This window comes from Haloarcula sp. JP-Z28 (assembly GCF_011440255.1).
In the GTDB taxonomy this organism is placed as follows: Archaea; Halobacteriota; Halobacteria; order Halobacteriales; family Haloarculaceae; genus Haloarcula; species Haloarcula marismortui.
This window is the reverse complement of the sequence record NZ_JAAOHT010000015.1, coordinates 1-53,937: the sequence shown is the minus strand read 5'-3', so window position 1 is coordinate 53,937 and position 53,937 is coordinate 1. Positions and strand designations below refer to the sequence as shown.

The following is a 53,937-nucleotide window of genomic DNA, read 5'->3' as shown; positions in this document are numbered from 1 at the left end:
AACCCGACAGGCTAAAGATGCGGACTCATCAACACCATTCTGAAGGGCCCTTAGCTTAGTCTGGTTAAAGCGATCGGCTCATAACCGATTGAGCGCTGGTTCAAATCCGGCAGGGCCCATTTCTGCTGTCTCAAAACCACTTGTAAGATGGCTATCTGCTGGACTGAATAGCGTTATTGCTTCGGGCCCGCCTCCGCTCACCGTCCGCTGCTCACTCGTCGACAACGACGACCTTGACCTGTTGGACGCCACCAATTGCCCGGAGTCGGTTGGCCAACTCGGTGATTGTGCCACCCGCGCCCTCAACGACCAGCGTCTCCATACAGGTATCGTGGGAGAGATGAATGTGCTGGACAGAGGTGATGATGTCGGCCATGTCGTGTTGGACTGTCTGGAGTTCGTCAGCGATGCCTGAGACGTGGTGGTCGTGGACAATGACAATGGTCCCATGGTGGTGTTGCTCGTCACCGGATTCCCACTCGTAGGTCGCAAAGAAGTCACGCAGCGAGTCGCGTATCGCTTCCGACCGACTCGCGTATTCCCACTCGTCGACGATGCCGTCGAGCCGGTCGACCATCGACGATGGAAGTGTCAGACTTATCCGGTCGAGATCGTCACTCATGTGTGTCGATAGGGCGGGGCCCGCATATGGATATCCGGGCTTCGGTAATACTCACCCGCCGGCAGTAATACTGCCCGATGAAAAAGTATTATTACCGCGCCGGGACCAGACTTGGGTAGTATGCATATTCCCGACGGATATATCGATCTCCCGCTTGCACTGCTGTTCGGTGCGCTTGCGGTCGTCGTTTTGAGCGTCGCTGCAAAACGCGTCAACGGTGAGATATCCGACGCGCGCGCACCGTTGCTCGGCGTCGTTGCGGCGAGCATCTTTGCTGCACAGATGCTTGACTGGCCGATTCCGGGCGGGACCAGCGCCCACTTCGTCGGCGGCGCGTTCGCGGCGATTCTCCTCGGCCCGCATCTGGGCGCACTCTGTGTCGCGACCGTCGTCACGATTCAGGCGCTCGTCTTCGGTGACGGCGGGCTCGTGGTGCTTGGCGCGAACGTGTTCAACATGGCTGTCGTCGAGGTGTACGTCGGCTACGCCATCTATCGCCTGCTTGTCCCCTACGGTGAGTTCCGGGCCGCCTTCGCTGCGGGGTGGCTGGGAATCACGGCCGGTGCACTGACCGCCGCGTTCCAGCTTGGCCTCTCCTCGGCGTTCCAGTACCAGTTGCTGACAACGCTGTCGATAATGGGCGTCGGGCATCTCGTGCTCGGGCTGATTGAGGGGGCCATCACCGCCTCGGTCTACCGCTACCTCGCTCGCGCTCGCCCCGACCTCCGGCCGAACGCCGCTTCAGAGGTGAGCGCGTGATGGCTCGGAACCGCCCCGACTGGCTGCCTCGTGCCCTCACCGCGTTGCTGGTCCTGACGCTGCTTGCGCCGGTGTTCGGGTGGGCAGCCGGGCAGGTCGGCTACGCCGAGCCCCTTGAGAACGCCGCCGAGACGACAGGTGCGACAGAACACGCCACCGCCGTCGGTACCGCCCTGTTCCCCGACTACGGTGTCCCCGGACTCGGCGGCGCGACCGGGACATTCGTGTCGGCTGTCGTCGGAACGGCACTGACGCTTCTCCTCGGTGCTGGCATCGGTCGTCTGCTCGGGGCGGATACCGACCAGCGGCAGTAGCTGATGTCCGGTAGAGACCTGCTTGACCGGACCGTCGCGGCTATCGCGGCCAGCGCTCAGTGGTTCCTGCTCGCGGAGGACCTCCCGGACCGGGACGGGTTTCTTCAGGCCGTTACGCCGACGGTCAAGCTCGTCGGCATCGCAACGCTTGTCGCCCTGACCGTGACACAGCGGGCGCTGGCAGTCGTCAGCGCGCTCGCGCTTGTTGCCACAGTGCTCGCGGCGCTGTCGCGGGTCCCCGTTCGGACCTTTCTGGGTCGCCTGACTGGGCCGCCGGCCTTCGCGCTCGTGGTCGTCGCGCCGCAAGCGTTCTTGATGGGTGGCCCCTCGCTGGGGTCGCTCCCGCTCTCGGCCGCTGGCGTCGACTACGTCCTCACGTTCGCCGTCCGCGTAACTGCGTGTGTCGGTTTCCTGTCTGTGCTGCTGTTAACGACCCGCTTCGCCGACCTGCTGGCGGCGTTTCGCCGGCTCCGAGCGCCGCCCATTGCCGTCTCACTGCTCGGAATCACGTACCGTTATTTGCTCCTCTTTTTCGCGGAACTCGAACGTATGGTCCGGGCCCGCCGGAGCCGAACCATTGCTGAGCCGAGTCTTCGCCGGAACTGGCGCGATTCGGGACACTTCGTTGGCTCGTTTCTCGTCCGGAGCTTGGAACGCGGCGAGCGGGTCCAGCGGGCCGCTCGTGCCCGTGGCGGGACTGGCTCGACACCGGCACAGCCCCGGGAACCGCTCGGGCGGGCCGACTTCGCCTTCGGATTGGTCGTCGCACTCGCCGTCGTGGTGGTGGTCGCGTGACTGCCATCGAGGCGACTGCCCTCCGGTACGCCTACCCCGACGAAACGCTGGCCGTCGACGGCGTCGACGTGTCCATCGAGCGCGGCGACCGCGTTGCACTGCTCGGCCCGAACGGGGCTGGCAAGTCGACCCTGCTGGAACTGCTGGGTGGGTTAGTCGACCCCGACGGCGGGCAGGTACGGTACTTTGGGGCGACGACCGACGCCGATACCGTCCGTAGTCGGCTGAGCGTCCTCATGCAGAATCCCGCGGACTACCTGTTCAATCCGACCGTCCGCGAGGACCTCGCCTATGGGCCGGCACAACTTGACTGCGACCGCGCGGAAGTCGACCGCCGCGTCGAGCGAGTCGCGGACCGGCTTGACCTCGATGGCCTCCTGTCGAAGCCGCCGTTCCGACTCAGCGGCGGCGAGCAGCGTCGAGCCGCCCTCGCCAGCGCGCTCACCGTCGAGCCCGACGTACTGCTGCTCGATGAGCCGGTGAGCAACGTCGATGCCGCGAACCGGGAAACGATTCTTGACCTGCTCGATGAACTCGCGGCCGATGGCGTCACGCTTGTCGTCTCAACGCCGGACACCGAACTCGTCCCACACGTCGCAGACCGGGTGCTGTTGCTCGACGATACTGGCACGATTGCTGCGAGGGGGACGACCCGACGTATCCTGACCGACACTGACCTGCTGCGGGACTGTGACCTGCGCCCGCCGCAGGTCGTCAGACTGTTCGAGGGTCGAACAGTAGACGTGCCGCTGACTGTCGATAGTGCCGCCGAACGGCTGGATGCGGCTGGGTTAGATACCAGAGAGTGACGGCATAGCGCGTGGAGACACTGGAGCCTATCAGCTGGATCTCATTCCGACGCGTCAAGCAAGCGGCCGTGCACGTCGATTTCGCCGTTCCGAATCCGGGTACTGCTGATTCGTGTGCCGTCTTCGGCGACGACGAACGGCGGCGTGTGGATTTCCAGCGGGTGGAGCCCCGACTCCCGCCGCTGCTGATTGAGTTCGTAGGCGCGGCGCTGTGCCTTTGCCTCCGGCGAAGCGACGAGCGCATCCACGTCCGCCCGTGTCGCGGCCGGTCCCTGCGTGTCGTCTAACCGGACAATCTCATATGTGGCGGTGTATGGCTCACCTAGCTGGTCTAGCTCAGAAGCGAGCGCGCTCCGACGGTCATCGTACGCACCCAGCTGCTTGACGTGTGTTGGGTCGCTACGCGTCTCTGTGGCCAGTTCGGGGCTCGTCAGACCGACGATGACGTGGCCGTCGCCACTCCCGTCGCGGCTTGCGGTCTGAAACGCTTTGTGTAGGAGCGCCCGGTGGCCGTTGTGAATCGGTGTGAAGGTCCCGCCGAGAATCGCTGTCCGGTCCGCGTCTGCCATACGCGAATGTCCCACCAGCATCATATATAGCTGCTGTCCGTCGGATGACTCGTCAGCGCCAACTGCTTCCATCGACTGTAACCCGGTAACACTCGCGTCAGCAGTCACTCAAGTAGTTCCGGCACGTATTGATGCTAATGACCGAAGTCACCCCCACATCGGGTATCCACCACGTCACATGCATCGCGAGCGACCCGCAACAGAACATGGACTTCTGGGCCGAAACGCTTGGACTCAGGCTCGTCAAGCGCTCGATTAATCAGGACGACCCCAGTACGTATCACTTCTTCTTTGCCGACGCTGAGGGGAACCCGGGAACGAGCATGACGTTTTTTCCGTGGGAGGACCACGCACAGGGGAAGGTCGGCTCCGGACAGGTCTCACGCACCGCGTTCCGCGTTCCCGAAGGGAGTCTCGATTACTGGGAGGGCCGCTTTGACGAGTACGGCGTCGACTACGACGACCGCGTCGAGCGGTTCGGCGAGACTGTCCTCCCGTTCCGCGACCCGGACGGGCTGCCGGTCGAACTGGTCGAAGTCGAGATTCCTGACGACGACCCGACCGAGCCGTGGACGGAGTTCGTTCCCGAAGACGCCGCTATCCGCGGCTTCCATTCCGTAACGCTGTGGCTCGCTGACCCCGAACCCACAGCGGACCTGCTCCAGACGATGGGCCTAGAGGAAGTCGGGACGGAGCAGGCACAGGGGGATACGCCTGGCGACGAGCGGACCCGCTTTGCCGCGACAGGCTCCGTCGGGAAGTACGTCGACGTGTTACCGACAATCCAGGGCGGCCGACAGGGCCACGGCACGGTTCACCACGTCGCCTTCCAGACGCCGACCGACGAGGACCAGCAGTCGATGCGCGAGGCCGTCCGCGGTGCGGGGCTACGCCCCACGTCACAGATCGACCGTCACTGGTTCCGGTCGGTCTACTTCCGGGAATCCGGCGGCATCTTGTTCGAACTCGCCACAAGCGGCCCCGGCTACGACAGCGATGAACCGCTTGACGACCTCGGTGGCCGGCTGGTACTGCCCGGAACGTTCGAGAGCCGACGCGAAGAAATCGAGGCGGGGCTCACGGACGTGACAATTCCTCGGTCAGAGACAGCCGAAGCCGACGACTAACGCCATCGAACCGGTCGGTATTCGCTTCATTCTTCCTGTTAGTCTGTGAGTAAATATGAGTACTGGGGGTGTCCTGTGTCACATGTCCACAGAGGGCCAGGAATACGTTATCGCGCCGTGGGGGGAGAGTGAGTGTGAGACGACCGATGTCACGGTCGACTTGCCGTCCCGAGAGCTTGCAGCCCAACTGGAAATCCCGACAAGCGTGCTAGACCGCATGGCACAGCTCAGCGACAAACACGACATCCCAGTGACGCAGGCGCTCGGGGAGCGACTGGAAATCAACCGGGCGCGGATGTCGCTGTATGCCGCGAAGTCGGTTGACGACGTGGCCGCCGTCCAGCAGCACCTCACTGACGCCCGTGAGTACCTGTCCGGCGTCGAGACGCTCGATACCGACGACCTCGAAGCCGACATCGAACATCTCTGGACCAACGAACTCGGCAGCGCATAATCCCGTCGGTGAAGTGGACAGCGGACGAGAGCGGCTATGTGTCCCCATAGCGGCTTAGAAAGTGGTTTACTCATACCCTGGACTAGTTGGTAATGAATCGGGAGATGGGGCGTGGTACAACACGGGAGGTCGAATTCCGTCCCCGTAGCACTGGTCAGAGTGCCCTTTTCAGGTTTTCTCTCAATTCTTTACCGTTGGCTTGGAGTTTACAGTAACTTTAATTCCCTGAGTATCTCACCTGTGTCCGTAGAATTATAATGAACGATAATAGACGACTTTGGATCGTAGCTGCAGTGTCGTTGCTCCTGATATTCGGCGGGAGCGGGCTCGCATGGACAGTGCAAACAGACGCCGGTTCCGTGGAGGTTCGCGACGTGACGTTCTCCGGGGCCAACGGGACGATGATGAGCGGGACGCTGTACATCCCCGAGGAGGCGAGCAGTGCGTCCCCACAACCGGGGGTGCTGGCCGTCCACGGGTACATCAACTCGAAAGAGACGCAATCGCCGTTCGCTATCGAGTACGCGAGACGGGGCTTCGTCGTGCTCGCTATCGACCAGACCGGCCACGGCTACTCGGACCCGCCAGCGTTCAAAAACGGCTACGGTGGCCCCGACAGCCTCGAATATCTCCGGTCGCTGGACTACGTCGATAACGAAAACATCGGGCTCGAAGGCCACTCGATGGGTGGCTGGACTGTCATCACGGCGGCCGCGGCCCATCCGGACGGGTACGAGTCGATGGTCATCGAGGGCTCCTCGACGGGGTCGAACCGCGCCCCCGAAGGCACCGATTCGTTCCCACGGAACCTCGCCGTCGTGTTCAGCGAGTACGACGAGTTCGCCCCGTTGATGTGGGGAACGGCGAGTGCCTCCAACGTCGAGCAGAGCGACAAACTCCAGACGGTGTTCGGTACGGACAGCGCCGTTGAAGAGGGGCGCACTTACGGCAGCGTCGAGGACGGGACCGCACGGCAACTGTACACGCCGGCAACGACCCACCCCGGCGACCACTTCTCGACCGCAGCCATCGGCGCGTCCATCGAATGGCTCCAGTTCACGCTCGAAGGTGAGGACGAAATAAATCCTAGCAACCAGGTCTGGTACTGGAAATCGCTGGGGACCTTTGTCGCCCTCATCGGCGGTGTGCTGTCACTGTTCCCGGCCGGTGGACTGCTCATCGAGCGGGCATCGACTGACAGGCTTCGACGGGAGTACCCCGACGGGAAGGGGATGACCGGCGGCAAGCGGTACGCGGCGGCGCTCCTCGCAGCGGCCATCCCGATTGTGACCTACTTCCCGCTGCAGGACATCGCACCGGCGGTCATCGGGCTCAGTTGGCTGTTCCCACAGCAGATCAACAACGGCGTGATCGTCTGGGCGCTGGGGAACACGGTCATCACGGCGGTGCTGTTCGCGGTGTGGCATTACACGAGCAACGCTGACGACCCGTCGGTGTCGCTGGCGAACTACGGCCTTGACACGGGCGATGGCGCACGAACGCTCGGCATCTCGGTTCTGGCCGGTGTCGCTACCGTCGGTGTGTTGTATCTGCTGGAAGCCGTCGTGGCGTTCCTGTTCCAGACGGACTTCCGTATCTGGGTGTTCGCCATCAAACTCCTGTCCCCGGCGCAGTTCCGGATCAGCTTCTCGTATCTCTTGCCGCTGTTTGCCTTCTTCGTCGTCCTCGGTGCGCTCCTGCACGGTCAGCTCCGTCCCGAGGGCGAGTCCCGGTCGCTCCGCCGCGCGATGGCGACGAACTGGCTCATCGTCGTCGGTGGGTTCGTCGTCCTGTTGGCGATTCAGTACATCCCGCTGCTGACCGGCCAGCCCCTGCCGCTTGGCCACCCACTGCTGACAATCTTGGCGCTGCAGTTCGTCGCCTTGCTCAGCATTGTGGCCTTCGTTAGCACGTACTTCTTCAGAAAGACGGGTCGGGTCTGGGTCGGCGCGACGATCAACGCCGTTCTCGTGACGTGGGTTATCGTTGCCGGGACGGCGACGCAGTTCCCCGTCTAGACCCGGCGTTTCCTTCTCTATTCGCTCTCGGTGACGGTGGCGTTCCGGCCGTGACGACACACAGCCGAAACCGGGCGGTGACTCAGTCGTCGCCCATCACACCCTCCGCGACGGCCATGTCCTCGACCGTGGGGTCATCCTCGGACGCCCGGAGGACGAACCGCTTGCGGATCAGGTCGGCCGCGTAGATGGCCGTCCCGAGGATGATGAGCGTGTCTCCGGGGAGTCGCGCCCAGAACAGCGTCTGGACGAGCGGCTGGTTGTAGAACGCCACGCTCCGGGCCGCGGCGTAGCTGCCGGTGAACGCCGCCTCCAGCTGGAGGAAGCCCACGGGCAGGACGGAGACGAACACCATCAGTGCGAGGCCGACGTTCCAGCACCAGAACGCCGCCCGGAGCCAGGACCCGTCCCAGCGACCGGGTTTGATTGCGAGCTGGAGCATGTAGGTGACCATCCCCAGCGCGAGGAAGCCAAAGGCTCCAAACATCGCGGCGTGGGCGTGGCCGACCGTGAGGTAGGTGCCGTGCTCGTAGTAGTTGATCAGCGGGAGGTTGATGAAGAACCCGAGCACGCCGGCCCCGACGAAGTTCCAGACCCCGCTGGCGATGATGAACATGAACGGGAGCTTGTAGGGGAACCCGCCGGTCTCGGACATCGTCCGGTACTGGCCCAGCGCCTCATAGAGGATGAACACCAGCGGCAGCAGTTCCAGCGTCGAGAACACGCTCCCGATGGGGACCCACATATCGGGCATGCCGACCCACCAGTAGTGGTGGGAGACACCGATGACACCCGTGCTCATCACCAGCAAGGCCTGAAGCATGACCGCCTTCTCGGCGCTACGGCGGCTCAGCAGGTTCATCGACACCAGCGTCAGCCCGATGATGGCGACGATGAAGAACTCGAATGCGCCTTCGACCCACATGTGGACGACCCACCAGCGCCAGAACTCCGTGACGGCGATGTTGGTCTCGGGGGTGAAAAAGAACCCGGCGGTAAACAGCAGGGCAATCGAGCCGCCGGCGTACAGTATCATGTGTGCGAGACCGAACACCGGCTCGCGGTCCAGCAGCGGCTTCAGGCCCCGAATCGAGAGGACGGCCCACAGGCCGAAGCCGGCGAGCAGCCCGACCTGCCAGAGCTTCCCGACTTCGAGGTACTCGAGGCCCTCGTTGCCGACGACCCACCAGAGGTCACCGAAGTAGCCGTGCGAGCCAAGCCAGATGCCGCCGAGGCCGCCGACGGTGACGACGACGATGGCCCCGAGCAACACGTCGATGTACGTCGACTGTCGCCTGGGTTCGTGGCCGGTCAGCAGCGGCGGGAGGAACAGTCCCGCGCCGAGCCACGTCGCGGCGATCCAGAGAATACCCAGGTCGATGTGCCAGGTCTTCGCCATCGCGAACGGGAGGAGCTGGAGGATGTGGACGCCGAAGATCTCCTCGATACCGAAGAAGCCGGCCCGTTCGATGTAGAAGTGGGCGAGCAACCCACCGAGTAACACTTGCGCGAGGAACAGCCCGGCGGCGACTGGGATGAACCGCAGGGCGGCCCGCTGGCTGGGGAAAATGCTCACGTCGCCCGGCTCGGGCACTGAGAGGTCGCCGGCGGACGGCTCCGGGAGGCTGACGGCGTTGTAGAGCCAGATGCCGCCACCGGCGGCGGCGACGAGGAGGACCATCGCGATGACGCTCCAGGTCATCGCCGCGCCGGTCGCGTCGTTCCCGGCGGCGGGCTCGTACGGCCAGTCGTTCGTGTAGGAGTGTTCGCCGCCCGGACGGTCGGTGTGGGAGAACCACGCCGTCCACATGGCGAAGTCGGCGAATTGTCGGGCGTCGGCTTCGGAGTCGATCATCCCCTCGGGAACGCCCCGTTCGTGGCTCCCCTCGTGGTACCGCTCAACGTACTCCTGACGGACCTGCTGGTGGGCGTACAGCTCCGCGGCGGAGTACTCGATGTTTCCGCCCTCGTACTCTCCACTGAGGTCCTGTTTCACGTCGTCATCGACGGCGGCCTGTTCAGCCGTCGACAGCGATTCGTACTCGGTCCCGTAGCGCTCCTCGGCGTAGTACGTCCGCATATGCTGGGTTTTCAACTCCAGCGAGTCAGCGGTGTAGTCCGCACCGTAGTACGCGCCGTTCCCGAGAATCGACCCGTGGTTCATCAGCCCGTTTTTCTGGAACGCCTTCTTCCCGTCGCGGATGTCCTCACCCGTGACGAGTGTCTCGCCGTCGGGTCCGACAACCTGCTCCGGGATGGGTGGCGCTTCCTGATACGCGATCCACGCGCCGGCCCCCATGACGATGAGGTTGAAGACGAACGCGGCGGCGATCACCTTCGCGATTGTTTTGCGTTTGAGCTTCATGTGGTTGGACCTCCAAGACCCCAAAATAAGAAGGGAAGAAGACGTTCTCAGTCGCTGGCGACGGGAGGGAACATGTTCGCCCTGATAGGGACTAGTGGTGTCCCGTCCCCGGATTCGATGTGGGACGTGGCGGGGTATCACAAGGCAAATTACTACCTGTCCCTCCCACTCTGATATGCGCCGTCGCCACTTCGTCCAGACACTCGGGGTGTCAGCACTGGTCGGGAGCGCGGGCTGTGCCGAGCAGTCGGACGACACAACATCGGCCTTCGAAGTGTCAAGCCCCGCGTTTAGTTCCGGAGACGAGCTTCCGGCCCGATTCACCTGCGATGGCGACGGTGTTTCGCCGCCTTTTGTCATCGAGCGCGTCCCGGAGCCGACGGCAGCGCTTGCCATCACAGCCGAGTACGACGGTGGTGTGTTCAGCCAGCCGGTGTTCTGGACGCTCTGGAACGTCCCGCCGGAGACGGAGCGGATTCCCGCAGGGCTCCCGCGCGAGCCGACCCTCGACACGCTCGGCGGCGCTCGACAGGGAACACACCCCCCCAATGATCCGGGGTACGAACCGCCGTGTCCACCGGCCGGACAGCCCTACGAACACCGGTTTCAGGTGTATGCACTCGGCGAGGAGCTGTCTATCGAGGGTGGAACCGAACAGGAACCGGCGACGGAGGCCATCGCAAACGCACTCATCGCTAGCGCCCGTCTCACTGTGGACTACACTCACACAGCTGCGACCGAAAGCTAACGAGCGGCACCCGGACACGAGCGGATCCAGCACGCCGTCTGAACGACTCTCATTTGTTGCTGTCTGCTGGGTGTACGGCTCCTGAGTGGCACAACCCGCTGTAACTGACCATCTCGTCGCACGTGGCGCGCCGCTAATTATGGCAATGTTTCACAATACCATTAAACCTATATACTGATGTGCTATACCATATCATGTATGGCGTCCGCACCGAGTAGTGACGATATGTTCGACGAGTTCCTCTCCCAGCGTGGCCACGACGTGGACCAGAGTGGTTGGGAAGAGAGCTATAACAAGAAGCAGTGCCCTGATTGCGGCGGTCTTCACGAGTCGACAGCGGCACAGTGCTCGGTGTGTGGCTGGACACCGGTACGGTAAGGATACTCCGCTTTTCGGTCTTCCACCTTTCATCCGAGAGCGACAGTACCGACCTGCAGAACCGGCAGTTCGCTCTCTGCCGAGCTGTGCCTCACGCCGTCGCTTGTCGGGACAGCAACGGTATAGACAGTCGGAACTGCGTTACAGTGCGCAGAAAGGAAGTGGGGAGTCTTTGCGTGGCCAGCCGGCGGTTGGGGGGTCGTGTGCCAGCGGGCCGACCGGTTCGTAGCCGACGATTGGGGGGTCGTGTGTCGGCGAGATAACCGGTTTGTGGTGGTTACAGCGCATCGAGCGACGCATGGAGGAACAGCCCGAGCGCGAGATGTTGGTATGCGGACGTCGCAATCTGCTCTTTTGCAGCCGCATCGTCCGCGATTCCGTACTGTTTCGTCTGGACGAGTTCGTGCATCTGGAGCGTGCCATCCGCTTCTAACTCGTGCAGCCGGGGGTACACTGTCCCCGGGCTCAGTTCGGCACCGAACTGGGCTTCCAGTTCCTCCATCAGTCCGGTCCCGTGGGTGCCACCATCGGCGACTGCGATCATCGCCAGTAGGATCTCTTCCAGACTCTGTGTGACCAGGCCGTCATCGACCGCGGTCTCGCCGTCGACGACGTCGTCAATGACCGGGTCCAACAGCGACTCCGTGATGGCGTCACAACTGGGTGGGTCATGCGATTCCGGGCGCTCTGTATCGCCGAGAGGGGTCACTCGCTCATCGGCGTTTCGGCCCTGCATCTTGCCCGTCGTCACGCGACGGAGGTTGTCTCCGGACATCGTCTCACCTGAACGCAATCCGCAGTGGAAGCTACAGGGGCTATCGTCATATAAACGGGGCAGTGTTTTCTGAACGTGAAACCACCACAGTGCTCGAAAACGCTTATATAATATGACGCGAATCTTGGTGTAGTGGCTGAGGAACAGAGCATCGAGGAGATTCTCGATACGATCGGCGACCAGCACGCGCGCCGTGTACTTGCCGCAATCAGTCGAGAACCGCAGTCGGCAAAGGAACTCGCAGAGGAGTGTGACCTCTCATTGCCGACGGTGTATCGACGTATCGAACTGCTCGACGAGTACGACCTCATCACCGACCGGACGCTCGTCGCCGAGGACGGAAACCACTACAAGGTGTACGAGTCCAACTTCGAGTCGACAGTCATCTCGCTCGAAGACGAGGAGTACAAAGTACGCATCTATCGGGAGGAGAACCTCCCGGACCGGTTCAGTCAGCTCTGGGACGAGCTGAACCCGGAATGAGTGTGCCGACCAGTGAACGGGTGACCGCATGACGACTGGCGTGGCTATCGCACGTAGTGTGCTCATCCTGATGCGGATGGTGGTGTTCGGGCTGACACTCGGTATCACCCTGATTAGCTTTCAGGCCTACCGGAAACGCCCGTCAGAACGCCTCCAGTACGCGTTTGTCGGTTTTGCGTTCATCAGTATGGGCGTCGCTATCTCCAGCGTTATCACACAACTGAGCGCCGGTGAGACCGGTGCCATCGTTCGCGTGTTCTTCCAGATGTCGGAGACGATCCCGTTTATCATCGGGTTCGCGATGTTGTACGTGTCGCTGTACCGGTGAGAAATCTGCTTGGGATCGTCTGTCACTTGCCGTCCTCCTAAAGCACGTTGTTTATTTGGCCGCGGTCCCACTACATGTTCAATGACTGATTCGACCACCGAGGTTGTCCGCCTGTTCGGTGGGCCCGGTAGCGGGAAGACGACGGCGCTGCTCGACCGCGTCGACGAACTGCTGGAAGACGACGACGTCGATTTCCGTGACGTACTTGTTGTCTCGTATACGCGTGCGGCGGCCGCCGAGATCCGTGAACGGCTCGCGGACCGACTCGGGCTGTCCCCTCGTGCCCTTCGCGGGAACGTCTGTACGATGCACGCGAAGGCGTACGAACTGCTGAACCTCTCTCGTGGCGATGTCGTTGGCGAAGACGACAAGGAAGCCTTCTGCGAGGAGTTTGGCATCGAGTACGAGGACGAATACGAAGGGTCCCGGCGTCGGTCGGCCCGCTCGACGACCCTCGGGAACAAGATCATCGCAACGAGTCAGTGGCTCCAGCGGACCCGCCGTGACGTCGCCGACTGGTACGATGTCCCGTTCAAGTGGGACGACGAGGAGGTCCGACTCCCACCCGAGATCGACGACAACGCCCAGACCGGGAACAAGTACACGCCGACCTGGCCAACCGACGACGACCGTGTTGACGTGCCAAGCGTCATCCGCGGCTGGCGCACCTACAAAGGCGAGAACGACCTGACCGGCTTCGCAGATATGCTCGAACGGGTCGCCCAGCGCTCGCTGCTCCCCAACGTCGACTATCTCATCATCGACGAGTTTCAGGACATCACGACGTTGCAGTACGACGTGTACGACGAGTGGAAACCCCACATGGAGCGGGTGCTCATTGCCGGCGACGACGACCAGGTCGTCTACGCCTGGCAGGGCGCTGACCCCGACCTCCTGCTTGAGGAAGTCGTTACCCAGGACGAGGTCCTTCCGAACTCCTATCGGCTCCCCTCGCGCATTCTGAACGTCGTCAACCGCGAAGTCCGCCACATCGAGAAGCGTCAGGAGAAAGACCTCAATCCGCGCAAGGAGGGCGGCCGCGTCGAGGCGGTCCAGAACCCCTCGATGTTTGACCTCTCACGGAATGTCACGCGGACCATTGAGCAGTCCGACGAGACGGTGATGGTGCTGTTCCGCGCTCGCTACCAGATGTTCCAGTTCATCGACGAGTTCATCGACAACGGGATCCCCTTCTCCTGTCTCACTGACCAGCGGATGTGGACTGACCGCCTCACCCAGTACGTCAACGGGCTCGAAGCCGTCGAAGCTGACGAACCGCTCACGGTGCTCGAAGCGCGCCGGCTCGCTGATATGCTCGTTGACTCCGCCTTCGGGACGGGCGAGCGCGACGACCTCTTTGACGCGCTCGAAGAGATCGACGAGTCCCACGAGGACGAAGACATCGCCGATATCGAAATCGAACCCGACGTGGTTCAGGAGCACGTCCCGTTCCTCCCCGATTCGGCCTCGGCAGGCGACATGCTCCGGAAAGTGACCAACTTCCAGGAGCGGACCGTCGACGCGTACTTCACCGGCGACTACACCGGAATGGACGCCGACCGTGTTCGTGTGGGGACTATCCACTCCGCGAAAGGTCGTGAGGCCGACCACGTGTTTGTCGCGACCGACCTCACGGAGAAGGTCGTCGAACAGATGGCCGCGACTGTCGACCAGCAGGGTATCGAGGTGCCCGGCATGGAAGAATTCACGAAACACACCAGCCCCATCCCGACGCTGACCGACAACGAACGGCGCGTGTTTTACGTTGGGATGTCCCGCGCCCGCGAACGGCTTGTCCTGCTTGAGAATCTCGTCGACGGCGCGCCGACGCTACCCATCGACGTGTTGCTGGAGAACGAGCCAAGTGACCGCTCTATCGAGCAACTGCTTGACGACGCCAGCGAGACCCTCGCGGCTGACTGACGCGGCCGATTTCCTTACTCGTCGATTGTTCCACCCTCCAGGTAGTACCTCGTCTTGTCACGCGTTGACTGTGCGATCTTTGTAAATGTGACCACCCGCTGGTCACCGTCGGTTTCGTCGTGCTCGACGTGGAGTTCCAGCCCCTGGTCGTGGAAGTACGACAACAGGTCGTCGATGGTTCTCGGGTCGCCGCGAACTGTGTGCGTTTCGCCGACCGGGTCGCCCGCGTCAACCGCCCGTACCGTCTCGACTGCAGGCTCGAGGATGGCCTCGCCGAGTTCTCGTGCCCGCTCGCGGACTGCTGCCGGCGACTCGCCGCGTTCGACCGCCTGAAAAGCTTCCCGTATGACGCGCGTGAAAACGAAGTCCCGCCTGTAGTCGAAGGGCAGTTCGAACGCGTGTTCGAGGTCGGCCCGGTGGATAGTGCTCGTTGTGTACTTCAGCGCCGTCTCCCCGTCGGCCGATTTCAGGACCACGCCTTCCCGGCCACGGGCGTTCAGGTCGTCGATCCGTTCGCGGGCAGCGTCGACGGCCGCCGTCGGCGTGAACGTCCCGTAGTGGCCGACGCTGTCGAGGCCGTAGGTCGTACACCGGTCGAGTCGCCGTTCCACACCCATCGGTGTCCCGGTCTCGCGATGGCGGATCCCGAACACGTAGAACCCGACCTCATCGACCTCGCTGTAATCGTGGTCTGTGTAGGGATTCTCCGGCCCGACGAGTTCGCCACACAACATCTGCTCCGGGTGGTCATCGAAAAACGCCTCGGCGTCCAGCAACGCTTCGACCTTCCGCGTGGTGTAGGGGCAGACGAACCCGCTCCGGGTGAACGCCAGGAGGTCGCCGTCGATCCGTGCAACTCTGACGTTGTAGCCGTTGAGTTTCTCCTCGATGGCGACGGGGCCGTCGAACGTCTCTCGGATCGCCGGTTCGAGGACGAGCGCACGCGGCATCGACGGATAGCCGCGAACGATCACGTCGCCGACGAGCGCCGTCCCGCGCTCGACACCGTGACGCTCGTCGCTGAGATGTCGATACCGCTGTCCACGAAACCACTCGGTATCGAAGTGTTCCAGCAGGTCCTCGGGGTCGGTGTCGATATCGAACAGCGACCCCCAGCCTCTCGACATACGTGTTTCTTGTTGACATGACACTAAAATACTGCTGTCGAGCGTTACTACCGTACCTGTCAGAGAGCATTAGTGGCCGGCTATCGTAGCGCTAGTATGGTCGACCGCCCGCTCAAACAACGGTTCGTCCTCGACACGTCGCTGTTTCTCACCCCCGAAATCAGGAGCGGCGACGAGGACCTGGAGGCGGCCTGTCTGGACCTGCTCGATCTCATCTCGGAGGCGAAACTGGTCCACAACATCTCCTGTTACATGCCACCGTCGATACAGGCGGAACTGACGACAATGCTCGAAGACCGGGCCATCAGCGACGAGGTGCTGACGAAACTCGACACATGGGTCATCACGAAGTCACCGGCTCACCACGAGGTGCGGATTCCGGCGGATCTCGTCTACGAGTTCATCGACGAGATGTCTGAGCGGGTCGACCGTGGGCTGCGCGTCTCGGAGAAGGCCGTCCGGAAGGCCGAGGAGTCGCGGGCCGAAACGGTCGAGGAACACGACCACATGACCGAAGTGGACAAAGTCATCTCAGACCTGCGCGACGAGTACCGGGACACGCTCCGACAGGGCGTGCTCGACTCCCGCGAGGACTTCGACCTCCTGATTCTCGCACAGGAACTGGACGCCGGCGTCGTCACGGAGGACCAGGGCATCATCAACTGGGCAGAGGACTTCGGACTGCGGTATCTCAAGGGCCGGAACTTCCCGCCGCTGCTCAGGGAGTATCTCGCCGCCGACGATCCGGACCGCTGGCGCGACGAGAGTTAGTCGTCGTCGCCACTGTCCGGTGGGTTTCCGCCGGGGAGCGCACTGCGCGCCCGCCCAGCGATTGCGCCGGGGATATCTGTCGGGGAGGGAGCGACCCACTCGATAACCAGTAAGGCGGCGGCTAACCCGAGAAAGACCGCACCGATCGCTGTTTGGCCGCGAGCGAGGTTGTCGACGCCGAGGAGGGTGACCCGCGCAGCGAGTACGACCGCAACCATCAGCTCGATTGTCCCGATGAGTCCCCGTGCCATCGGCTGCCGTAGGCGGTGACTAAACAAAAACATCGCGCCTGCGTGACGACTTGCGTCCGCACCAGCGCCGAGGGACATACGTTCAAGTCGCTGCCGGCTGAACCTCGCTGGTATGCAAATCGGCATCGTCTCGGATACGCACGACAACGCGTCGGAGGTCGAAGCCGCAGTTGAGACGTTCGCTGACACGGGCTGTGAGACCGTCGTCCACTGCGGCGACTTCGTTGCGCCGTTCTCCGTGACACCGTTCGACGGCGACTGGTCGTTTTACGCTGTGCGCGGCAACAACGACGGCGAGTGGGCGGTCCAGTCCACTGTCAAGGAGTTTGGCACGTACTTCGGCGAGATGGGTGAGCTGACAATCGACGGGCACACAATCGCAGTCTATCACGGAACCAGCGGGGAAATCGTCGACGCGCTGGTCGAGTGCGGAAGCTACGACTACGTTTTCCACGGGCACACGCACGAACGCGGTTCCGAGGAGCGTGGGGGTACGGTCCGAATCAACCCCGGCGGCATTTCGATTCCGCCGGCGCCCGAGCCGTTTTCGGTCGCGACGCTCTCGACGGAGACTGGCGAGGTCAAATTCCACGAACTGGGGTGAGAATCAGTCGTCGGCGTGACTGTCGACGCGTTGCGGGCTCCCGTCGTGTTCGACGAGGCCGCGCCCGACACCGAGGGCTTCGTCGGTCCGGCGGATGCTCTTTTCAGCGCTTGCGGTCCGCTCTGAGAGCGCGCGAACGGCGTCGATGTTCTCCGGCACGACATCGGCTTCCTGGTGAATCGCCTGGAACAGATAGAGGTCCCGCCCCTCAACTGTGATGGATTCGGCCCAGATACAGTTCTCCCACACGTCACCACGCGGGCGACCGGCGTCACGGGTGTACTCTTTGAGTTTCCCTGCGCCGTCGATACCGAGCGTCTCCGGGATGAGGAACAGCCGCGATTCGTCGGCGAGCAGCGCCGTGACCTCCTCTGTGGTGGGTTCGCTTTCCAGCGTGACGTTGACGCTGTGGGTGTGCATCTGCGTCGTCGGGACCTTCATGCCCATCGTATCGATGTCAAGGTCGGGAAAAATTGTCTGGACGTCGGGACCGTGGTGGGAGGGGATTTCGACGGGGTCGGGGAGTGTGTCGTTGATCGGGCCACGACCGGTCTGGCCCGGGTCGGCACCGCGCCGTACCAGTGTCACACGCGATTTTTCAACGCCGTATGATTCCCTAAGCGGTGCGAGCAGGCGTGAAAGGCCCGTTGTATTGCATGACACGACGCGGGCCGTATCAGCCCCGACTGCCTTCTCGTAGTTGGCGCGAGCGTTGAAGCTCACGTCTGCCACATCGGCGTCCTCTCCACCCTGGAAGATGGCCGGCGTGTCATGTTCGGCGTATAGCGACGCGTTGGCCGCGCCGACGCCACTTGGCGTGGTGTCGACGACCACGTCGCTCGTCTCGATAAGGTCATGGACCGTACCGGCCGTACCGAGATCGGCTTCATCGAACGGTTCGCGGCCGTCCGCGGCGTAGAGATCATAGCCGCGGTCGTCCGCGATAGTTGCCTCGAAGTTCGGCGAGCGCTTTGCGACGCCCGCAACTGTCATATCTGGCTGGACACGCACCGCGTCAGCGACGCGTTTCCCGATGGTGCCGAAGCCGTTGATGCCCACGTGGAGCATACACGTCCATCTCTTCGGGGAGAGTATATTCTTTGTGATTAATTTATGGAGAAATTAACTCAGATAGTTGTACCTCTGGATATTGTGATCTTTTAGCACGAATTACCAGAAAACACTGAGATGGTGCGTGTTTCGCCGGCATACGCCGGCAGTCTATCAAGAGTTATTCAGCCGGAGTACGCAATCAGTTGTATGGACAACTCGTCGCTACGCGCGCCCGCAGAAACCGCCGTCAAACAGTGCCTGAACCTCCAGTCCGACGAGTCATGTGCCGTCATCACTGATGACCAGCGGAAGGCGATCGGCGAGGCGCTGTATCGCGTCGCCGCAGAGATTACCGACGACTCTGTTTTTGTGCGCTACCCGCCGGGCGAGCAACACGGTTCGGAACCGCCTGCGCCGGTCGCCGGCGCGATGGAAACCGCCGATGTCGTGCTCGCGCCGACGACCAAGAGCCTGAGCCACACCGAGGCCCGGACCGACGCCAACGAGGCCGGCGCTCGCGTTGCGACCCTGCCCGGCATCAGCGAGGGCGTGTTCCTCATGGGGTTAGACGCCGACTACCACCTCATTGAACAGCACTGCGAGGACGTGCTGGCACAGGTCGACGACGCCGAGGAGATCCGGGTCACGTCCCCCCAGGGGACCGACATCACGTTTGGTATCGGTTCCCGTGAGTGGCATATGGACACCGGCATTGTCCACGAGGCCGGCGAGATGTCGAATCTCCCTGCCGGCGAGGTGTTCCTCGCCCCTGAAACGGCCGACGGAACGTTCGTCGTCGATGGGACGATGCGCCCCCACGGCAAACTCGACGGGAAGCAACTCACCTTCGAGGTTGAGGACGGGTACGTCACGGACATCGACGACCCCGATATTCGCGCACAGGTCGAGGACGCCGCTGACGAGGTTGGCCGAGACGCCTACAATCTCGCCGAGCTCGGTATCGGCACAAACGTCGCCGTGACCGAACTCGTCGGTTCCGTCCTTCTAGATGAAAAGGCCGGTGGCACGGTCCACATCGCTATCGGCGACGACCACGCGATGGGCGGCGACGTGCACGCGCCGATTCATCTCGACGGGATTTTGACGGAACCGACAGTGTATGCGGATGGAGAGGAAGTGAAACTTCCTCGGGTGGAGTGAGCGGTAACGCCGCGAACGTGGGGAGGTCGTAGACCTCCCGGAGCCGAGCGGTGAATGAAATGAACCGCGAGGCAGGCGAGGAAGTGGAACTTCCTCGCGTTGTATCGTGCTACGCGACGAGAACGGACTCCAAAGTAACGCAAAGACCCGTGAGTAGCGGACGCTGACTGACAGCCGACCGCCGCTATCAGTCTGCGTATTCCGCCTTCAACGCGTACGCGACCATGACAACCGCCCAGACGAGCGACCCGATGAGGACGAGGTCGAACGGCACTGGGTAGCCGAGGTTCCACGCAAGCACAAGCCCGTGTACCGCACCCATGAACGCCATCGTTGCGACGGTGATAGTGGCCGCCACCTGCGGCGCGTCTGGCGGGTCGTAGCGGAACGCACCCTTTAGGACGAGGAGGGTTGCAAGCATCAGAACTGCCATGAGAACGGCACCGACCGGCTTCGAAACGTAGGTATCGGGCGTGCCCGACGCGGAGAAGTGAATTGCGATTTCAGCGGGGAGGCGCGACCAGACTGTGAGACCAGCTATGGTTGTCAGGCCGATGATGACACCGCTTGCGATGTCGGCACGGCTCTGTTGGCGTGCCATACTCGGCGTTTGGTCCGGCGGCACAAGAAGGACAGCGTGACTGTGCGAGTGAGAACCACGAGCAGCGCCGTGGCGACGACCATTTAGGGGAGCACAGTCAACGGCTGTATATGACAGACGCTACACCGGGCGACCGCATCGCCCTCCCGTGTCCGGCCTGTTCGCCGGACCTGGAAACGGTTCACGAGGTGCTGAAGCCGGGCGGCCACGTGACGGTTCGCTGCACGGACTGTGACCACGTTCACAAGGAACAGCTCCCGGAAGAAGAGACACTGCAGCGTAGTGTCGTCGTCTCACAGGACGGGGACTCCTTCACCGCCGAGGTTGACGTACCGGCCGAAGAAGAACTGTCCGTCGGCGAGGAATTCCTGCTGGAGACCGAAGAAGCGGTTGTGACTGCGCGCATTACCAGCCTTGAGACCGCGGACGGCCGCGAGGACGAGGCGGCTGCCGAGGACGTCGAGACCATCTGGTCGCGGGCCGTCGGAAACGTCTCGGTCAACGTTACGATGCACCCGAAAGACGGGACTCACGACGAGACTGAGAGCTTCAAACTCCACGTCCCCGGCGACTACGAGTTCGTCGTCGGCCAAACCGAGGAGTTCGGCGAGGAGGAGTTCACCGTCGAGGGGATTCACGTCCGCGACGACGCCCACGGCTACGACCACGAGAACATGGACCACGACGGCGACATGGGTATTGCGAAGGATATCAACCGACTGTACGTCAGGGACGAGTCGACCACGGCGTGGTCGGCCTGGTAGGATGGCCGACTGGGACCGGCAGCGGTCGCGGCTGTCCGACCGTCTGCGAGAACGGGTCGCCGACGAGGATGTTCTCGCGGCGATAGCGTCGGTTCCACGCCATCAGTTCGTTCCGGACGACAAGCGACACGATGCCTACGCCGACCGTCCGCTCCCGATCGGGTCGGGCCAGACGATTTCTGCGCCGCACATGGTCGCAATTATGTCCGAGTTACTCGACCTGTCTCCCGGAGATCAGGTACTGGAGATCGGCACGGGCTGTGGCTACCACGCCGCGGTGACTGCTGAACTGGTCGGCCCAGAGAACGTCTTCAGCGTGGAGTACCACGCGACGCTGGCAGACGAGGCACGCGAGACACTAGCAGCGACCGGCTACGGCAGCGTTTCTGTTCGAGCCGGTGACGGCAAGCAGGGGTGGCCAGAACACGCGCCCTACGACCGGACGTATCTGACCTGTGCTGCGCCGGATTTCCCCGCCCCGCTCGTCGAGCAGACCCACGATGGTGGCGTCCTGCTGGCTCCGATCGGCGACGGCCAACAGCGACTCATCCGAGCGAAGAAACAGGCTGGCGGCACGCTCGAAAAAGAGGATCACGGCAGCGTCCGGTTCGTCCCGTTGCAGTAGGGTTTTCGACAGACACGGCCGTTGTCGCGCCATTGATATAGCTCCGGCCGAATACACTAATATGGATCCGGCGGTACTGCGGGACGACATGGTCGACAGCCTCCAACACGAGAGTAAGGGTGTCGTCCGGAGCGCGTGGCTGTCGACAGCGATGCGTGCCGTCCCCAGAGAGGCGTTCGTCGGCGAGCAACAGGCTTACTCCGACCGCCCGTTTGAACGCCTCGGCACGCGCGTTCTTTCGCCCAGCACCGCCGGCCGGGTGCTCGAAACCCTGTCACCCGAGGAAGACGACGATGTGCTCGTGGTCGGTGCCGGCGTCGGCTACACGGCCGCCGTGCTGGCAGAACAGGTCGGCGCAGCGAACGTTCATGCGATAGATATCACGCGCCGCCTCGTCATCGAAGCGCGCCAGAATCTGGCAGAAGCAGGCTATGACGCCGTCCTCGTGGACCGTCGTGACGGGGCTGACGGACTCCCGGAGTACGCACCGTACGACCGCATTCTCTTGGAAGCCGCCGCAATCGACCCACCCCGAGCGCTCCTCCAGCAACTAACCGACGACGGCCGCCTCGTGATGCCGCTTGGCACCGGCGAGCAGTCACTGGCCGTCGTGGAGGCCGACGGCTCGGTCAAGCGACACGGCACTGTCGCGTTCCAGCCGATGCTCGTCGAGGGCGAACAGGCTGATACCGTCGAGCGCAACCGGACTCACCGTGAAGACCGCGAGCGTGCCCGCCGGGCCGCCCAGTCCCGCGCCGGCTGGGAGCAGGAATGGATTGACTGGGACGGCTAGGGCGACTCGACGACGAGCAGGTCGGTGTTCGAGCGAGCGTCTTCGTAGTTACTCCCTGCCGGTGGTTTCACTTCGAAAGTGACGGTGCCGTCCTGTTGGTTCGGCCCAAGCGACGGCGACAGTGAGAGGGTCACGTTCCCCGCACTACCGGTCTCACCGGTCGTGACCGACGAGAGCGTTGCTGTCCCACTTTTGGCGACCACTGTTGCACCGGACACGGGCGACCCTTTTGAGTCGACGACGGTGACAACTACGTCCTGCGTCCCCGGATTCGTCACCTCCGGGTGGGGTTCCACATCGACCTCGGTTACCTGCAGCGTCTCGATTCCGGAGATGGTGCTCATCATCACGGAGAGGCAGGCGACACCGACCACCAGCGCGATAACGAGACGAATCGGTAGCCCCTCGATGGCACGTTCGTCGCGCCACAGCGAATCTGACATGGACAGGCGTGGCTCCGAACTCGTATTTGAACCCTCGGACGAACGTTCAAGTGCTGGAACGGGCCAACCGCCGGCATGGTCGTTATCGGACGCGAGGCAGCAACGGGGCCAACGACGCGGCTGGGTCACTATCGGGCCCGCGACGGGAGCCGCGGCGCTGCGGTCGATATCGATGTTGACCGGCCACACGTCGGCCTCGTCGTCGGCAAACGCGGGTCAGGGAAGACGTACACGCTTGGCGTCCTCGCCGAGGGACTGATTGCTGCTGCAGGGGTCGCCCCAGTCGCTGTCGACCCGATGGGGGCGTTCACGCCGCTTGAAACTGCAGACGTGTCTGCGATGGTCGTTCATCCAAGCGTTCGTGCGGACGCACTCGACCCGCGCCAGTGGTGTACGGTGCTCGGCCTCGACCCGGAACAGGGCGCGGGAGCGCTTGTGTGGCGGGCGGCGAGCGAGTGTGCGACCCTCGACGGGATGCGCTCGTGGATAGCCGATGCGGATGCAGCGGCGAGCACCGTCCGCGCGGCGGCGAACTATCTCGCGCTCGCCGCGTCATGGGACATCTTCGATGCTACGGGTATCGAGATGCAAACGCTGTGCAGCGATAGCCTGACTGTGCTCGATATGTCGGGACTCGCTTCCCGACCAGCCGGCGCGGTCCTCGCCGCTGTCGCGACTGCGCTGTACGATGCTCGGATAGCTGAACAGACAAGCCGACTGCCGTGGCTGCTGGTCGACGAGGCCCACGTGTTCACTGACGGCGTCGCCCGGCGTCCGCTCCGGCGACTTGTCACTCGGGGCCGCCAGCCCGGGGTAAGTTGTGTGCTGGCGACACAGCGACCCAGCGCGGTGCCAGCGACGACCGTCTCCCAGACTGACCTGCTCGTCGCCCACCGACTGACGAGCATGGCGGACATCAGCGCCCTACAGGCGGCCCAGCCAACGTATCTCGACGGCGATTTCGCGGCTCGATTACCAGAAACAACCGGTGACGCGCTCGTCGTCGACGATGGCACCGAATCCGTCCATCACGTGACCGTCCGCGAACGGCGGACACCCCATGGCGGTAAGACACCGCGGGCAAGCGACTTCGCAGCAGACAGCGCGCACGAAGCCCCTTCAAGAGATTGTGAAACCCGATGGCGCGGCGGGAATTAGACGATCCGCACGATGCCCCAGGCAAGCCCGATTCCGACCAGCGCACAGGTGAGGTTCCCGACAGCGTTGAGCGCGGCGAGGGCCACGTAGCCGTTCTCCCACAGTCGGACCGTCTCGACCGAAAACGAGGAAAACGTCGTGAACGAACCGCACGCACCGACACCGACAAGCAGTGCCGCGTCACCGGTCACACCAGCGAAGGTCAACAGTCCCAGAGCGAAGCTCCCGAAGGCGTTCACCGTGAGTGTCCCGAGCGGAAACGTCTCTCGCTGGATTGCACCCGCCAGATAGTGACGACAGAGTGCGCCGAGCGCCCCACCGGCCCCGACCAGATGTGCCGATTCGAGAGCGACCATTACTGACCACCTCCGGCGAACAGCCGGACGACTTCACGGCCGACAAGGACGCCGGCAAAACCTAGAGCGTAGCTTCCGACGACGTTCGCGACCGCCCACTCGGGTGTCAGAACCGTCTCTACCGCGAACGTGCTGTAGGTGGTAAACGACGAAATGAACCCAGTTGACGCGGCTAGCTTCGTTTCGCTGGCCAGCGCACCGACCTGAAGCCCCTCGTACACCAGGACGCCGAGCGCGAAACTGCCGCAGACGTTGACCAGCAGCGTCCCCTGTAAGCCCGGGAAAAAGAGGCCGACGAAGTACCGGAGGTTCGAGCCAGCAAAGCCCCCCAGACCCACGAGGACGATAGTTTCGACCGTTACCAGCGGGTGGGTGTCTGCCATCGTTACTCCCCGAGTATCTCCGCCAGCCGCGCTTCGCCAAGGGTGTCGACGAGTTGTGCGAGTTCGATAACCCGATCTTCGCCGAGTGTTTCAACGAGTTCACGGATCTCTGCCGGGTCGAACGTCCGGGCGACGTAGCCGAGGTTCTCTACCATCCGCGTGGTCCGGTCGAGCGTCTCTTCGTCGGGGCGTAGTGTCAACGGTCGGTTGGTGAACTTGCCGTTTTCGTTGAAGTAGCAGAACCGTAACTCGGCGGTGTCGCTGTCATCCGGGTCGACGATCTGCAAGACACCATACCCACTGTCCCACTCGTCAAGTTCGACCTCAAGCAGCGTTTCGTAACGGGTCATACGACCAGCTTCCAATCACGCCGACTTATAGATTGGCATATTGGAAGCAGTTACAAGCGGGAAATATTACTATACACAACAAAACAGCAAGACTGGAGAAACAGCCTATCTGTCTTCGCCAATGGCTCTAGCTCGGAATAATATTGGTACAGGTGTTATTCCAGAACCGATTGTCGGTCTGGTCGCTGTCTGCTGTGTAATACCACTTCTGACGTATTGGCCCGCAGTAGGGACATCAATCTGTAACTTGGTTTCCAGCAATGAAACTATTTTTATATCCTCTCCGACTACGGCAGAACAATGCCAGAATCAAAGCAAGGCTCTAGTATCGCCCATTTCGATGTAACCAACATCGGTGGGATCGACGAAACCTCCGTCGATATTCCACCGGGTGTGACGGTGCTGACGGGGAAAAACGCCACAAACCGGACGTCGTTTCTGCAGTCTATTATGGCGGCGATGGGGAGTACACAGGCCACGCTGAAAGGCGACGCAGACGAGGGAAGCGTTGCCCTTACTTACGGGGATGAGGTGTACGAACGGACGCTCACGCGAGCGGGAGACGCTGTTCAGTTCGACGGCGACGGATATCTTGACGACCCTGCGGTCGCCGACCTGTTCGCGTTCCTCCTCGAAACCAACGAGGCACGCCGGTCCGTGGCGCGCGGCGACGACCTCCGCGAGATCATCATGCGGCCGGTCGATATCGACGCGATCCGTTCGGAAGTCGAACAACTGGAAGCGGAGAAAGGCGATATCAACGACGAACTCGCCACGGTTGAATCCCGTCAGCGCGACCTTCCGGATCTCGAACAGCGCCGGACCGAACTCCGCGAGCAGATCGAAGAGAAACGCGAGGAACTGGCCGAGCGGGAAGAAGAGATCGACAACAGCAGTCGAGATATCGAGGAGAGCCGTCAGGAACAGGATGTCCTCGAAGAGAAGCTTGACGAACTCCGCTCGACGCGGTCGGATCTCGAATCTGTCCGGCGTGATATCGAGGCACAGGAAGAGAGTATCTCATCGCTGAAACGCGAACGGTCCGACCTCGAAGACGAACTGGATGACCTGCCGGAGACGCCGATGGGCGACCAGCAGCACCTCGAAGACGAGATCGCAAGCCTGCGCGACCAGCGCCAGCGGCTGAACAGCGAGATATCCGACCTCCAGAGCCTCATCCAGTACAACGAGGAACGGCTCGAAGAGGAAGACTACGATGTCATCCAGTCGCTCGAAGACGCGCCCGAGGGCTCCGACGGCGCGGTGACAGAACAACTTCTCGAAGGCGAAGACGAGGAATCCGTCGTGTGCTGGACGTGTGGCTCGACGGTTGACCGCGAGCAGATCGAAGACACCGTCGACCGCCTGCAGGACCTCCGCCGGCAGAAGGTCGAGGACCTCAACGACATCAAGTCGGAACTCGACGACCTCAAGACCGACCAGCGCGAGGCCGAAAAGAAGCAGCGCCGTCGCGAGGACGTCGAGCGGAAGATCCAGGAGACGGAAACGGAGATCGAACGCCGTGACGAGCAGATCACTTCGCTGAAGGACCGACGCGAGGAACTGACGGAGGATGTCGAGTCGCTGGAAGACGAGGTCGACAATCTCGAATCCGAGGACTTCGACGAAATTCTCTCGCTGCACCGGGAGGCAAACCAGCTCGAGTTTGAGATCGACAGCCTGGAGTCCGACCTTGACGACGTGTCGGCCGAAATCGAGGAGATTGAGGAACTGGTCAACCGGGCCGACGACCTCCGCGACGAACGCGACGCTCTTGTCGAGGAACTCACCGACAAGCGGACGAAAATAGACCAGATCGAGGCCAACGCTGTCGACGAGTTCAACGAGCACATGGACGCTATCCTCGGGATCCTTGAGTACGAGAACCTCGAGCGCATCTGGATCGAACGCGTTGAGCAGACCGTCCGTGAGGGGCGCCAGAAGGTCGACCGAACGGTGTTTGAACTCCACATCGTCCGGACCACCGAGAACGGCGCGGCTTACGAGGACACCATCGAGCATCTCAGCGAGAGCGAGCGCGAGGTGACCGGCCTCATTTTCGCCCTCGCGGGCTATCTGGTGCACGACCTCCACGAGAGCGTTCCGTTCATGCTGCTTGACTCACTGGAAGCCATCGACTCAGCGCGGATCGCCGAACTCGTCGAGTACTTCGCCGACTACGCCGAGCATCTTGTCGTCGCCCTCCTGCCGGAGGACGCGCAGGCGCTTGACGACGACTTCAACCGCATCACCTCGATCTAACCCCGTAGTCTTTTAGTTCCGGTTACCGTACGTGGGAACAACAGATGGCGAATACGACAGACGGCCGGCCGTCGAGCAAAGTCGCTCGACTCATCGACGAGTACGAACTTGATGGACTCGGTGCGGAGATGGAGGCGCGCTGGACGGGTGACGGTGAAGAGCGTATGAGTCTTCGTGACCTTGCCGAGTTTTTCAACAAGCGCCTCCTCGAACGCGAACTGGTCGATGCGGGCCTGAGCGCGCTTGAAAGCGACGTGGAATCGACTTACGAGAATCTCACCGGTGACGACATCAGCACAGGCGTTCGGACTGACACGGTTAACCGACTCGAACGCAACGGCGTCGACGTCGACAGTCTCGAAACCGATTTTATCACCTATCAGGCCATCCGGTCGTATCTGAAAGAATGGCGCGGCGCGGAGTATCAGGGGTTGTCCGACGACGAGAAGATCGAAAAGGATCTGGAAAGCATTCAGCGACTCCTGACCCGAACGCTATCGGTCACCGACCAGCGCATCGAGAAACTACGCGACACGGGTCGCATCGACATTGCGGACTTCGAGGTATTTCTGGACGCACAGGTGCTGTGCCAGTCGTGCGGTAGCCAGTACGCCGTTGCGGAGTTCTTCGAGCAGGGCGGCTGCGAGTGTCAGCAGGACTGAGTCGCCACTCTGGCTCTATCTGACTACATTGAGCATCTGCAATGGCTCGTAGATATTCAAACAACCGAGAAAGGTTGTGAAACACAACAAGATAGGCAATTCAGTCCAATAATCGGCCATAGAAATAGAACCGTGCTGTCGTCTCGGGAATCCGCCGTCGAATCCGCCTGCTGGGTCACACAGGGCTGAAGGCGTCGGGGACCATCGGAACGGACATGGACCCAGTCGAGCTCCGAGCGTCGATTCCGGCACTCGAACGGTGTACGTACTTCAACACGGGGGCAAGCGGGCCGACGCCGCGCCCCGTGGTCGACGCTGCGACGGCGTTTCTCGAACGCCACGCCTTCGACGCACCCGCCGATGAAGGGCCCTACACGGTTGCGTGGGACGCTATCGCGGCGGCTCGCGAGGTCGTCGCCAGCCATATCGGGACTGACGCCACCAACGTCGCCTTGACTCGCAGTACCGCAGACGGGGTCAACATGGTCGCCGGGGCCATCGACTGGCAGCCCGGTGATGTGGTGGTCCGGACTGACCTCGAACACCCGGCTGGCACACTCCCCTGGGACCGGCTGGCCGACACCCACGATATCGAGGTCCGGGTGCTGGAAACAGACGGCGGTCGGCTCGACATGGCGGAGGTAAAAGACGCTGTGGCCGACGCCAGACTGGTGGCGCTGAGTTCGATCTCCTGGACCCACGGGACCAGACTCCCGGTTGCGGATGTCGTTGCGGTAGCCCACGACGCCGGCGCACAGGTGCTCGTCGATGCTGTCCAGTCTGTTGGGCAACACCCCGTCGACGTGACCGAATGGGGCGCGGACTTCGTGGCCGCGGCGGGCCACAAGTGGCTACTGGGCGTCTGGGGTGGCGGGTTCCTCTATGTCGACCCGGACGCGTACGACCGACTGCGCCAGACTCGTATTGGTTACCGGAGCGTCGAAAACCCCGGTGCGGACGGATACAAGTATCACGAGGGCGCGCGCCGCTTCGAGGTCGGAACCACCTCACCGGTCCCCTACGTCGCGCTCGCGAACGCCATTGAGACGGTCGAAGCCATCGGATTCGATACAATTCAGCCCCGTGTCGAGCGGCTGACCGACCGGCTCAAGGACGGCCTCGGCGACCGACTGCTGAGCCCCCGCGACTACGAGTCGGGACTTGTGACGTTCACCGCCGACGACCCCGAGGCGACCGTTGAGCGACTCGCGGCTGAAGGTATCATCATCAGGTCACTCCCTAACCCTGATGCGCTCCGGGCGTCCGTCCACGCGTTCAATACGGCCGACGACATCGACCGCTTACTCGACGCGATGTAGTTCCTTCAACGTCCCCGCCTCGACTGCGGCCCCACTGGCCCGGACTTTCTTGCCCCGGCCGGTCGTTCCGTCTCGTATGGAGACACGCCCCGTCGTGACGTGCTTCCTGCGTAGCGAGGGCGAAGTGTTGCTGTTGCGCCGGAGCGATGCGGTCGGCTCGTATCGGGGCCAGTGGAGCGGGGTCGCGGGACACGTCGCCGACGACGCCGGCCGGGACCGGGACCCGGAAACGGCCGCGCGGGCCGAAGTTGACGAGGAAACCGGGCTGGCCGACGCGGTGACGCTCGTCCGGCAGGGCGACTCGTTTCAGGTCGCTGACACCGACCATGGGGTTCGCTGGCAGGTCCACCCGTTTTTGTTCGACTGCGAGGCCCGCACGGCCGAGACGAACGAGGAGTCGACCGAGACCGCGTGGGTCCACCCGCCGGAAATATTGACTCGTGAGACGGTCCCGCGACTGTGGACCTCCTGGGACCGCATTCGCCCGCGAGTGGCGGCCGTTCGCGAGGACCGGACCCACGGCTCGGCGTGGCTGTCGCTCCGGGCGTTGGAGGTGCTGCGCGACGAGGCTGCCTTGGCTGACGCCGGACGGAGCGACGACCTGGAGACGGCCGAGCGGGACGGCGACGACTGGGAGGCGCTTGCCGCCCTCGCCGCTGAAATCCGGGAGGGCCGCCCATCGATGGTCGTCATCGCGAACCGCCTCGACCGGGCGATGGCTGCCGTCACTGACGAATCGCCGGCGGCTGTTGAGCGGGCCGCGGCCGAGGCGCTGAACCACGCGGTGACCGCAGACCGGGTTGCCGCGGCCGTCGCCGCCGAACATGTCGGCGACCGTATCGCAACGCTGTCTCGGTCCGGGACAGTCCGTGCAGTGGCCGCCGCCGCTGCTCCCGAGGCTGTGCTCGTCGCCGAGTCACGGCCCGGCGGTGAAGGCGTCGGCGTCGCCGAAACGCTTGCTGAGAGCACCGCGGTGACGCTGACCACCGACGCGGCCTTTGGCCACGAACTGGACGCGTGGAGCGCCGACACGCTCGTCGTCGGGGCCGACCGCGTCCTGCCGGACGGTTGCGTGGTCAACAAAGTCGGGACCCGTTCGGCAGCACTGTCGGCGGCCGCCGCGGACGTGGACTGCTACGCGGTGTGTGCGACGGACAAGATTGCACCACGCGCTGCGTGGGACAGGGAGGAACGTGACGCTCAGGAGGTGTACGCCGGCGCCGCCGACATCGCTGTGTCGAATCCCACCTTCGACATAACGCCGGCGTCGGCAGTGACGGTCGTCACCGAGCGCGGCGTGCTGGAGACTGACGAAATCGGTGGGATAGCTGACGCCCACCGGGACCGGAGCGAATGGACCGAGCGCCGGTGATATCCGAGACTGGTGGGCGCTCGGTCACTGCTCGTCTAGCACAACCGGGACGCCGGCTTCGGCCACGTCAGCGGCGAACTCCCGGGAGTCGGCTTCAAGATTAGAGAAGGTGTTGTAGTGGACTGGCATCACGAGGTCCGGGTCGATGGTCGCGGCCAGCGAGGCGGCCTCGTGGCGGTCCATCGTCGCCCGCGGGCCGATTGGCGGACACAGTAGCGATACCTCAAGGGTCCGATGGCCCGGAAGGACGTCCGAATCGCCGGGATAGAACGCTCTGGTGCCCTCGACGGCAATCATGAAGCCACAGCCGAAACCTTTGGGGTGGTACGGTGTACCATCGGGTAGTGTATGCCGGCCGTCTGGCTCGTTGTACGCCGGTGTCGACCAGATCGGCACGTCCTCGACCGTGGTCTGTGATTTCATCCCGACCTCGACAACGTCGTAGGGCAGCGAGGACAGCGGTGGAAGGTCCCGGTCGCCGACGCGTTCGTCGATACCCTCGTAGGCGACGATGGTCGCGTCCTCGCTCGCGACGCGCTCGATACCGTCCGGGTCGTAGTGGTGGACGTGGGTCACACAGACAATGTCGCCGTCTTCCGGCCGATAGTCGCTGCTTGGCGGATGGCCGATACCGTCCGTGTGGGGCTCCCACTCGCCGGTGAGCACGCCGTACCGGCCCGGGTCGACGTACACCACCGTGTCGTCGCCGGCGAACCGGAGCGTCGCGTACCCCAGCCAGTCGACGGTCAGCCCGTCGTGTCGAACTGTCATTAGATATCCGTACATGCTACACCCTGAATAAGGCCGCTACTCGTCGGCGTCGTCCCCGGGCAGAAGCTATACCCGGCCACTGTTCGTTGGGCGTCACGTGCGAAACTTCCACATCACGACGATCTGGGGGATTCCGATACGGGTCAACGTCTCGCTGTTGATTTTCCTGCCGGTGCTGGCCTGGATTATCGGCAGCGGGGCTCAGATATCGGTGTACGCTGGTATCGTGAGCGTCCTTTCCGGCGTGACGCTTGACCTTACAGTGCTGACCGCGGGCCAGACGCCGTGGCTTATCGGGACCGCCGCGGCCGTTGGCCTGTTCGCAAGCATCGCCCTCCACGAACTGGGCCACGCCTGGGCGGCGATGCGCTATGGACTCCGAGTGGAGGCAATCACGCTCTGGATTCTCGGCGGCCTCGCCAGCCTCGAAGCCATGCCAAAAGAGTGGAACCGGGAGCTCGTCATCGCGCTGGCCGGCCCTGCTGTGAGTATTCTAACCGGGCTCGCCTGCTACGCCGCACTGTTTGCCCTGCCAGCGAGCGCGCAGGTGACGCTGTTCGTTATCGGCTGGCTGGCCGTCACGAATATCTTTCTCGCCGTGTTCAATATGCTGCCGGCGTTCCCTATGGACGGGGGCCGCGTGCTCCGGGCGCTGCTCGCGCGAACGCGGCCCTACGCGACGGCGACCCGCATCGCCGCTCGAATCGGGACCGGGTTCGCTGTGCTGTTCGCTGTCGTCGGCGTCCTCTCGTTCAGCCCGTTGTTGCTGCTACTCGCGCTGTTTGTCTACGGGGCTGCGTCGAGTGAATCCCGTACCGTCGCGCTGGCAGCGCTGCTTGACGGGCTAAGTGTCGATGACGTGGCCAGCCCACTCGATGCGACTATCGAGGCCAACGCCAGCGTTGAGGACCTTGTCGACCGGATGTTCGCCGACCGCCGGACGGAGTTCGCAGTCACACGCGGTGGTGACGTAGTCGGCGTCGTCACCGTCGACGATTTCAGGGAACTCTCCAAGACCGAACGCGAAGCGGACACCGTTGCCGACCTGATGGAGGCGGATCTGCCGCGATTCCCTGCAGCGATGGCTGCTTTCGATGCGCTCGTCGAACTCGACACTGCCCGGGCTTCCGCCGCCTTCGTCGACGGGCCTGAGGGAACCCGTGTGGTCTCTCGGGACGACTTCTCCAGCGCGATGGAGATGCGACGGCTCGTCGACTCGCCGGAACCGTTCTAATACAGCGTTTAATCGCTCGAATACGGTCCCTACCAGCCAGAAGGCCCTACCTGAAGCCGGCTGGACGACCTAAGCGAACCAGGACTTTCCGGCGTCGCACGCTTGTCGGTCGGCTGTCCGTATTCGTTGCGGGGATTGCCACTGAAACAGAGACGACCGTTCCTGACTGCCGGTACACCCAAGAGGGGCCGACGTACACTACTCGACAATGCAAACCGGGTTCGTCGAACTGTTTGTCGACCTCGTCGGCACCGACCCGCTCATAAACGGCCTCGTTGGCGGGGTCATCATCGCGACGATGAACCTCTTTGGTGCGTCGCTCGTGCTGGTCTGGCGTGACCCCTCGGAGCGGGCGCTGGACACGGCGCTCGGGTTCGCTGCCGGCGTGATGCTGGCCGCCGCGTTCACGAGCCTCATCATCCCCGGCATCGAGGAGTACTCGGGCGGAAATCCGATTCCGACGCTTGTCGGTGTCGCACTGGGGGCGCTGTTCCTCGACCGCGCGGACGGCCTCGTCCCGCATGCCCACTACCTCCTGACCGGAAGCCGCCGGTCGGATGCGGCCAACCCCAGTCAGGACCTCTCGGTTGACGAGTCGAAACTGGCGGGCGTCGTCCTGTTCATCCTCGCGATCACGCTCCACAACATCCCTGAGGGGCTGGCCGTTGGGGTCGGCTTCGGCGCGGCCGCCGGCGACCCGCTCCAGATCGGCAGCGCGCTCTCGTTGATGCTTGCCATCGGCATTCAGAACATTCCCGAAGGGCTGGCCGTCTCCGTTGCGGCAATCAACGCGGGTCTGGACCGTCGGCTCTACGCCGTCTTTTCTGGGATTCGCTCGGGCGTCGTGGAAATCCCGCTGGCGGTGCTCGGCGCCGTTGCCGTCGTGACCATCGAACCGCTCCTGCCCTATGCGATGGGCTTTGCGGCGGGCGCGATGCTGTTCGTGATTTCCGACGAAATAATACCCGAGACGCACCAGCGCGGCTACGAGCGCGTTGCGACGCTCGGGCTGATGGCCGGCGTCATCGTTATGCTGTATCTAGATATCGCGCTTGCAGCCTGAACTGCCGTCACTCCTCGTAGGGCCAGTTCGGGTCGCGGTCAAGGCCTGTCGGCTCCTCGCAATCCTCGGCCTCATCAGGGGAGCACGCCCCGTGCTCGCGGAAGTTCTCGCGTGCTTCCGTCAGTGACACGTGGTTCGTATCGCTGACGAACTCCGCGTCGCCGAACTGGATCGGGTCATCGAGCCAGTGACACACCGAACACACCTCGTATGACCCGGGTCGGCCCTCCGGGAGCGTCTGGTAGCCACAGCACGGGCAATAGCCCAGTTCCCGTGCGGCTGGATTACCGGGCGTCTCGGTTGACATATTTCGTGGTATGTGTCTTCACACCATAGAATTATCGAACCGTCGCGATACATGACGCTGAGCGGGACAGATTACTCAGACTGTGCGGTCTCGACCTTCTCCGCGTACTCCTCCAGCTCGGCAGCCAGTTCGCGGGCCTGTGCCGCCGAGAGCGTCACCGAGTCCGCGTGTGGCTTCACCGCGTCGAGGTCGGTGTTGTCCATCTCCAGTTGGAGTTCGACGTGGTCCGGGTTCTTTCGCGGCGCGGTCACGTTCAGGACAGCCAGAGCCTCCTCCTCGAAGCCGTGGCCTTCTACCTCACCGTCGAGCAGGTCGAAGGTCGTGTACGCGTTGACCTTCATGATGCGGTCGACCATACCGCGTGTTCGCGGCCCGGAGACTTAACGCCCGTTACTCGGCCACGGTCACGCCTTCGTAGCCGACTCGTTCGGCGTCCGCCGCCGCGCGGTCGATGGCCCCGTTGAGGTCGAACTCCCTGACGATTTCCCCATCACGAATCAGTGGTTCCAGTAGCGACTCGGCGTCCGCCGGCCCGTCGCGGTCGGCCAGACCGATGTGATGGCCGCCGTCGGCGGTTCGGTACACCGACTTCGTCCCAGTGAGTTTCCCCCGCTTGGCGGCCGGTTCACCGTCCAGTTCGACAATATCCAGCGCGAAATCCAGCGGGTCGGCGTTGGCGACGTACCCCCCGACGCCGAAGCCGTCGGCCACATCCCGAAGCTCTCGCAGGGTTGTCGGGGTGATACCGCCCGAGAGGAACAGGTCCACGTCCTCGTGGCCGTAGGCGTCCAGCGTCCAGCGTACCTCTCGAACGATGTGGCGGAAGTCCCCACGGCGGGAGCCGGTCGTGTCCAGTCGAACGCCTGTGAGGTCATCGACGGCTTCCGCTGCGCGGAGCGCTTCGTCGGTCTCGTCGCTGTAGGTGTCCGTCAGCGCGATGCGGGGCGTCTCCTCGGGGACGGCGGCGTCGAACGCCTGCCACGCCTGTTCCTGATTACCGCGGCCGAAACAGATCATGAGCGCGTGGGGCATCGTCCCACCAGCGTCCCGGTCGATGACCTCGCCCGCAGCGACGTTCGAGATGCCGTCGAGACCGCCCAACAGCGCTGACCGCTCGACCATCGCACTGATCGATGGGTGGACGTGGCGCGAACCAAAGGAGAGCACCGTCGACTCGGGCGCGGCGTGACGGGCCTCCAGTGCCCGCGTTGCGATACCGGTCGAGTGTGAGAGAAAGCCAAGGAGCGCGGTCTCCAGCCGGCAGAACTCCCGGTACGCCCCCTCGATCCGCATCACTGGGCCGCCGTCGAACAGTTGTCCTTCGGGGAGCGCGTCAACGTCGACGCTCCGTCCTTCGAGCAACTTGGCGGCGTCTTTCAGCCCCGCCAGCAGCTTCCACTGGCCCGTCGCGAACTGATTTGCCGTCACTTCGGCGACCACGTCCGGGTTCTTGCCTGCGTGTTCCAGCGCCTCCATCGTCCGGTCGAAGTAGGCGTCGGTCGCCCGCCCCTCGCGAATCGCCTCTGGCGAGACGACGTCGAACTCCTCTGTCATTAGCTGTCCGTACGACCGGGGGACTGAAAAAGCGGTCCGATTGGTAGGCGTGAGGCGCCGCTCTCAGGGTGCCGCCGTCTCCGGAGGATGGAAGCCGCTTTCTACGGTTCCACAGATAGCCGCCGAGTGTGTCTATCCGCAGTCGCCTTCGCTGGAAACGGTCACGACCCCGTCCTGATTGACAGCGACTATGCAATCCAAGTAGTCGAACCGAACAACTCCCCTGCTCTGCTTGAATAGATTGTCGAGAGCGTCTGGATCAATGACGTTGTACAGTGCCCGGTCCAGCGCAAACTCGTTCACTCCCTTGTAATCCGCGACAGCCGACACGACAGTAGCACTGACGCTTCGTTCGCCACTCCGTGTCCTCGTTGATTTTCTATTCATCAATCTATTCTCAGCCGCGACAATAATAATATTTAAATAACATTTTCCTTAGTGACTGGCTTACTTTCGAGAAAGTCGGTCCTCGGAACTACTGCCGGACGTCCGCGGTCGGCTATGCTTTGGTCGCGGCCCGCATTACTGTCACTGTCATCGGATTCGGCCGCTTCGCGTACTGTCGCACGCTCGGCTATCCGGTGCTCGCCCGCTGACGCGCCGCATTCAGCCTGCTGGCTGGTGAATCTCGTCGAGATTGTTCACTGTCGGGCCGTTGACGATGCGGACGGTCTTGCCGGACCGGACGACGCGGAAGGCGTCGTTGAACTGTGATTCCTCGGGGACGACGTAGACGTTACTCCGGGGCTGGCTGGCGTCGTGTTCCTCGGTCAGCGCCGCCCGATATGCCTGTGCGAACTCGCTGGCGTCCTCCTCAGTATCCCAGCGGGTCTCCCAGACGTACCCGTAGCCGCCGGAGCCGTTGCGGTAGGGCACGACGAGATCACCGCCCCAGCCCGCCGAGATCTCGCTCTCGTAGCTGTAGCGGTCGCCCTCCGTCTGGCCGTTGTGGTACATCATCGCGTAGATCGACGTTTCCCCGACCGTGTCGCCGACCGGGTCGTGGTCGAAGCGGCTCCACTCGTCGGATGAGCGGTCCGCGACGCTGACGTTCACGGGCTCTTCGTCGGGATACTTCTCAGGGTGGAGCACCTGCTCGGTGCTGTCGGGGAAGTCGTCGTGGAGGGCGTCGACGGCGTCCCAGCCGCCGTCAGAGCGCACCTGGTCGACGAACCGCGGCCCGGTGACGTACGGCTGGTAGAGAACGGTGAACAGCCCCTCGTTGTAGCTTGGTTCCTGACTGTCGCCGTCTCCGCCGTCGTTGCCTCCCCCGTCGCTGGTCTGGTCCGGGAGTGCGATACAGCCCCAGCCGTCACCACACTGTCGCTCGTAGAGGATGCGAACATAGTTGGCCTCGCCCTCGGTGACGCCCTGCCGTGACAGTTGCGTGTCCTGCGTTTCCGCGGAGCCGTTCAGCCCGAAGTGCTGGTCCTGCAGGGCGTGAACGAGTTCGTGTGAGAGCGTTCGCCGGTCGATCTGTGGTGTCTCCGTCGGGCTGACGATGACGATTTCATCCTCACTCGGCGAGTAGTAGCCCTGCACTGTCGTCGAAAGCGTGTCGTCGATTTCGTCGCTGCTGCCGGAGTCCTCGCCGATGAGCAGGAGCGCTTCCCACACCTGGTCGTTCCAGGGGTCCTGTGGCCGACTGCTGCCGCCGCTGTTGTTGCCTCCCGAGCGGTTCTGGTACTCTGCCCGGGAGATGACCGAAACCGGGACTGGCTCTTTGAATTCCAAGTCACGGACCTGCTCGACGCGGGCCATCGTCCGGGCGACGACAGCCTCTCGCTCCGTCTCGTTCAGGCCGTCGCCGGTCGTCACTGACACCGAATCGTCGTACCAGTAGCCGCTCTCGTAGCCGATGGCATCGTCACCGGTCGGTGTTGCAGGGTGGTCGCTGCCGCCGAAAGACGGGACCGTACAGCCCGCCAGAACGACCGTCAGGGCGATGAGTAGTTCCTTACGCATCGTGGACCTCTCTCAGTTCGTCGGCTGTCGGTGCGTTCACGACAGTGACCGTGTCCCCGTTGACCCTGACCGAAACAGCGTCGGTGTAGGGACTGCCTTCTTCGATGACCCAGTGGCCTTCAGCGGTTCGAGTGCCGCCCCAGTGGGCAATGACCGCCGCCCAAGCGTCGGCGAACTCGCGGGCATCGGCCTCGCTGGCCCAGGTCGTTTTCCAGACGTAGGCTGTCTCGTCACCGCTGGCGTAGACGTGCATCCGGCCGCCCTGCCAGCCGTCGGTCGCGGGCAGGTCGTAGTTGTACGGGTCGTCGCTGTCCAGTGACCCGTCCTCGTAGTTGATGACGTCCCCCGTCTGGACGACGCTCGACTCGTTGTAGTCATCGGCGATGGTGTATGCCATCGACCCGGCGATGGCGGAGGGCCCGACAACGGCGTAGTCGGGTCGGTCGCGGTCGGTCGAGGGTCTAACCCGTTCCCAGTCGTCGCTGGACCGGTCCGCAAGCGAGACTGACTCGGGTTCCCACTCGGGGTAGCGCTCGGGGTACGTTACCTCAGTGGCCCCATCGGGATGGTCGTCGTAGGCGTCATTGACCGTGCCCCAGCCGCCGCGGTCCCGGAGATTCCCGATCAGGCCAGGGCCGTCGCTGTAGGGGAAATACTTCATGAAGTTGATGCCAAAGTGGCGGTCACCGCCGCCACCGCCGCTCTGGGCGGGCCTGTCGATACAGCGCCATGCCGCACCACAGCGGTCAGTGTAGGTCTGGGTGACGGCGACGGCATCACCTTCGACCACGCCGTTCCGACCCTGCACCTGATCCCGCGTCCGCGCATCACTTTCGAGGCCGAACTGCTGGTCCTGTAGGGCGTGGACAAGTTCGTGGGCCAGCGTCCCCCGGCTTATCGTCGGCGTCTCGGAGTCGCTGACGATGACGATTTCACCGCGCTGGCTGCTGTAGTAACCCAGCACGCTCTCCCCGCGGTTGCTGTTCTGGACGGCGATAGAGTCGCGGTCCTCGCCGATGAAAAACAGCGCCTCGAACTTCACGTTGTCAAACCGACGCAGCGAATCGCCGGTCTCGCCGCCGCCCGTGTTATTGCGGTACTCGGATCGCGAGACGACAGAAACCGGCACTGTCTCCTCAAATTCCAGACCGCGAATTCGCTCGACGCGGGCCATCGTTCGGGCAACGACGGCTTCTCGCTCGGTCTCGTTCAGCCCGTCCTCGGTTGTTACCGACAGCGACTCGTTGTACCAGTAGCCGTTCTCGTAGCCCAACTGGTCCGTCGCAGGCGCTGGCGGGGCGGAGTCGTTGTTCCCGTAGTCGGTCGCGGGTTCGCTTGGCGTCAACTCAGCGTTGCTCGACTCTGTGTCGGGCGACACACTGGGTGCCTGACAGCCCGCAAGTAACAGCGCAACGGCACAGAGAATGACGAGGGCGAAAGGGCGACGCATCTACCTTCACGGTAGGTTACCACAGTGAAAAGTCACACGCTAATCGTGAGTCCATTCGCCGGCCAGAAACAATTTCTGCGTCTGTTTGAGCCGACCCCACCGTGGGAGTAACTTTCGTAGTCGCGCCCTGCCAAGGTTCCCGTATGGAACTCGACCCAGCACAGACCGCCCTGATTGTCGTTGATATGCAGAACGGCTTCTGCCACCCCGATGGGAGCCTCTATGCACCGGACAGCGAAGCAGCCATTGAGCCCTGTGCCGAACTCGTCGACCGTGCCCGCGAAGCCGGCGCGAAGGTCGTATTCACCCGCGACGTGCATCCGCCCGACCAGTTCGAGGACACCCACTACTACGACGAGTTCGACCGATGGGGCGAACACGTCGTCGAAGGGTCCTGGGAGACCGAACTCGTCGATGACCTCGACCCACAGGACGAAGATCTGGTCGTCGTCAAGCACACCTACGACGCCTTCTACCAGACAGAACTGGAAGGGTGGCTCGACGCTCACGGTGTCAAGGACCTGGCTATCTGTGGCACGCTCGCGAACGTTTGCGTGCTCCACACTGCCTCTAGCGCTGGCCTCCGTGACTACCGACCAGTTCTCGTCGAGGACGCCGTCGGCTACATCGAGGACGAGCACCGCGAGTACGCACTGGAGCACGCTGAGTGGCTATTCGGCGAACTGACTGACCGAGACGGCCTCACGTTTGCCTGACGGATGGCTGAAGACCTGGCCTACGAACAGGCGGAGCAGGCCCGCACCGAGCGCTACGGGAAGTCATAGCTACGTAGAGTCGTCACCGGCTGCGGCCCGCTCGACGGTCACGCGTACCTCGTCGCCAACGGACAGGTCGATGCCCTCGCCAACGAGCTTCGCACCGAAGCGCTCGCGGCCACAGAACAGCGCGATACCGGTTATGGGCTCGCCGTTTGCCAGCACGGCCACGTCGTCCCACGCGACCGTACGGCCGTCGGCTGTCCCGACGTGCTGGCCTGCAAGAGCCGCGGCGCCAGCATTATCATCGCCCAGCAGGCCACCGCCCGAGTAGTGGGGCAAGCCGCCGTCGAGAACGCCCGAACCGTCGCCGCCAACATCGTTGGCGATGCCGACGAAGGAGTCACCGGGGGCCGGATGGGCAGGTTCGTCGAGTCGGGCCCACGTTTCGCCGCCGTCAACGACGGTGCCGGTCCCGTCCCAGAACACCGGCGTCACGTCGGCGGCCACGTCGACCGGCAGCGACCCCGACGCCCGGTAGGGGTTCGCATCAGGGTCGCGGAAGCCGAGGTGGATGTGGTTCGGAACCCACGGCGCGAAAAAGCCCGCCCGCACCAGCGCTCCGAGGTCATCGCCGACAGCGACCGTCTCGCCGGGTTCGACGGCCGGGTTGACGTGCAGTAACCGCGCCACAGTGTCGCCGGTATCAATCAAAATGAGGTGGTCGTGCTCGGCCGCGTAGGCCTTTGGTGGGGCCTGAACCGTCTTCGTATCGACGACCTCGCCGGCGACCGGCGACGGCGCACGTTCGCCGTCGGGGTAGAGGTCGATAGCACATCCCTCGTCGTGGGCGTCGAACGGCGAGTTGTACAGGGAGAACCGGTAGTACTGGAAAAGCACATCCCGCGATATCGTGACGGGCATCGACGGCGATTAGGGGTGTATCGGTATGGCTCTGTCGTCCGAAGGTTCAAGAGCTATCCCGGGGCCACCGCTTCGTGTGCGCTGACGACGACCGCGGCGGGGGCAGCGGGTGTGCGACACGTCCCGCCGCGACGGCCATGTGTCGCCTGTTCGCTATCCACCGCTGCGGGGTCACCTGTTGGACCGGCGGACTGTTTTAATCCGACGGGACCGTACCGCTCGGTTATGCGTCTGCTACGGGGCCGCGCCACCGACCCCGAAACCGACTTCGAGCGGACCCGCGAGATAGCCGAAACGGTCGCCGAAGACCGCGAGCCAGCCCTGCGAGTCTGGCGACCGCACAGACAGGTCGCGTTCGGCCGCCGTGACGCGAACAGCGACGGCTATGACCGGGCGTGCCGGGCCGCTCGCGACCGGGGGTACACTGTCATCGAGCGCGCCGTGGGAGGTCGCGCCGTCGCCTACACCGGGTCGACTGTCTCGTTCTCCCTCGCCGTCCCGACCGAGGACCCGCGAGGAACTATTGATGACCGCTACGAGTGGGCTAAAACCGCTGTGCAGCGCGCACTTGAGGACTGCGGCATCACCGCCCGGACCGGGGAACCGGACGCCGCGTTCTGTCCGGGGAGCCACTCGATTCAGGCCGACGGGAAAATCTCGGGGCTCGCCCAGCGTGTCCGCCAGTCCGTCGCTGTTATCGGCGGCATCGTCGTCGTTCGAGACCACGAGGCTATCGCTGAGGTGCTGGCTCCCATCTACGAGTCACTCGATGTCCCGTTCGATCCACAGAGCGTCGGGAGCGTCGCCAACGCTGGGGGGACCGACGACGCTGAACAGGTCATCGCGGCGCTGGAGCGGTCGCTGGCTGATGGCCGCGACGTGTCGGTGAGCGCTATCCGAGAGACTTAGGGGCGCGCCCGGCCGACTGGGCGTATGCTCATCCGTAACGCGACGCTGCTGGACGGCCGTCAGCGGGATGTCCGGGTTCGTGGCGAGTCCATCGCCGAGGTCGGCCGCGACCTCGACGCGTCCGACCAGCACGTTATCGAAGCGACCGGCAAGCGGTTGTTCCCGGGAATGATTGACGTTCATGTCCACTTCCGCCAGCCCGGCTACCCCCACAAGGAGACGTGGGAGAGCGGGTCCCGGTCCGCGGCGGCCGGTGGCGTTACGGCTGTCGTCGACCAGCCAAACACCGACCCGCCAACCATCGACGGCGAGTCGTTCGACCAGAAAGCCGAGTTCGCTGCCGACTCTGTCGTCGACTGGGGTATCAACGGCGGCGTCACGGCCGACTGGATTCCGAACGTCCTCCTGCGCCGTCGGCTGTTCGCACTCGGCGAAGTGTTCCTCGCGGACTCAACCGGTGACATGGGTATCGAGGCCGACCTGTTCGCAGACGCACTGGAAGCTGCCACCGACAACGACGTGCCGGTCACCGTCCACGCTGAGGACGCCGATTACTTCAACGACGACGCCAAGGCCCGCGACGACGCGGATGCCTGGAGCGCGTTCCGGACTGCAAAGGCCGAAGAGAAAGCCGTCGAGCGGGCCTGCGAAGTCGCGCAGAAACACGATGCGACGATACACATCGCGCACACGTCCACCCCGGAGGGTGTTGACATTGCCAGCGAGGCCGGGATGACGACCGAGGTGACGCCACATCACCTGTTGCTCTCTCGGCGCGACCTCTCGGAGCTGGGCACGTTCGGGCGGATGAACCCGCCTCTGCGCCGCGAAAAACGCCGTCAAAAGCTCTACGAGCGCGTCGTGGACGGCACCGTCGATATGATCGCGACGGACCACGCGCCACACACCCGCGAGGAGAAAGACGCCGGCATTTGGGACGCGCCGTCGGGCGTCCCCGGTGTCGAGACGGTCCTCCCGCTCCTACTGGCTGAAGCTCGTGACCCGGACAGCGGGCTCACCTACGAGCGTGTTCGGGACCTCACTGCACGCAACCCGGCCGACGTGTTCGACATCCCACAGAAGGGTGCCATCGAAGCCGGCAAGGACGCCGACCTCGTGCTCGTCGACACGACCGAGACGAGTGAGATCAGCGGTGCGGCGCTCCACTCGAAATGCGACTGGACGCCGTTCGAGGGCCACGATGCGGTGTTCCCTGAATGGACGATGGTCCGGGGGACGGTCGTCTACGAGCGCGGCGACGCGCTGGAAGCCGACGACAGCACTGCTCAAGAGGACGTGTTCTACGATCATCAGGGCGAAAACGTCCGCGGTGCGGACAGCGAGCGGCTAGAGTAACGCCGCGACGACTGACGTCCCAACCATTATCCCGCCGCCACCGCCACAGAGCCGGGCCATTGCCCGCCGCGAATCGCGTTCGGTCCAGTTGCTTCGCGTGTCCATGTGTTCCTGCATAGCTTCGATGCCGCGGCCGGCGAGTATCGACCCAGACCAGCCCAGCAGGCCAAAGCCGAACACCAGCGCGCCGAGGGCGAACACCGTCGCTTCACTCGACCGCGCATCACCGGTGTAGAGCGTCCAGCCTGCCATTCCCAGGCTACCAAGCAGGAGGCCGACGACCAGTCCGCTCCCCACCAGTCGTGCACGGACCGCGACGTACTGCCGGAGTGGCGGTGGGTCACCACGCTGGGCCATCAGTCAATCGCGTCGCGCATCCGCGGATCGAGTGCGTCGCGCATCCCGTCACCGAGCAGATTGAACCCGAGCACGGTGATTGCGAGGAACAGCCCTGGGAAGAAGGAGAGCCACCACTCGCCGGTCAGGAGTCCGTTCTCGACACCGCGGGATAGCATCAGGCCCCACGATGGCGTCCCTGCCTGCGCACCGAACCCGAGGAACGACAGCGCAGCGAGGTCGATAATGGCGAGTCCAAAGTTCAGCGTGGACTGGACGGTAATTGGCGCGAGCGTGTTCGGCAGGATGTGCCGGATCAGAACTCGCGGATCAGTCGCGCCAAGCGCGACCGTGGCGTCGACGTACTCGTCTTCGAGCACTTTGAGCGCGGCACCGCGGACAACCCGGGCGAACCGCGGCGTGTACACCAGCACGAGCGCCACCACGGCCCGCCAGAGCCCCAGGTCCCGTGGGAAGATGGCGACCAGCGCGAGGGCGAGCAACAGTGGCGGGAACGCCAGCAGCACATCCATCGTCCGCATGATGACGTTGTCGGTCACATCGCCGTAATACGCCGCAATAATCCCCAGGCCGACACCAACGGTCGTCGAGGTCCCAACCGTGATCGTCCCGAACTTCAGGGCCAACCACGCACCGTATAGGCTCCGCTTGTAGATGTCACGGGCCGCCGCGTCCGTGCCGAACAGTTGCTGGTTCGCCGGAGCGGGACCGAGCCAGCCGGGCGGCGCGCGGTCGGCGATTTCGGTGCCGAGCTGCGAGCTCGTAAGCGCGCCGAAGTCGTAGGTCACGCGGGCGTAGATGGCGACAGCGGCCATGCTGAGGATAATCGTCAGCCCGACGACGGCGAGGCGGTTCGTCAGCAGGTCGGCGAGGAACGGGGACGCCCGCAGGCGTCCCAACGTGCCCCGTGTCTCGGTGTCCGTACTCATTGTTGAATCCGTGGGTCGAGATAGCTATAGGTGACATCGACGAAGAGGTTCACGAGCGTGAACAGCAGGGCGAAGGTGAGCACCGTTCCCTGAACCACCGGGTAGTCAGAGACGCCGATGGCGGTGACGATAGTCAGCCCCATCCCGTTGATACCGAACACGGTTTCGGTCAGGACTGCCCCGCCCAGCAGCGTGCCGAACTGGATGCCGATGACGGTGACGACCGGAATCAGCGCGTTCCGGAAGCCGTGTTTCATCAGCGTGATCTTCGCGCCCTGCCCTTTCGCCCGCGCGGTCCGGATGTAGTCCTGACGGATGACTTCGAGCATCGAGGAGCGCATCATCCGGGAGATGAGCGCCGTCGAGTAGACGCCGATGACCACCGCCGGCAGGAACAGGTGATGGGCCGCCGAGAGGAACGCCTCGGTGTTTCCAAGCAGGATCGTATCGAGCGTTATCATCCCGGTCAGGGGCAGCTCACGGCCGAACAGCGTCCAGGTGTCGGGCAGGAACAACGTCGACTTGATGCGGCCACTGGTCGGGAACACATCGAGATACGTCGAGAACAGCAGGATGAGCAACGGTCCGGACCAGAATATCGGGACCGAGATACCAGTCAGCGCCCCGATCCGAGTGACGTGGTCCGTCAGTGAGTCCTGCTTGACCGCGGAGATGATGCCCAGTGGCAGTCCGAGCAGGATGCCCGCCGCCTGGCCGTAAATCGCGAGTTCGAGCGTGATGGGGAGTCGGTCCGAGATGACCGAGCGGACGCTGTTCCCGCGGCTGATGCTGTAGGACTGGCCGAAGTCGAACCGCGCTGCGTCCCACAGGAAGCTCAAGTACTGTTCCCAGAGCGGCCGCCGAAGTCCCAGCTCAACACGTATCTGTTCTAGCTGTTCGGCCGACGCTCGCTGGCCGGCAATAATGATAGCCGGGTCCCCCGGAGCCAGGTGGAGGATCGCGAAGACGACCGATGCGACGCCGAACAGGACTGGGATGAGCAACAGCAGCCGCTTGATGACGAACCGTGGCGGTACCACCGGCTCGACCAGCCTGAAAAGAAACTGTGTCCAGTTCATTCGAAAGTTCTCTTAGAGCGCTACTGCAGCTCGACCGTGTTAAGATACGGGCCACCGACAGAGCTGACGGTGTAGGAGTCTTCAACGACAGTCTCGTTGACTGCTCTGAGCGTCTCGGCGTAGTCGAGGAACACCCACGGAGACTCGTCGTAGGCTAGCTGGCTGGCCTCTTCGTACATCGTCTCGCGGTCGCCCTCCGCGTAGGTCCGCTGGGCTTCCCGGACGAGTTCCATGTAGTCGGTGTTGGCCCATCCGGACACGTTGAGGGTGTTGTACCCGTCGGAATCGAAACTGACCCAGTCCTGCCCGTCGGGGACGGCGTCCATCTCCACCTGCGGGTCCAGCAGGACGTACAGGAAGTTGTCCGGATCGGCGTTGTCGGTGTACCAGCCGAGGAAACACGCGTCGTGTTTCCCGGCCGACGTGTAGTCCAGATACGGCCCGAAGTTGGAGAACTGGTTGATGTTGACCGTCAGACCGATCTCTTCTAGGTCTGATTTCACCTGATTCGCCGTGTTGACCGGGCTGGGGTTGTATCCCCGAGGGTTCGAGAACGTCGCGAGTTCGAACTCGAAGCCGTCGCCGTAGCCCGCCTCTTCGAGCATCGATTGCGCCTGCTCCTTGTCCGTCGGATACGGGTCGAGGTCGTCGTTGTGTCCGAGCACGTCCGGCGGGAGCGGCTGGGAGGCCTGCGTTGCAAAGCCCTGATAGATCTGGTTGACGATGGCCTCGGTGTTGACAGCGTGGGCGATGGCCTGGCGGACCTGCCGGTCCCGGAACGGCTCGAATCGGGCCATGTTCATCGCCATGTAGCCGTGGTTGATGCCGTCCTTCCGCAGCAGCGTCGCCGTTCCGCTTTCCTCGGCGCGCTGGAATCCGGAGGAGTCGAGATTGTCCGTGATGTGTGAGGCCCCGTTGATGACGTCCTGCACTCGCGTGCTGTTTTCGGTGATGGTCTTGAAGATGACCGTCCCGACGTTCGGGCCGTCACCCCAGTAATCGTTGTTGGCCGTCAACCGAATACGCTCGTTCGGGTTGTCAAGGGTATCGAACTGGAAGGCTCCAGTGCCTGCGGGTTCACTTCCGAGGTCGGCCTGACTGTCGCCCAGCGATTCGATCTGGGCTTTCGAGAGGACTGCCGAGGCGAACATCGCGAGGTTCCGCAGGAACGGCGCGAACTGCTGTGTAAGCTCGATTGTCAGCTCGTAGTCCTGACTCGCGTCGACGCTTTCGATCCAGTCGCCAAGCGTGAACGGACCGTACCCCGACCGGGTATCATCGCCGAGGTAGTACTCGTAGTCGCTCTGGGTGAACCGCTGCCAGGTCGCCTTGAAGTCTGACGCGGTGAACTCCTCGCCGTTGTGGAACATCACACCCTCTCGGAGGGTCAGCGTTGCGGTGGTTCCCTCGAGAGTGTAGTCGGTTGCGAGCGCGTCTTCGAGCTGGCCGCCGCTCCCGGCTGCGAACTGGATGAGGGTGTCAAACACCTGATTGGTGACCTTCGCCACCTCGCCGCTGGTTGACTGCTGTGGGTCGTAGTTTTCGGGGTGGTCACCGCGGGCGTACACGAGCGTCTGGTCGCTTCCACCGTCGCCGCCGTCGCTACTGTTCCCATCTCCACCGTCTCCACCTTCGGTTCCGCCACCATCACCGCCGTCGCCGGAACAACCTGCGAGCGTTGCGGCTGCCGCGGCACTGCCGGCCGCGGTAAGGAAGCTTCGTCTGTCGATAGAATCACCGGATGACATGGGACTTTGTTCAAACAGATCTATTATAATTGTACCGGATAGAACAATGATTCTGCTATATATCTCCTGAGAGTTATGTGCAGCTAAGTAATATTATTCAGGTACTGTCGCTGTCATTCTGGTCGTAAAGGTGACACGCTGCTGGGTGGGAGTCCGGCTGGAGTTCGGGGTGCTGTGTCTCACAGACGCTCTCGAATCGATCCTGTAGCACCGATGCGGCGGCGTCCCAGTCCTCGTCCGCGAGATGCTCAATCGACGTTTCGACGACGCGGCGGTTCTCTCCGGCCAGGTCCGTTTCGAAGAACCGGTCGAACATCGTCTGTTTGAACGCGGACATCGGCACCTGTCCCCTGCCGCTCGGCGGCTCGGTGAGGTTCGCGCCGCCGTCCGTCGCCGCTGTGGCGCTGTCGGCGTCTCCGGCCTGCTCCCGAACTGCATCGATGGAGATGGCCTCGTCCTCGACCCGTTGCCGGTAGTCCATTACCTCGCGGTACGTCTCCTGCTCGATGTCGATATCTGGTGGGATGACCTCGGGACAGCGAGTCCGGAAGTGACAGCCCGACGGTGGGTCAATCGGTGATGGAACGTCGCCCTTCAGCAGTATCCGGTCGGCTTCCACGGTCGGGTCCGGTTCCGGAATCGCCGACATGAGCGCTCGCGTATAGGGGTGTTTCGGGTCCGCAAACAGGTCCGGCGTGTCGGCGACTTCGACTACCTCGCCGAGATACATCACCGCGACGCGGTCACAGATGTGGCGAACCACGCTCAGATCGTGAGCGATGAACAGATACGTCAGGCCGAACTCATGCTGGAGGTCCTCCAGGAGATTGATTATCTGGGCCTGCACGCTCACGTCCAGCGCCGAAACGGGCTCGTCACAGACGATGAAATCGGGGTCGACTGCGAGCGCGCGGGCGATGCCGACGCGCTGGCGCTGCCCGCCGGACAGTTCGTGCGGGTAGCGGTCGTACTGGTCTGGGTCGAGTCCCACCGCCTCCATGAGGTCCGCCACGCGCTCGACCCGCTGCTCGCGGCGTGAGCCGTCACCGGTGTCTTCCGGGAGGTCATGAATTTTCAGCGGCTCCATAATCGTCTGGCCGACGGTCATCCGTGGGTCGAGGCTGGACATCGGGTCTTGGAAAATCATCTGCAGGTCCCGACGCACCTCTCGCAGGCCACTTTTATCAAGCTCCGAAAGGTCTTGCCCGGCGAAAACTACTTTCCCATCTGTCGGTTCGAGTAGCCGGAGGATGGTTCGCCCGGTCGTCGATTTCCCACAGCCGGACTCGCCGACGAGCCCCAGCGTCTCGCCCTCGTAGATGTCCATCGAGACGCCGTCGACGGCCTTGACTGACTCCGGCTCGCGTCCAATGTACTTGTCCAGCAGGTCGTCGGCCCGCGAGAAGTGTTTTTTCAGCCCGTCGACTTCCATGAGCTGTCTGTCCGTTCGCGTCGTCTCCGTCGCGGCAACGCCGGTGTCGCCGGTGCCGTACTCGCTCGTGTCGAACGATTCGTGGATGCACTTCGAGCGGTGGGTGACATCGTCCGGACCGTGCTGGAGAGACGGAATCTCGCCCTCACGACACTCGGGTTCGGCCCACGGACAGCGGTCGGCGAAGTGGCAGCCACTGGGCATGTCGATGAGGCTGGGGACGTTCCCTTCGATTGGCGTCAGTCGCTCTGTCCCCTCGCCCGGTATCGATTCGAGGAGCGTGTACGTGTACGGGTGTGATGGGTTCTGGAATATCTCCTCGACCGGCCCTTCCTCGACGATTTCGCCGGCGTACATCACGGCGACGCGGTCGCAGGTCTCCGCGACGACGCCGAGGTCGTGCGTGATGAACAGCACCGACATCCCGAGGTCCGCCTGCAGGTCGTCGATGAGGTCCAGAATCTGCGCCTGAATGGTCACGTCGAGCGCCGTCGTCGGCTCGTCGGCGACCAGCAGCTTCGGGCGACACGCCAGCGCGATGGCGATGAGCACGCGCTGGCGCATCCCGCCGGAGAACTCGTGGGGGTACTCGTTGACACGGTCGGCCGGTTCCGGGATACCGACCTCCTCCAGCAGCGAGATAACGTCAGACCGGATCTCTTCGTCCATCTCGCTGCCCCGGCTGATCGAGGGCGTGATCTCACGGACGGCGTTGAACCACGAGTCGTTTCGCTTGCTCCCGTACCGGTGAAGGCGCAGGCTCTCCGCGACCTGTTCCCCGACCGTTATCGCGGGATTCAGCGAGGTCATCGGGTCCTGGAAGATCATCCCCATATCGCCGCCGCGGATGTCCCGCATCACCCGCTCCGGGGCTGCCGTCAGGTCAACGTAGCCGTCGGTAATCGTGACGGGCGCGTCACCGGTCTCCGGGAGGGCCTTCTTTGGGGCTTCCTGAATGAACTGCTTTGCCAGCGTCCGGTCATCGGTCGTCGTCTCAAGCGACGCGGGGAGCCGACTCCGGTCGACCGTCGCCGCGTCGATGGTGATGAAGCCGCTGCCCTCGTCGGCTGTCCGTACTGCCTTCGGATACTGCCGGGACAGCCGTGTGACTGTCCCAAGTGCGCCAAACCGGATCTGCCCGCCGGCGATGTGTCCGGGCTCGTCGACGATATCCATTGCCGATAACGCTGTGACAGATTTCCCCGATCCGGATTCGCCGACCAGACCGACGGTTTCCCCCTCCCTGACAGTGAGGTCGATGCCGTCGACGGCTTTGACGGTGCCGCGGTCCGTCTCGAACTGGGTACGGAGGTCAGATAATGTTAAGAGGTCGCGCATCTGTCCCCTTCTTCTCAAAATACCAGTAAAACTGTTGTGCCACTGTCCCACCAACAATTTATCCCGGCCGCCGCCACACTCGACGTATGAACGACCCTGCCGACCCCGAATCTAACCCCTTCGACCGTGTCGTCGGTCACTGGGAGCAGGTCATCGAGGATATGGCTGCGACGGCCACACAGTACCGAGACGACGGGCGCGAGGCTATCGAACTCCACCCCGGCGACGTGACGGTGCTGACCGGTGAGCCGCGGACGATGGCCGAACAGACCGGCGAGTACGAGCCCGAAACCCGGCGACTCGGCTTTGATGTCGTGGTTCCCGGCGATGAGTTCCGGCGCGTCGCCGACGCGCTCGAAGACCGCACCGTCGACCGCTCCGAGGTGTTTCGGGCGACCGACGACGGGATGGTGTTCCTGCTTGTCGCGCTGGAATGTGGCGACGACCTCGCCGTGCTCGTGCCGCTATACTACGACCGGACCGAGCGCGCGGACCTCTCGCAGGTCGCCGCCGACCACGGACTGTACTCGCATATCCGACCGCTCAGCGACGACGAGGTAGTTACCGTCACTCACGAGGACCCTGAGCCGTTCTTCCCTGACTGAACGCCAGTCTAAGACCGGTCCCCAGTTGCGTGACTATGACTGCTCACGCACCTGGGTCAATCGGTACGCCGGCACGTCGAAGGCGATGCCATAGAGCACCCGGTTACCGATGACACCGACACCGAAGCCCGAGAGGACGGCCGCGAGTACGAGTGTTATCGGCGCATCGGAGAGCGTTACGAGGCCGGCAACAGCCCCGGCAAGCACGACGAACGACGCCAGTGCGGCGACCTCCGGATAGACGCCCGGGACTGCGTCGTGTTCGACGACAGCCACTGCGATACCCGTCAGGAGACCGAACCCGACAACTACCGGCAGTACGTCGAACAGGGCTGTCCCTGCCTCAGCATAGCCAAGCACCGCGCCGCCGATGCCGATGGCCAGGTCGGTCCGTAGCACTTTCTGTGTCGCTTCGTGGACCGACATCGACGGCTGGGCGTCGGGGTCGATGTCGTCCATCTCAGCCGTGGCTACTCGTCAGCTTGGAATTCATTGCCACACTCCGGACAACACACCTCGTCGTGTCGCAGCGCCGCCGACTGCTCGCGGACCTCCCGCATCACCGAGGAGATCCGGTCTTCGGCCTCCATCTCGTCCTCGACGGCGAGGTCGACACCCTCGACTTCGAGGAGGAATTTTGCGACCTCGGTGGCCTCGTACATCACGTCGTCAAGGTCCTCAGCGGTGAAGAAGTCACACATCGCGCCATAGAGGAACGTTGCGCCGGCCTTCCGGACTTTGTCCTCGAAGGCAGCGCGGGCCTGATTGACCGCCTGTGGCGTGTACGTGTCCGTCATGAACGGGACGAGTTCTGGGAGGTTCTCCCCGATTTTCGTCATCTCGACGCCAGTTTCGGTCCGGAAGTCAGCACAGAGGCGGGCGATGGCCCACTCGCGGGCGGTGATGTACGTCCGGTCCCGGAGGAAATCGTTCGCGCGGTCGTAGGTCCCGCCCTCGATTTTCTTGAAGCGGTCGTACTTTTGTACGTCGGACGGGACGTCACTGGCTTCAGAAACCGCTGTCCCGCTGGTTGGCTCAGCCGGTGCTGTCTGTTCAGTGGCCGCAGGGCCGTTGTCCGTGGCGTCGGCCTCGTCGGCCCCGTCATCCGCGGCCGCCGGGTCGTCCGGCTGGTGGCCGGCCGAACCGTCGTCTGCCGCCTCGACATCCGTCTCGTCCGGCGGTGCGCCCTCAGTCATAGCCGAGCATGCGTGCCCGCGGTGAAAAAGGGTATCGCCGCCGCCCCGCTGTCATGGTCTTTCCCCGACAGTTCAGCCGGGTGGCTTTTTTACCGCTCCCATGCATGGCCCGACTATGAAAATACTGCTCGGTGTCGGAGGCAGCGAACTGTCCTACCAGGCACTGACCGAAACACTCGACCGCGTCGCGGAAACAGGCGACGAACTGACCGTCGCTGCCTTCGACAACGAAGACAACGACGCCGACCTCGAAGCGGTCCAGCAACGGATACAGGAGCGTATCGACGAAAGCGGGCTCGAACCCCCGCTTCGCCGTGTCGAAGGCACCTCACCGGGAAGTGAGCTGGTGAACATCGCTGAGAGCGAAGGGTTCGATAGAATCGTCCTCGGCGGCGGCGGCCGCTCGCCGCTCGGAAAGATACAGCTCGGCCCCATTGTCGAGTTCGTCCTGCTGAACGCACAGACGCCGGTGACTCTCATCCGATGACTCGCACCTACCCAGACGAACCCGCCGAAGAGTTCCCACAGCCACCGCGGACGATCACCGACCGCGAGGACCGCTCCATCGACGTCATCCCTGCGGACGACGCCGATACGGAGAGCCTCGTCGAGATGTACCTCGACTTCGACCCCGCCGACCGGGCGCAAGGCATCCCACCGGTCAAAGAGGAAGCTATCCGCGAGTGGCTCGACACGATCCTCGACGGCGACTGTGTCAACGTCGTTGCCAAACACGACGACACTGTCGCCGGCCACGCGACGCTAGTCCCGGACAACGAGGACGAGCACGAACTCGCTATCTTCGTGTTACAGGCCTACCAGGGTGCTGGTATCGGGACAGCGCTGGTCGAGACGCTGCTGGGTCAGGGACAGAGTAAAGGCATCGACCATGTCTGGCTCACCGTCGAGCGGTGGAACGACCCGGCGATCTCGCTGTACGAGAAGGTCGGGTTCGAGATCAGTAGCGCCGAGAGCTTCGAAATAGAGATGGCGATCCGAATCTAAACGGTGAGGACCGGCTGGCTAGCGTATTCGATGACGTAGATCGCCGCGCGCCCGACGGCCTCTTCGCTTCCTTCCTCGCGTGGGACGACGATAAAATCCGAATCGAGGTCCTCCGCCACGTCGAGGACGACGCTGCCCGGCGTCTGCATGAGTCGTGTCTCTGAGAACGCGGTCGCGGACGACGTTTCGAACACGCCGTCGTGTGCGTCGCGGAACCGGTCTCGGATGTTCTCGGTGAACGCCTGGTGCTCCTCGGCGATCGCGGTCGCGCTCACGTCGCCGCTATCGATATCCTGGTGAAGTCGTTCGTCGATGACGAACAGCAGGTGGAGGTCGGCGTCATACCGCTCCGCAACGGCGATCGCGTACTCGGCCGCTCGTTCCGACTGGTCGCTGCCGTCGACCGGCGCGAGTACGAGGTCGATATCCATCACTCGCCACTGTGACCCCGGTCGGCAAAAATCCACCGGGGTTCGAGCCGGTAACGTCGTGTCATATGGCGAGTCCCTCGCCGTGACCAACAGTGTATTTAGTCGCGGCTTCGATGCGTGGTGTATGTTCGATACGGTGGTCATCGCCACGGACGGCTCCGGCAGCGCAGAGCGGGCCGTCGAGGCGGCGCTGGACCTGGCAGCACGCTTCGACGCAACTGTCCACGGGCTGTACGTCGTCGACACCGGCGAGGTTGAGACGACTCCCGAAGAGGTCCGCGAGGCGCTGGAGCGCGCGCTGGCGACCACTGGCGGCCGCGCCCTCTCGTTCATTCTGGAGGCCGCCGACGCCGAAGCAGACGAGGAACTCGTCACTGCTGTTCGGGAGGGCGACCCGGCCGACGAAATCTGCACGTACGCAATGGAACACGACGCCGATGTCATCGTCAGCGGGACCCGTGGCCGCCACGGCGAACACGGCTATCTGCTGGGCAGTGTCGCCGAGGAACTCGTCCGGGAGGCTCCCATGCCGGTGCTGACGGTCCGCCAGCTCGAAGGCGAACCAAACCCCGAGCGCGAGGGCGTGTAACGGAACCCGACGGCTTCTTGACGCCCCACCCGCTTGCTGTGGCATGGACGATTGGCTCATCGACGACGACCGCCTCTCTATCGGCCGCAAATCTGTACTCCCCGGTGAGGGGTTTTTTATTCCGGATTCCTACGAAGAAGAGCAAGCCGAAGCCGAAGCCGCAGAGACGCTGACCGACGCTGGCGTCATTGTTATCGCCGACCCGGACGCTGACGGACTGGCCTGTACCGCGCTGATTCGTGAAGCTCACGGCGAAGGCGCGCTGCTGCCCGCCGGCCCGCATGAACTCACGGAGGCGCTCGAATGGACCGCCGAGTACGCCGACCCCGACGCGACCGTCTTCATCTGTGACCTCTGTCCCGACCGCGAGTCCGACATCGCCCCGCTCGATTCACTGGTCGACACCGCCGAGCGGGTCGTCTGGTTCGACCACCACCAGTGGCCCGACGACCTCGCC

Annotated in this window: 60 protein-coding genes, 1 tRNA gene and 1 pseudogene; 34 read left to right on the top strand and 28 right to left on the bottom strand. The window is 63.3% G+C overall.

Translation table 11 applies throughout. The features are described from left to right. Positions 1–44 precede the first annotated feature (44 nt). Positions 45–119: transfer RNA gene (locus G9463_RS08540), tRNA-Ile, on the top strand. A 92-nt stretch (positions 120–211) separates the two neighbouring features. On the opposite strand, the gene nikR is transcribed toward G9463_RS08540, so the two are convergent. Then, a complete protein-coding gene (gene nikR, locus G9463_RS08535) occupies positions 212–622 on the bottom strand; it encodes a nickel-responsive transcriptional regulator NikR (protein ID WP_004958951.1) in 411 nt (136 codons plus the stop codon). A gap of 120 nt (positions 623–742) precedes the next feature. On the opposite strand from nikR, the gene G9463_RS08530 reads away from it, so the two are divergent. Genes G9463_RS08530 through G9463_RS08515 form a run of 4 tightly spaced genes read left to right on the top strand, consistent with a single transcriptional unit; the run spans position 743 to position 3,299 of the window. Then, complete coding sequence (locus G9463_RS08530; RefSeq protein ID WP_121302375.1) at positions 743–1,381, top strand: energy-coupling factor ABC transporter permease; 639 nt, start codon at positions 743–745, stop codon at positions 1,379–1,381. Further along, a complete protein-coding gene (locus tag G9463_RS08525; RefSeq protein WP_165896467.1) occupies positions 1,381–1,695 on the top strand; it encodes a PDGLE domain-containing protein in 315 nt (104 codons plus the stop codon). The genes G9463_RS08530 and G9463_RS08525 overlap by 1 nt, the downstream gene beginning before the upstream one ends. A 3-nt stretch (positions 1,696–1,698) precedes the next feature. Continuing rightward, the gene (cbiQ, locus tag G9463_RS08520; RefSeq protein ID WP_004958945.1) at positions 1,699–2,490 is read left to right on the top strand and encodes a cobalt ECF transporter T component CbiQ; all 792 of its coding nucleotides are present in this window, start codon (positions 1,699–1,701) and stop codon (positions 2,488–2,490) included. Beyond that, entirely contained in the window at positions 2,487–3,299 is an 813-nt protein-coding gene (locus tag G9463_RS08515; protein WP_165896466.1) for an ABC transporter ATP-binding protein, read from the top strand. Before cbiQ ends, G9463_RS08515 begins: the two co-directional genes overlap by 4 nt. Positions 3,300–3,340: 41 nt before the next feature. On the opposite strand, the gene G9463_RS08510 is transcribed toward G9463_RS08515, so the two are convergent. Further along, complete coding sequence (locus G9463_RS08510; RefSeq protein ID WP_165896465.1) at positions 3,341–3,868, bottom strand: phosphopantetheine adenylyltransferase; 528 nt, start codon at positions 3,866–3,868, stop codon at positions 3,341–3,343. A 137-nt stretch (positions 3,869–4,005) separates the two neighbouring features. Between G9463_RS08510 and G9463_RS08505 the strand changes: the two genes are divergently transcribed. The 3 genes from G9463_RS08505 to G9463_RS08495 all read left to right on the top strand — a co-directional run bounded on the left by G9463_RS08505 (position 4,006) and on the right by G9463_RS08495 (position 7,467). Then, entirely contained in the window at positions 4,006–4,995 is a 990-nt protein-coding gene (locus G9463_RS08505) for a VOC family protein (RefSeq protein ID WP_165896464.1), read from the top strand. A gap of 82 nt (positions 4,996–5,077) precedes the next feature. Further along, positions 5,078–5,449: a hypothetical protein gene (locus G9463_RS08500; RefSeq protein ID WP_004958939.1), complete on the top strand. Its 372-nt coding sequence runs from the start codon at positions 5,078–5,080 to the stop codon at positions 5,447–5,449. Positions 5,450–5,706: 257 nt separating this feature from the next. Beyond that, the gene (locus G9463_RS08495; protein ID WP_165896463.1) at positions 5,707–7,467 is read left to right on the top strand and encodes an alpha/beta hydrolase; all 1,761 of its coding nucleotides are present in this window, start codon (positions 5,707–5,709) and stop codon (positions 7,465–7,467) included. Positions 7,468–7,549: 82 nt separating this feature from the next. Here G9463_RS08495 and G9463_RS08490 read toward each other — a convergent pair whose 3' ends face one another. Further along, positions 7,550–9,832 (bottom strand): nitric-oxide reductase large subunit, encoded by a 2,283-nt coding sequence (locus tag G9463_RS08490; protein ID WP_165896462.1) that lies wholly within the window; start codon positions 9,830–9,832, stop codon positions 7,550–7,552. Positions 9,833–10,007: 175 nt separating this feature from the next. On the opposite strand from G9463_RS08490, the gene G9463_RS08485 reads away from it, so the two are divergent. Both G9463_RS08485 and G9463_RS08480 read left to right on the top strand, forming a co-directional pair. Continuing rightward, positions 10,008–10,580 (top strand): YbhB/YbcL family Raf kinase inhibitor-like protein, encoded by a 573-nt coding sequence (locus G9463_RS08485; RefSeq protein WP_004958932.1) that lies wholly within the window; start codon positions 10,008–10,010, stop codon positions 10,578–10,580. Between the two features lie 198 nt (positions 10,581–10,778). Beyond that, positions 10,779–10,958 (top strand): HVO_0416 family zinc finger protein, encoded by a 180-nt coding sequence (locus G9463_RS08480; RefSeq protein ID WP_004515335.1) that lies wholly within the window; start codon positions 10,779–10,781, stop codon positions 10,956–10,958. 277 nt (positions 10,959–11,235) lie between these two features. Here G9463_RS08480 and G9463_RS08475 read toward each other — a convergent pair whose 3' ends face one another. Further along, positions 11,236–11,733: a PadR family transcriptional regulator gene (locus G9463_RS08475; RefSeq protein WP_165896461.1), complete on the bottom strand. Its 498-nt coding sequence runs from the start codon at positions 11,731–11,733 to the stop codon at positions 11,236–11,238. Between the two features lie 132 nt (positions 11,734–11,865). Between G9463_RS08475 and G9463_RS08470 the strand changes: the two genes are divergently transcribed. The 3 genes from G9463_RS08470 (at position 11,866) to G9463_RS08460 (ending at position 14,467) form a co-directional block, all read left to right on the top strand. Next, entirely contained in the window at positions 11,866–12,216 is a 351-nt protein-coding gene (locus G9463_RS08470; RefSeq protein ID WP_004958928.1) for a helix-turn-helix domain-containing protein, read from the top strand. A 28-nt stretch (positions 12,217–12,244) separates the two neighbouring features. After that, positions 12,245–12,544 (top strand): hypothetical protein, encoded by a 300-nt coding sequence (locus tag G9463_RS08465; RefSeq protein WP_004958925.1) that lies wholly within the window; start codon positions 12,245–12,247, stop codon positions 12,542–12,544. An 81-nt stretch (positions 12,545–12,625) separates the two neighbouring features. Next, the gene (locus tag G9463_RS08460) at positions 12,626–14,467 is read left to right on the top strand and encodes a UvrD-helicase domain-containing protein (RefSeq protein WP_004958922.1); all 1,842 of its coding nucleotides are present in this window, start codon (positions 12,626–12,628) and stop codon (positions 14,465–14,467) included. A gap of 14 nt (positions 14,468–14,481) precedes the next feature. Here G9463_RS08460 and G9463_RS08455 read toward each other — a convergent pair whose 3' ends face one another. Further along, the gene (locus G9463_RS08455; protein WP_165896460.1) at positions 14,482–15,594 is read right to left on the bottom strand and encodes an RNA ligase; all 1,113 of its coding nucleotides are present in this window, start codon (positions 15,592–15,594) and stop codon (positions 14,482–14,484) included. A 96-nt stretch (positions 15,595–15,690) separates the two neighbouring features. Here G9463_RS08455 and G9463_RS08450 point away from each other — a divergent pair, with 96 nt between their 5' ends. Beyond that, positions 15,691–16,365: an RNA ligase partner protein gene (locus G9463_RS08450; RefSeq protein ID WP_004958916.1), complete on the top strand. Its 675-nt coding sequence runs from the start codon at positions 15,691–15,693 to the stop codon at positions 16,363–16,365. On the opposite strand, the gene G9463_RS08445 is transcribed toward G9463_RS08450, so the two are convergent. Next, entirely contained in the window at positions 16,362–16,616 is a 255-nt protein-coding gene (locus tag G9463_RS08445) for a hypothetical protein (protein ID WP_004958914.1), read from the bottom strand. The two genes, G9463_RS08450 and G9463_RS08445, sit on opposite strands and share 4 nt — an antisense overlap. Before the next feature lie 112 nt (positions 16,617–16,728). Between G9463_RS08445 and G9463_RS08440 the strand changes: the two genes are divergently transcribed. Beyond that, entirely contained in the window at positions 16,729–17,220 is a 492-nt protein-coding gene (locus G9463_RS08440) for a metallophosphoesterase (protein ID WP_004958911.1), read from the top strand. A 3-nt stretch (positions 17,221–17,223) separates the two neighbouring features. On the opposite strand, the gene G9463_RS08435 is transcribed toward G9463_RS08440, so the two are convergent. Beyond that, complete coding sequence (locus G9463_RS08435; protein WP_004958907.1) at positions 17,224–18,288, bottom strand: type II glyceraldehyde-3-phosphate dehydrogenase; 1,065 nt, start codon at positions 18,286–18,288, stop codon at positions 17,224–17,226. Between the two features lie 192 nt (positions 18,289–18,480). On the opposite strand from G9463_RS08435, the gene G9463_RS08430 reads away from it, so the two are divergent. After that, positions 18,481–19,434, top strand: coding sequence for an aminopeptidase (locus G9463_RS08430; protein ID WP_004958906.1), 954 nt, complete (start codon positions 18,481–18,483; stop codon positions 19,432–19,434). A gap of 187 nt (positions 19,435–19,621) precedes the next feature. Here the strand turns inward: G9463_RS08430 and G9463_RS08425 are convergent, their stop codons facing one another. Then, the gene (locus G9463_RS08425) at positions 19,622–20,035 is read right to left on the bottom strand and encodes a DUF1648 domain-containing protein (RefSeq protein ID WP_165896459.1); all 414 of its coding nucleotides are present in this window, start codon (positions 20,033–20,035) and stop codon (positions 19,622–19,624) included. Positions 20,036–20,145: 110 nt separating this feature from the next. Here G9463_RS08425 and G9463_RS08420 point away from each other — a divergent pair, with 110 nt between their 5' ends. The 3 genes from G9463_RS08420 to G9463_RS08410 all read left to right on the top strand — a co-directional run bounded on the left by G9463_RS08420 (position 20,146) and on the right by G9463_RS08410 (position 22,217). Beyond that, the gene (locus G9463_RS08420; RefSeq protein WP_121302388.1) at positions 20,146–20,799 is read left to right on the top strand and encodes an HVO_0476 family zinc finger protein; all 654 of its coding nucleotides are present in this window, start codon (positions 20,146–20,148) and stop codon (positions 20,797–20,799) included. 1 nt (position 20,800) lies between these two features. Beyond that, positions 20,801–21,424: a protein-L-isoaspartate(D-aspartate) O-methyltransferase gene (locus G9463_RS08415; protein WP_004958894.1), complete on the top strand. Its 624-nt coding sequence runs from the start codon at positions 20,801–20,803 to the stop codon at positions 21,422–21,424. A gap of 61 nt (positions 21,425–21,485) precedes the next feature. After that, a complete protein-coding gene (locus G9463_RS08410; RefSeq protein ID WP_004958889.1) occupies positions 21,486–22,217 on the top strand; it encodes a protein-L-isoaspartate O-methyltransferase in 732 nt (243 codons plus the stop codon). On the opposite strand, the gene G9463_RS08405 is transcribed toward G9463_RS08410, so the two are convergent. Then, positions 22,214–22,660, bottom strand: coding sequence for a hypothetical protein (locus G9463_RS08405; RefSeq protein ID WP_004958888.1), 447 nt, complete (start codon positions 22,658–22,660; stop codon positions 22,214–22,216). The genes G9463_RS08410 and G9463_RS08405 overlap by 4 nt on opposite strands. Before the next feature lie 75 nt (positions 22,661–22,735). On the opposite strand from G9463_RS08405, the gene G9463_RS08400 reads away from it, so the two are divergent. Next, positions 22,736–23,818, top strand: a complete 1,083-nt coding sequence (locus tag G9463_RS08400) for an ATP-binding protein (protein ID WP_165896458.1) — start codon at positions 22,736–22,738, stop codon at positions 23,816–23,818. Here G9463_RS08400 and crcB read toward each other — a convergent pair. From crcB to G9463_RS08385, 3 genes are read right to left on the bottom strand one after another with little or no spacing between them, the layout of a single operon-like run. Next, complete coding sequence (gene crcB, locus G9463_RS08395) at positions 23,815–24,174, bottom strand: fluoride efflux transporter CrcB (RefSeq protein WP_165896457.1); 360 nt, start codon at positions 24,172–24,174, stop codon at positions 23,815–23,817. The two genes, G9463_RS08400 and crcB, sit on opposite strands and share 4 nt — an antisense overlap. Further along, a complete protein-coding gene (locus G9463_RS08390; protein ID WP_004958879.1) occupies positions 24,174–24,557 on the bottom strand; it encodes a CrcB family protein in 384 nt (127 codons plus the stop codon). Before G9463_RS08390 ends, crcB begins: the two co-directional genes overlap by 1 nt. Before the next feature lie 2 nt (positions 24,558–24,559). Beyond that, positions 24,560–24,907 carry a hypothetical protein gene (locus G9463_RS08385; RefSeq protein WP_007189345.1) on the bottom strand — a complete coding sequence of 116 codons (348 nt, stop codon included), beginning with the start codon at positions 24,905–24,907 and terminating at the stop codon, positions 24,560–24,562. 300 nt (positions 24,908–25,207) lie between these two features. Here G9463_RS08385 and G9463_RS08380 point away from each other — a divergent pair, with 300 nt between their 5' ends. The 4 genes from G9463_RS08380 to G9463_RS08365 all read left to right on the top strand — a co-directional run bounded on the left by G9463_RS08380 (position 25,208) and on the right by G9463_RS08365 (position 30,522). After that, a complete protein-coding gene (locus G9463_RS08380) occupies positions 25,208–27,169 on the top strand; it encodes an archaea-specific SMC-related protein (protein WP_007189344.1) in 1,962 nt (653 codons plus the stop codon). A 44-nt stretch (positions 27,170–27,213) separates the two neighbouring features. Further along, positions 27,214–27,831: a rod-determining factor RdfA gene (rdfA, locus tag G9463_RS08375; protein ID WP_004958870.1), complete on the top strand. Its 618-nt coding sequence runs from the start codon at positions 27,214–27,216 to the stop codon at positions 27,829–27,831. Between the two features lie 215 nt (positions 27,832–28,046). After that, positions 28,047–29,150: an aminotransferase class V-fold PLP-dependent enzyme gene (locus tag G9463_RS08370; protein ID WP_165896456.1), complete on the top strand. Its 1,104-nt coding sequence runs from the start codon at positions 28,047–28,049 to the stop codon at positions 29,148–29,150. Positions 29,151–29,226: 76 nt separating this feature from the next. Continuing rightward, positions 29,227–30,522, top strand: a complete 1,296-nt coding sequence (locus G9463_RS08365; RefSeq protein WP_165896455.1) for an NUDIX domain-containing protein — start codon at positions 29,227–29,229, stop codon at positions 30,520–30,522. Between the two features lie 24 nt (positions 30,523–30,546). Here G9463_RS08365 and G9463_RS08360 read toward each other — a convergent pair whose 3' ends face one another. Continuing rightward, positions 30,547–31,293, bottom strand: coding sequence for an MBL fold metallo-hydrolase (locus G9463_RS08360; protein ID WP_165896454.1), 747 nt, complete (start codon positions 31,291–31,293; stop codon positions 30,547–30,549). A gap of 97 nt (positions 31,294–31,390) precedes the next feature. On the opposite strand from G9463_RS08360, the gene G9463_RS08355 reads away from it, so the two are divergent. Both G9463_RS08355 and G9463_RS08350 read left to right on the top strand, forming a co-directional pair. Then, on the top strand, positions 31,391–32,527 hold the full coding sequence (locus G9463_RS08355) for a site-2 protease family protein (protein WP_165896453.1): 1,137 nt from the start codon (positions 31,391–31,393) through the stop codon (positions 32,525–32,527). Positions 32,528–32,735: 208 nt separating this feature from the next. Next, on the top strand, positions 32,736–33,590 hold the full coding sequence (locus G9463_RS08350; RefSeq protein ID WP_004958855.1) for a ZIP family metal transporter: 855 nt from the start codon (positions 32,736–32,738) through the stop codon (positions 33,588–33,590). A 7-nt stretch (positions 33,591–33,597) separates the two neighbouring features. Here G9463_RS08350 and G9463_RS08345 read toward each other — a convergent pair whose 3' ends face one another. The 6 genes from G9463_RS08345 to G9463_RS08320 form a co-directional block, all read right to left on the bottom strand. Continuing rightward, a complete protein-coding gene (locus G9463_RS08345; RefSeq protein ID WP_127014129.1) occupies positions 33,598–33,897 on the bottom strand; it encodes a CPCC family cysteine-rich protein in 300 nt (99 codons plus the stop codon). Between the two features lie 71 nt (positions 33,898–33,968). Further along, positions 33,969–34,253: a DUF6360 family protein gene (locus G9463_RS08340; RefSeq protein WP_004958849.1), complete on the bottom strand. Its 285-nt coding sequence runs from the start codon at positions 34,251–34,253 to the stop codon at positions 33,969–33,971. A 34-nt stretch (positions 34,254–34,287) separates the two neighbouring features. Then, positions 34,288–35,451, bottom strand: a complete 1,164-nt coding sequence (locus tag G9463_RS08335; protein WP_165896452.1) for a nicotinate phosphoribosyltransferase — start codon at positions 35,449–35,451, stop codon at positions 34,288–34,290. A gap of 132 nt (positions 35,452–35,583) precedes the next feature. Next, positions 35,584–35,838 (bottom strand): HalOD1 output domain-containing protein, encoded by a 255-nt coding sequence (locus G9463_RS08330; protein ID WP_011224104.1) that lies wholly within the window; start codon positions 35,836–35,838, stop codon positions 35,584–35,586. 219 nt (positions 35,839–36,057) lie between these two features. After that, positions 36,058–37,416 (bottom strand): Hvo_1808 family surface protein, encoded by a 1,359-nt coding sequence (locus G9463_RS08325; protein WP_165896451.1) that lies wholly within the window; start codon positions 37,414–37,416, stop codon positions 36,058–36,060. After that, positions 37,409–38,866, bottom strand: a complete 1,458-nt coding sequence (locus tag G9463_RS08320) for an Hvo_1808 family surface protein (protein ID WP_165896450.1) — start codon at positions 38,864–38,866, stop codon at positions 37,409–37,411. Before G9463_RS08320 ends, G9463_RS08325 begins: the two co-directional genes overlap by 8 nt. Before the next feature lie 143 nt (positions 38,867–39,009). Here G9463_RS08320 and G9463_RS08315 point away from each other — a divergent pair, with 143 nt between their 5' ends. Further along, a complete protein-coding gene (locus G9463_RS08315) occupies positions 39,010–39,582 on the top strand; it encodes a cysteine hydrolase family protein (RefSeq protein ID WP_165896449.1) in 573 nt (190 codons plus the stop codon). Between the two features lie 69 nt (positions 39,583–39,651). Here G9463_RS08315 and G9463_RS08310 read toward each other — a convergent pair whose 3' ends face one another. After that, the gene (locus G9463_RS08310; RefSeq protein WP_165896448.1) at positions 39,652–40,506 is read right to left on the bottom strand and encodes a hypothetical protein; all 855 of its coding nucleotides are present in this window, start codon (positions 40,504–40,506) and stop codon (positions 39,652–39,654) included. Between the two features lie 225 nt (positions 40,507–40,731). Here G9463_RS08310 and G9463_RS08305 point away from each other — a divergent pair, with 225 nt between their 5' ends. Both G9463_RS08305 and G9463_RS08300 read left to right on the top strand, forming a co-directional pair. Then, complete coding sequence (locus G9463_RS08305) at positions 40,732–41,415, top strand: lipoate--protein ligase family protein (protein WP_165896447.1); 684 nt, start codon at positions 40,732–40,734, stop codon at positions 41,413–41,415. 24 nt (positions 41,416–41,439) lie between these two features. Further along, positions 41,440–42,771 (top strand): dihydroorotase, encoded by a 1,332-nt coding sequence (locus tag G9463_RS08300; RefSeq protein WP_165896446.1) that lies wholly within the window; start codon positions 41,440–41,442, stop codon positions 42,769–42,771. Here G9463_RS08300 and G9463_RS08295 read toward each other — a convergent pair. The 5 genes from G9463_RS08295 to G9463_RS08275 form a co-directional block, all read right to left on the bottom strand. Next, positions 42,763–43,128 (bottom strand): hypothetical protein, encoded by a 366-nt coding sequence (locus G9463_RS08295; protein ID WP_165896445.1) that lies wholly within the window; start codon positions 43,126–43,128, stop codon positions 42,763–42,765. The two genes, G9463_RS08300 and G9463_RS08295, sit on opposite strands and share 9 nt — an antisense overlap. Further along, positions 43,128–44,057, bottom strand: coding sequence for an ABC transporter permease (locus G9463_RS08290; RefSeq protein ID WP_004958818.1), 930 nt, complete (start codon positions 44,055–44,057; stop codon positions 43,128–43,130). Before G9463_RS08290 ends, G9463_RS08295 begins: the two co-directional genes overlap by 1 nt. Next, positions 44,054–45,136, bottom strand: a complete 1,083-nt coding sequence (locus G9463_RS08285) for an ABC transporter permease (RefSeq protein ID WP_193569571.1) — start codon at positions 45,134–45,136, stop codon at positions 44,054–44,056. Before G9463_RS08285 ends, G9463_RS08290 begins: the two co-directional genes overlap by 4 nt. Before the next feature lie 20 nt (positions 45,137–45,156). Beyond that, positions 45,157–46,884 carry an ABC transporter substrate-binding protein gene (locus G9463_RS08280; RefSeq protein ID WP_165896443.1) on the bottom strand — a complete coding sequence of 576 codons (1,728 nt, stop codon included), beginning with the start codon at positions 46,882–46,884 and terminating at the stop codon, positions 45,157–45,159. Between the two features lie 97 nt (positions 46,885–46,981). Then, positions 46,982–49,654 carry an ABC transporter ATP-binding protein gene (locus G9463_RS08275; protein WP_165896442.1) on the bottom strand — a complete coding sequence of 891 codons (2,673 nt, stop codon included), beginning with the start codon at positions 49,652–49,654 and terminating at the stop codon, positions 46,982–46,984. A gap of 86 nt (positions 49,655–49,740) precedes the next feature. Between G9463_RS08275 and G9463_RS08270 the strand changes: the two genes are divergently transcribed. Beyond that, on the top strand, positions 49,741–50,259 hold the full coding sequence (locus G9463_RS08270; protein WP_004958806.1) for a hypothetical protein: 519 nt from the start codon (positions 49,741–49,743) through the stop codon (positions 50,257–50,259). A gap of 33 nt (positions 50,260–50,292) precedes the next feature. Here the strand turns inward: G9463_RS08270 and G9463_RS08265 are convergent, their stop codons facing one another. After that, entirely contained in the window at positions 50,293–50,718 is a 426-nt protein-coding gene (locus G9463_RS08265) for a hypothetical protein (protein ID WP_004958803.1), read from the bottom strand. Positions 50,719–50,729: 11 nt separating this feature from the next. Continuing rightward, positions 50,730–51,455, bottom strand: a complete 726-nt coding sequence (locus G9463_RS08260) for a DUF5806 family protein (protein ID WP_007189328.1) — start codon at positions 51,453–51,455, stop codon at positions 50,730–50,732. 115 nt (positions 51,456–51,570) lie between these two features. Between G9463_RS08260 and G9463_RS08255 the strand changes: the two genes are divergently transcribed. Together G9463_RS08255 and G9463_RS08250 are read left to right on the top strand one after the other, a co-directional pair. Continuing rightward, on the top strand, positions 51,571–51,942 hold the full coding sequence (locus tag G9463_RS08255; protein ID WP_165896441.1) for a universal stress protein: 372 nt from the start codon (positions 51,571–51,573) through the stop codon (positions 51,940–51,942). After that, positions 51,939–52,460 carry a GNAT family N-acetyltransferase gene (locus G9463_RS08250; RefSeq protein WP_004958795.1) on the top strand — a complete coding sequence of 174 codons (522 nt, stop codon included), beginning with the start codon at positions 51,939–51,941 and terminating at the stop codon, positions 52,458–52,460. Before G9463_RS08255 ends, G9463_RS08250 begins: the two co-directional genes overlap by 4 nt. On the opposite strand, the gene G9463_RS08245 is transcribed toward G9463_RS08250, so the two are convergent. Continuing rightward, positions 52,457–52,891: a universal stress protein gene (locus G9463_RS08245; RefSeq protein ID WP_004958792.1), complete on the bottom strand. Its 435-nt coding sequence runs from the start codon at positions 52,889–52,891 to the stop codon at positions 52,457–52,459. The genes G9463_RS08250 and G9463_RS08245 overlap by 4 nt on opposite strands. Positions 52,892–53,015: 124 nt before the next feature. Here G9463_RS08245 and G9463_RS08240 point away from each other — a divergent pair, with 124 nt between their 5' ends. Continuing rightward, positions 53,016–53,480: a universal stress protein gene (locus G9463_RS08240; protein WP_004958790.1), complete on the top strand. Its 465-nt coding sequence runs from the start codon at positions 53,016–53,018 to the stop codon at positions 53,478–53,480. Positions 53,481–53,523: 43 nt separating this feature from the next. Then, positions 53,524–53,937 (top strand): annotated as a pseudogene (locus G9463_RS08235) (recombinase RecJ); the annotation flags it as partial.

Excerpts from the sequence above, each read along its gene's own strand:
- nikR (WP_004958951.1), bottom strand. The coding sequence starts at position 622 with ATGAGTGACGATCTCGACCGGATAAGTCTGACACTTCCATCGTCGATG.
- G9463_RS08530 (WP_121302375.1), top strand. The coding sequence starts at position 743 with ATGCATATTCCCGACGGATATATCGATCTCCCGCTTGCACTGCTGTTC.
- G9463_RS08525 (WP_165896467.1), top strand. The coding sequence starts at position 1,381 with ATGGCTCGGAACCGCCCCGACTGGCTGCCTCGTGCCCTCACCGCGTTG.
- cbiQ (WP_004958945.1), top strand. The coding sequence starts at position 1,699 with ATGTCCGGTAGAGACCTGCTTGACCGGACCGTCGCGGCTATCGCGGCC.
- G9463_RS08510 (WP_165896465.1), bottom strand. The coding sequence starts at position 3,868 with ATGGCAGACGCGGACCGGACAGCGATTCTCGGCGGGACCTTCACACCG.
- G9463_RS08505 (WP_165896464.1), top strand. The coding sequence starts at position 4,006 with ATGACCGAAGTCACCCCCACATCGGGTATCCACCACGTCACATGCATC.
- G9463_RS08500 (WP_004958939.1), top strand. The coding sequence starts at position 5,078 with ATGTCCACAGAGGGCCAGGAATACGTTATCGCGCCGTGGGGGGAGAGT.
- G9463_RS08495 (WP_165896463.1), top strand. The coding sequence starts at position 5,707 with ATGAACGATAATAGACGACTTTGGATCGTAGCTGCAGTGTCGTTGCTC.
- G9463_RS08490 (WP_165896462.1), bottom strand. The coding sequence starts at position 9,832 with ATGAAGCTCAAACGCAAAACAATCGCGAAGGTGATCGCCGCCGCGTTC.
- G9463_RS08485 (WP_004958932.1), top strand. The coding sequence starts at position 10,008 with ATGCGCCGTCGCCACTTCGTCCAGACACTCGGGGTGTCAGCACTGGTC.
- G9463_RS08480 (WP_004515335.1), top strand. The coding sequence starts at position 10,779 with ATGGCGTCCGCACCGAGTAGTGACGATATGTTCGACGAGTTCCTCTCC.
- G9463_RS08475 (WP_165896461.1), bottom strand. The coding sequence starts at position 11,733 with ATGTCCGGAGACAACCTCCGTCGCGTGACGACGGGCAAGATGCAGGGC.
- G9463_RS08465 (WP_004958925.1), top strand. The coding sequence starts at position 12,245 with ATGACGACTGGCGTGGCTATCGCACGTAGTGTGCTCATCCTGATGCGG.
- G9463_RS08460 (WP_004958922.1), top strand. The coding sequence starts at position 12,626 with ATGACTGATTCGACCACCGAGGTTGTCCGCCTGTTCGGTGGGCCCGGT.
- G9463_RS08455 (WP_165896460.1), bottom strand. The coding sequence starts at position 15,594 with ATGTCGAGAGGCTGGGGGTCGCTGTTCGATATCGACACCGACCCCGAG.
- G9463_RS08450 (WP_004958916.1), top strand. The coding sequence starts at position 15,691 with ATGGTCGACCGCCCGCTCAAACAACGGTTCGTCCTCGACACGTCGCTG.
- G9463_RS08445 (WP_004958914.1), bottom strand. The coding sequence starts at position 16,616 with ATGGCACGGGGACTCATCGGGACAATCGAGCTGATGGTTGCGGTCGTA.
- G9463_RS08440 (WP_004958911.1), top strand. The coding sequence starts at position 16,729 with ATGCAAATCGGCATCGTCTCGGATACGCACGACAACGCGTCGGAGGTC.
- G9463_RS08435 (WP_004958907.1), bottom strand. The coding sequence starts at position 18,288 with ATGCTCCACGTGGGCATCAACGGCTTCGGCACCATCGGGAAACGCGTC.
- G9463_RS08430 (WP_004958906.1), top strand. The coding sequence starts at position 18,481 with ATGGACAACTCGTCGCTACGCGCGCCCGCAGAAACCGCCGTCAAACAG.
- G9463_RS08425 (WP_165896459.1), bottom strand. The coding sequence starts at position 20,035 with ATGGCACGCCAACAGAGCCGTGCCGACATCGCAAGCGGTGTCATCATC.
- G9463_RS08420 (WP_121302388.1), top strand. The coding sequence starts at position 20,146 with ATGACAGACGCTACACCGGGCGACCGCATCGCCCTCCCGTGTCCGGCC.
- G9463_RS08415 (WP_004958894.1), top strand. The coding sequence starts at position 20,801 with ATGGCCGACTGGGACCGGCAGCGGTCGCGGCTGTCCGACCGTCTGCGA.
- G9463_RS08410 (WP_004958889.1), top strand. The coding sequence starts at position 21,486 with ATGGATCCGGCGGTACTGCGGGACGACATGGTCGACAGCCTCCAACAC.
- G9463_RS08405 (WP_004958888.1), bottom strand. The coding sequence starts at position 22,660 with ATGTCAGATTCGCTGTGGCGCGACGAACGTGCCATCGAGGGGCTACCG.
- G9463_RS08400 (WP_165896458.1), top strand. The coding sequence starts at position 22,736 with ATGGTCGTTATCGGACGCGAGGCAGCAACGGGGCCAACGACGCGGCTG.
- crcB (WP_165896457.1), bottom strand. The coding sequence starts at position 24,174 with ATGGTCGCTCTCGAATCGGCACATCTGGTCGGGGCCGGTGGGGCGCTC.
- G9463_RS08390 (WP_004958879.1), bottom strand. The coding sequence starts at position 24,557 with ATGGCAGACACCCACCCGCTGGTAACGGTCGAAACTATCGTCCTCGTG.
- G9463_RS08385 (WP_007189345.1), bottom strand. The coding sequence starts at position 24,907 with ATGACCCGTTACGAAACGCTGCTTGAGGTCGAACTTGACGAGTGGGAC.
- G9463_RS08380 (WP_007189344.1), top strand. The coding sequence starts at position 25,208 with ATGCCAGAATCAAAGCAAGGCTCTAGTATCGCCCATTTCGATGTAACC.
- rdfA (WP_004958870.1), top strand. The coding sequence starts at position 27,214 with ATGGCGAATACGACAGACGGCCGGCCGTCGAGCAAAGTCGCTCGACTC.
- G9463_RS08370 (WP_165896456.1), top strand. The coding sequence starts at position 28,047 with ATGGACCCAGTCGAGCTCCGAGCGTCGATTCCGGCACTCGAACGGTGT.
- G9463_RS08365 (WP_165896455.1), top strand. The coding sequence starts at position 29,227 with ATGGAGACACGCCCCGTCGTGACGTGCTTCCTGCGTAGCGAGGGCGAA.
- G9463_RS08360 (WP_165896454.1), bottom strand. The coding sequence starts at position 31,293 with ATGACAGTTCGACACGACGGGCTGACCGTCGACTGGCTGGGGTACGCG.
- G9463_RS08350 (WP_004958855.1), top strand. The coding sequence starts at position 32,736 with ATGCAAACCGGGTTCGTCGAACTGTTTGTCGACCTCGTCGGCACCGAC.
- G9463_RS08345 (WP_127014129.1), bottom strand. The coding sequence starts at position 33,897 with ATGTCAACCGAGACGCCCGGTAATCCAGCCGCACGGGAACTGGGCTAT.
- G9463_RS08340 (WP_004958849.1), bottom strand. The coding sequence starts at position 34,253 with ATGGTCGACCGCATCATGAAGGTCAACGCGTACACGACCTTCGACCTG.
- G9463_RS08335 (WP_165896452.1), bottom strand. The coding sequence starts at position 35,451 with ATGACAGAGGAGTTCGACGTCGTCTCGCCAGAGGCGATTCGCGAGGGG.
- G9463_RS08330 (WP_011224104.1), bottom strand. The coding sequence starts at position 35,838 with ATGAATAGAAAATCAACGAGGACACGGAGTGGCGAACGAAGCGTCAGT.
- G9463_RS08325 (WP_165896451.1), bottom strand. The coding sequence starts at position 37,416 with ATGCGTAAGGAACTACTCATCGCCCTGACGGTCGTTCTGGCGGGCTGT.
- G9463_RS08320 (WP_165896450.1), bottom strand. The coding sequence starts at position 38,866 with ATGCGTCGCCCTTTCGCCCTCGTCATTCTCTGTGCCGTTGCGCTGTTA.
- G9463_RS08315 (WP_165896449.1), top strand. The coding sequence starts at position 39,010 with ATGGAACTCGACCCAGCACAGACCGCCCTGATTGTCGTTGATATGCAG.
- G9463_RS08310 (WP_165896448.1), bottom strand. The coding sequence starts at position 40,506 with ATGCCCGTCACGATATCGCGGGATGTGCTTTTCCAGTACTACCGGTTC.
- G9463_RS08305 (WP_165896447.1), top strand. The coding sequence starts at position 40,732 with ATGCGTCTGCTACGGGGCCGCGCCACCGACCCCGAAACCGACTTCGAG.
- G9463_RS08300 (WP_165896446.1), top strand. The coding sequence starts at position 41,440 with ATGCTCATCCGTAACGCGACGCTGCTGGACGGCCGTCAGCGGGATGTC.
- G9463_RS08295 (WP_165896445.1), bottom strand. The coding sequence starts at position 43,128 with ATGGCCCAGCGTGGTGACCCACCGCCACTCCGGCAGTACGTCGCGGTC.
- G9463_RS08290 (WP_004958818.1), bottom strand. The coding sequence starts at position 44,057 with ATGAGTACGGACACCGAGACACGGGGCACGTTGGGACGCCTGCGGGCG.
- G9463_RS08285 (WP_193569571.1), bottom strand. The coding sequence starts at position 45,136 with ATGAACTGGACACAGTTTCTTTTCAGGCTGGTCGAGCCGGTGGTACCG.
- G9463_RS08280 (WP_165896443.1), bottom strand. The coding sequence starts at position 46,884 with ATGTCATCCGGTGATTCTATCGACAGACGAAGCTTCCTTACCGCGGCC.
- G9463_RS08275 (WP_165896442.1), bottom strand. The coding sequence starts at position 49,654 with ATGCGCGACCTCTTAACATTATCTGACCTCCGTACCCAGTTCGAGACG.
- G9463_RS08270 (WP_004958806.1), top strand. The coding sequence starts at position 49,741 with ATGAACGACCCTGCCGACCCCGAATCTAACCCCTTCGACCGTGTCGTC.
- G9463_RS08265 (WP_004958803.1), bottom strand. The coding sequence starts at position 50,718 with ATGGACGACATCGACCCCGACGCCCAGCCGTCGATGTCGGTCCACGAA.
- G9463_RS08260 (WP_007189328.1), bottom strand. The coding sequence starts at position 51,455 with ATGACTGAGGGCGCACCGCCGGACGAGACGGATGTCGAGGCGGCAGAC.
- G9463_RS08255 (WP_165896441.1), top strand. The coding sequence starts at position 51,571 with ATGAAAATACTGCTCGGTGTCGGAGGCAGCGAACTGTCCTACCAGGCA.
- G9463_RS08250 (WP_004958795.1), top strand. The coding sequence starts at position 51,939 with ATGACTCGCACCTACCCAGACGAACCCGCCGAAGAGTTCCCACAGCCA.
- G9463_RS08245 (WP_004958792.1), bottom strand. The coding sequence starts at position 52,891 with ATGGATATCGACCTCGTACTCGCGCCGGTCGACGGCAGCGACCAGTCG.
- G9463_RS08240 (WP_004958790.1), top strand. The coding sequence starts at position 53,016 with ATGTTCGATACGGTGGTCATCGCCACGGACGGCTCCGGCAGCGCAGAG.